The sequence below is a fragment of the Micromonospora sp. NPDC003944 genome (assembly GCF_053605225.1).
This window is the reverse complement of sequence record NZ_JBSGIV010000017.1, coordinates 1-56680: the sequence shown is the minus strand read 5'-3', so window position 1 is coordinate 56680 and position 56680 is coordinate 1. Positions and strand designations below refer to the sequence as shown.

Annotated in this window: 56 protein-coding genes and 1 pseudogene (1 of these 57 cut by a window edge); 40 read left to right on the top strand and 17 right to left on the bottom strand. The window is 72.6% G+C overall.

The features are described from left to right. Positions 1 to 18: the 5' portion of a hypothetical protein gene (locus ACWER9_RS11300; protein WP_452301720.1), read on the bottom strand. It extends 438 nt beyond the left edge of the window; 18 of the gene's 456 nt are visible here — the first part of the coding sequence; the start codon lies at positions 16 to 18; its stop codon lies beyond the left edge, outside the window. A 79-nt stretch (positions 19 to 97) separates the two neighbouring features. On the opposite strand from ACWER9_RS11300, the gene ACWER9_RS11295 reads away from it, so the two are divergent. The 10 genes and pseudogenes from ACWER9_RS11295 (at position 98) to ACWER9_RS11250 (ending at position 11277) form a co-directional block, all read left to right on the top strand. Continuing rightward, entirely contained in the window at positions 98 to 1075 is a 978-nt protein-coding gene (locus ACWER9_RS11295; RefSeq protein WP_452301719.1) for a helix-turn-helix transcriptional regulator, read from the top strand. A gap of 92 nt (positions 1076 to 1167) precedes the next feature. Continuing rightward, positions 1168 to 1800 (top strand): ATP-binding cassette domain-containing protein, encoded by a 633-nt coding sequence (locus tag ACWER9_RS11290; protein ID WP_452301718.1) that lies wholly within the window; start codon positions 1168 to 1170, stop codon positions 1798 to 1800. Further along, positions 1797 to 3074 (top strand): extracellular solute-binding protein, encoded by a 1278-nt coding sequence (locus ACWER9_RS11285; RefSeq protein WP_452301717.1) that lies wholly within the window; start codon positions 1797 to 1799, stop codon positions 3072 to 3074. The genes ACWER9_RS11290 and ACWER9_RS11285 overlap by 4 nt, the downstream gene beginning before the upstream one ends. Then, the gene (locus tag ACWER9_RS11280) at positions 3071 to 4837 is read left to right on the top strand and encodes an ABC transporter permease (protein ID WP_452301716.1); all 1767 of its coding nucleotides are present in this window, start codon (positions 3071 to 3073) and stop codon (positions 4835 to 4837) included. The genes ACWER9_RS11285 and ACWER9_RS11280 overlap by 4 nt, the downstream gene beginning before the upstream one ends. Then, positions 4834 to 7218: a hypothetical protein gene (locus ACWER9_RS11275; RefSeq protein ID WP_452301715.1), complete on the top strand. Its 2385-nt coding sequence runs from the start codon at positions 4834 to 4836 to the stop codon at positions 7216 to 7218. Before ACWER9_RS11280 ends, ACWER9_RS11275 begins: the two co-directional genes overlap by 4 nt. 140 nt (positions 7219 to 7358) lie before the next feature. Further along, positions 7359 to 7637 carry a recombinase family protein gene (locus ACWER9_RS11270; RefSeq protein WP_452301714.1) on the top strand — a complete coding sequence of 93 codons (279 nt, stop codon included), beginning with the start codon at positions 7359 to 7361 and terminating at the stop codon, positions 7635 to 7637. Between the two features lie 7 nt (positions 7638 to 7644). Further along, positions 7645 to 7806 (top strand): annotated as a pseudogene (locus ACWER9_RS11265) (IS607 family transposase); the annotation flags it as partial. Then, entirely contained in the window at positions 7803 to 9212 is a 1410-nt protein-coding gene (locus ACWER9_RS11260; protein ID WP_452301713.1) for an RNA-guided endonuclease TnpB family protein, read from the top strand. The pseudogene ACWER9_RS11265 and the gene ACWER9_RS11260, both read left to right, overlap by 4 nt. A 29-nt stretch (positions 9213 to 9241) precedes the next feature. Next, a complete protein-coding gene (locus tag ACWER9_RS11255) occupies positions 9242 to 9859 on the top strand; it encodes an ABC transporter ATP-binding protein (RefSeq protein ID WP_452301712.1) in 618 nt (205 codons plus the stop codon). Continuing rightward, positions 9856 to 11277, top strand: a complete 1422-nt coding sequence (locus ACWER9_RS11250) for a DUF6297 family protein (protein ID WP_452301711.1) — start codon at positions 9856 to 9858, stop codon at positions 11275 to 11277. The genes ACWER9_RS11255 and ACWER9_RS11250 overlap by 4 nt, the downstream gene beginning before the upstream one ends. A gap of 27 nt (positions 11278 to 11304) precedes the next feature. Here ACWER9_RS11250 and ACWER9_RS11245 read toward each other — a convergent pair whose 3' ends face one another. Beyond that, the gene (locus ACWER9_RS11245; protein WP_452301710.1) at positions 11305 to 12336 is read right to left on the bottom strand and encodes an extracellular catalytic domain type 2 short-chain-length polyhydroxyalkanoate depolymerase; all 1032 of its coding nucleotides are present in this window, start codon (positions 12334 to 12336) and stop codon (positions 11305 to 11307) included. Between the two features lie 306 nt (positions 12337 to 12642). Here ACWER9_RS11245 and ACWER9_RS11240 point away from each other — a divergent pair, with 306 nt between their 5' ends. Continuing rightward, complete coding sequence (locus tag ACWER9_RS11240; RefSeq protein ID WP_452301709.1) at positions 12643 to 13221, top strand: dihydrofolate reductase family protein; 579 nt, start codon at positions 12643 to 12645, stop codon at positions 13219 to 13221. Here the strand turns inward: ACWER9_RS11240 and ACWER9_RS11235 are convergent. Beyond that, positions 13203 to 13913: a helix-turn-helix domain-containing protein gene (locus ACWER9_RS11235; RefSeq protein WP_452301708.1), complete on the bottom strand. Its 711-nt coding sequence runs from the start codon at positions 13911 to 13913 to the stop codon at positions 13203 to 13205. The genes ACWER9_RS11240 and ACWER9_RS11235 overlap by 19 nt on opposite strands. 24 nt (positions 13914 to 13937) lie before the next feature. Continuing rightward, complete coding sequence (gene pdxR, locus ACWER9_RS11230; RefSeq protein ID WP_452301707.1) at positions 13938 to 15410, bottom strand: MocR-like pyridoxine biosynthesis transcription factor PdxR; 1473 nt, start codon at positions 15408 to 15410, stop codon at positions 13938 to 13940. Positions 15411 to 15472: 62 nt separating this feature from the next. On the opposite strand from pdxR, the gene ACWER9_RS11225 reads away from it, so the two are divergent. Further along, on the top strand, positions 15473 to 16084 hold the full coding sequence (locus ACWER9_RS11225) for a LysE family translocator (protein WP_452301706.1): 612 nt from the start codon (positions 15473 to 15475) through the stop codon (positions 16082 to 16084). A gap of 7 nt (positions 16085 to 16091) precedes the next feature. After that, the gene (locus tag ACWER9_RS11220) at positions 16092 to 16835 is read left to right on the top strand and encodes a B3/B4 domain-containing protein (RefSeq protein WP_452301705.1); all 744 of its coding nucleotides are present in this window, start codon (positions 16092 to 16094) and stop codon (positions 16833 to 16835) included. 49 nt (positions 16836 to 16884) lie between these two features. Here the strand turns inward: ACWER9_RS11220 and ACWER9_RS11215 are convergent, their stop codons facing one another. Further along, the gene (locus ACWER9_RS11215; RefSeq protein WP_452301704.1) at positions 16885 to 17493 is read right to left on the bottom strand and encodes a hypothetical protein; all 609 of its coding nucleotides are present in this window, start codon (positions 17491 to 17493) and stop codon (positions 16885 to 16887) included. A 43-nt stretch (positions 17494 to 17536) separates the two neighbouring features. Here ACWER9_RS11215 and ACWER9_RS11210 point away from each other — a divergent pair, with 43 nt between their 5' ends. The 3 genes from ACWER9_RS11210 to ACWER9_RS11200 all read left to right on the top strand — a co-directional run bounded on the left by ACWER9_RS11210 (position 17537) and on the right by ACWER9_RS11200 (position 19932). Continuing rightward, positions 17537 to 18664, top strand: coding sequence for a DUF5919 domain-containing protein (locus ACWER9_RS11210; protein WP_452301703.1), 1128 nt, complete (start codon positions 17537 to 17539; stop codon positions 18662 to 18664). Between the two features lie 71 nt (positions 18665 to 18735). After that, complete coding sequence (locus ACWER9_RS11205) at positions 18736 to 19623, top strand: pentapeptide repeat-containing protein (RefSeq protein WP_452301702.1); 888 nt, start codon at positions 18736 to 18738, stop codon at positions 19621 to 19623. Positions 19624 to 19695: 72 nt separating this feature from the next. Further along, entirely contained in the window at positions 19696 to 19932 is a 237-nt protein-coding gene (locus tag ACWER9_RS11200) for a preprotein translocase YidC (protein WP_357351329.1), read from the top strand. A 39-nt stretch (positions 19933 to 19971) separates the two neighbouring features. Here ACWER9_RS11200 and rnhA read toward each other — a convergent pair whose 3' ends face one another. Together rnhA and ACWER9_RS11190 are read right to left on the bottom strand one after the other, a co-directional pair. Further along, on the bottom strand, positions 19972 to 20445 hold the full coding sequence (gene rnhA / locus ACWER9_RS11195; RefSeq protein ID WP_357351370.1) for a ribonuclease HI: 474 nt from the start codon (positions 20443 to 20445) through the stop codon (positions 19972 to 19974). A gap of 10 nt (positions 20446 to 20455) precedes the next feature. Beyond that, positions 20456 to 21748, bottom strand: coding sequence for a lycopene cyclase family protein (locus ACWER9_RS11190; protein WP_452301701.1), 1293 nt, complete (start codon positions 21746 to 21748; stop codon positions 20456 to 20458). A gap of 336 nt (positions 21749 to 22084) precedes the next feature. Here ACWER9_RS11190 and ACWER9_RS11185 point away from each other — a divergent pair, with 336 nt between their 5' ends. The 5 genes from ACWER9_RS11185 to ACWER9_RS11165 all read left to right on the top strand — a co-directional run bounded on the left by ACWER9_RS11185 (position 22085) and on the right by ACWER9_RS11165 (position 25535). Beyond that, a complete protein-coding gene (locus ACWER9_RS11185; protein WP_124775133.1) occupies positions 22085 to 22570 on the top strand; it encodes a hypothetical protein in 486 nt (161 codons plus the stop codon). 86 nt (positions 22571 to 22656) lie between these two features. After that, on the top strand, positions 22657 to 23268 hold the full coding sequence (locus ACWER9_RS11180; protein ID WP_452301700.1) for a class F sortase: 612 nt from the start codon (positions 22657 to 22659) through the stop codon (positions 23266 to 23268). Between the two features lie 80 nt (positions 23269 to 23348). Then, positions 23349 to 24449, top strand: a complete 1101-nt coding sequence (locus tag ACWER9_RS11175) for a magnesium and cobalt transport protein CorA (RefSeq protein ID WP_452301699.1) — start codon at positions 23349 to 23351, stop codon at positions 24447 to 24449. 183 nt (positions 24450 to 24632) lie between these two features. Continuing rightward, positions 24633 to 25049 carry a YchJ family protein gene (locus tag ACWER9_RS11170; RefSeq protein ID WP_452301698.1) on the top strand — a complete coding sequence of 139 codons (417 nt, stop codon included), beginning with the start codon at positions 24633 to 24635 and terminating at the stop codon, positions 25047 to 25049. Between the two features lie 99 nt (positions 25050 to 25148). Further along, positions 25149 to 25535, top strand: a complete 387-nt coding sequence (locus ACWER9_RS11165) for a VOC family protein (protein WP_452301697.1) — start codon at positions 25149 to 25151, stop codon at positions 25533 to 25535. Positions 25536 to 25581: 46 nt separating this feature from the next. On the opposite strand, the gene ACWER9_RS11160 is transcribed toward ACWER9_RS11165, so the two are convergent. Both ACWER9_RS11160 and ACWER9_RS11155 read right to left on the bottom strand, forming a co-directional pair. Then, positions 25582 to 26925, bottom strand: a complete 1344-nt coding sequence (locus ACWER9_RS11160) for an MFS transporter (protein WP_452301696.1) — start codon at positions 26923 to 26925, stop codon at positions 25582 to 25584. A gap of 246 nt (positions 26926 to 27171) precedes the next feature. Then, positions 27172 to 28149, bottom strand: a complete 978-nt coding sequence (locus ACWER9_RS11155; protein WP_452301695.1) for a membrane protein — start codon at positions 28147 to 28149, stop codon at positions 27172 to 27174. 186 nt (positions 28150 to 28335) lie between these two features. Between ACWER9_RS11155 and ACWER9_RS11150 the strand changes: the two genes are divergently transcribed. From ACWER9_RS11150 to ACWER9_RS11135, 4 genes are all read left to right on the top strand, one after another. Continuing rightward, on the top strand, positions 28336 to 29466 hold the full coding sequence (locus tag ACWER9_RS11150) for a peptidoglycan recognition protein family protein (protein WP_452301694.1): 1131 nt from the start codon (positions 28336 to 28338) through the stop codon (positions 29464 to 29466). A 91-nt stretch (positions 29467 to 29557) separates the two neighbouring features. After that, positions 29558 to 31132: a glutamate synthase-related protein gene (locus tag ACWER9_RS11145; protein ID WP_452301693.1), complete on the top strand. Its 1575-nt coding sequence runs from the start codon at positions 29558 to 29560 to the stop codon at positions 31130 to 31132. A gap of 332 nt (positions 31133 to 31464) precedes the next feature. Then, complete coding sequence (locus ACWER9_RS11140) at positions 31465 to 31986, top strand: GNAT family N-acetyltransferase (protein ID WP_452301692.1); 522 nt, start codon at positions 31465 to 31467, stop codon at positions 31984 to 31986. Then, complete coding sequence (locus ACWER9_RS11135; RefSeq protein WP_452301691.1) at positions 31983 to 32579, top strand: GNAT family N-acetyltransferase; 597 nt, start codon at positions 31983 to 31985, stop codon at positions 32577 to 32579. The genes ACWER9_RS11140 and ACWER9_RS11135 overlap by 4 nt, the downstream gene beginning before the upstream one ends. Here the strand turns inward: ACWER9_RS11135 and ACWER9_RS11130 are convergent. Next, positions 32471 to 33199, bottom strand: coding sequence for a helix-turn-helix transcriptional regulator (locus ACWER9_RS11130; RefSeq protein ID WP_452301690.1), 729 nt, complete (start codon positions 33197 to 33199; stop codon positions 32471 to 32473). The two genes, ACWER9_RS11135 and ACWER9_RS11130, sit on opposite strands and share 109 nt — an antisense overlap. Before the next feature lie 61 nt (positions 33200 to 33260). On the opposite strand from ACWER9_RS11130, the gene ACWER9_RS11125 reads away from it, so the two are divergent. From ACWER9_RS11125 to ACWER9_RS11115, 3 genes are all read left to right on the top strand, one after another. Next, on the top strand, positions 33261 to 33731 hold the full coding sequence (locus ACWER9_RS11125; RefSeq protein ID WP_452301689.1) for a VOC family protein: 471 nt from the start codon (positions 33261 to 33263) through the stop codon (positions 33729 to 33731). A gap of 57 nt (positions 33732 to 33788) precedes the next feature. Next, positions 33789 to 34976 (top strand): DNA polymerase IV, encoded by a 1188-nt coding sequence (gene dinB / locus ACWER9_RS11120; protein ID WP_452301688.1) that lies wholly within the window; start codon positions 33789 to 33791, stop codon positions 34974 to 34976. Positions 34977 to 35098: 122 nt separating this feature from the next. Next, positions 35099 to 35464 carry a hypothetical protein gene (locus ACWER9_RS11115; RefSeq protein ID WP_452301687.1) on the top strand — a complete coding sequence of 122 codons (366 nt, stop codon included), beginning with the start codon at positions 35099 to 35101 and terminating at the stop codon, positions 35462 to 35464. An 84-nt stretch (positions 35465 to 35548) separates the two neighbouring features. Here ACWER9_RS11115 and htpG read toward each other — a convergent pair whose 3' ends face one another. Then, positions 35549 to 37477 carry a molecular chaperone HtpG gene (gene htpG, locus ACWER9_RS11110; RefSeq protein ID WP_452301686.1) on the bottom strand — a complete coding sequence of 643 codons (1929 nt, stop codon included), beginning with the start codon at positions 37475 to 37477 and terminating at the stop codon, positions 35549 to 35551. Positions 37478 to 37625: 148 nt separating this feature from the next. On the opposite strand from htpG, the gene ACWER9_RS11105 reads away from it, so the two are divergent. Further along, positions 37626 to 38324 (top strand): SDR family oxidoreductase, encoded by a 699-nt coding sequence (locus ACWER9_RS11105; protein ID WP_452301685.1) that lies wholly within the window; start codon positions 37626 to 37628, stop codon positions 38322 to 38324. Positions 38325 to 38384: 60 nt separating this feature from the next. On the opposite strand, the gene ACWER9_RS11100 is transcribed toward ACWER9_RS11105, so the two are convergent. Beyond that, on the bottom strand, positions 38385 to 39836 hold the full coding sequence (locus ACWER9_RS11100) for a M28 family peptidase (RefSeq protein WP_452301684.1): 1452 nt from the start codon (positions 39834 to 39836) through the stop codon (positions 38385 to 38387). 202 nt (positions 39837 to 40038) lie between these two features. On the opposite strand from ACWER9_RS11100, the gene ACWER9_RS11095 reads away from it, so the two are divergent. Next, positions 40039 to 42819 (top strand): ATP-binding protein, encoded by a 2781-nt coding sequence (locus ACWER9_RS11095; RefSeq protein ID WP_452301683.1) that lies wholly within the window; start codon positions 40039 to 40041, stop codon positions 42817 to 42819. Positions 42820 to 42833: 14 nt separating this feature from the next. Here ACWER9_RS11095 and ACWER9_RS11090 read toward each other — a convergent pair whose 3' ends face one another. Then, on the bottom strand, positions 42834 to 43595 hold the full coding sequence (locus tag ACWER9_RS11090; protein WP_452301682.1) for a hypothetical protein: 762 nt from the start codon (positions 43593 to 43595) through the stop codon (positions 42834 to 42836). After that, positions 43592 to 44092 carry a SigE family RNA polymerase sigma factor gene (locus ACWER9_RS11085; protein ID WP_452301681.1) on the bottom strand — a complete coding sequence of 167 codons (501 nt, stop codon included), beginning with the start codon at positions 44090 to 44092 and terminating at the stop codon, positions 43592 to 43594. Before ACWER9_RS11085 ends, ACWER9_RS11090 begins: the two co-directional genes overlap by 4 nt. 138 nt (positions 44093 to 44230) lie before the next feature. Between ACWER9_RS11085 and ACWER9_RS11080 the strand changes: the two genes are divergently transcribed. Continuing rightward, positions 44231 to 45061, top strand: coding sequence for a DUF3152 domain-containing protein (locus ACWER9_RS11080; protein WP_452301680.1), 831 nt, complete (start codon positions 44231 to 44233; stop codon positions 45059 to 45061). 22 nt (positions 45062 to 45083) lie between these two features. On the opposite strand, the gene ACWER9_RS11075 is transcribed toward ACWER9_RS11080, so the two are convergent. Both ACWER9_RS11075 and ACWER9_RS11070 read right to left on the bottom strand, forming a co-directional pair. Continuing rightward, positions 45084 to 45719, bottom strand: coding sequence for a hypothetical protein (locus ACWER9_RS11075; RefSeq protein WP_452301679.1), 636 nt, complete (start codon positions 45717 to 45719; stop codon positions 45084 to 45086). Positions 45720 to 45844: 125 nt separating this feature from the next. Beyond that, positions 45845 to 47026 carry a snapalysin family zinc-dependent metalloprotease gene (locus ACWER9_RS11070; protein ID WP_452301678.1) on the bottom strand — a complete coding sequence of 394 codons (1182 nt, stop codon included), beginning with the start codon at positions 47024 to 47026 and terminating at the stop codon, positions 45845 to 45847. Between the two features lie 239 nt (positions 47027 to 47265). Here ACWER9_RS11070 and ACWER9_RS11065 point away from each other — a divergent pair, with 239 nt between their 5' ends. After that, positions 47266 to 47829: an AMIN-like domain-containing (lipo)protein gene (locus ACWER9_RS11065; protein WP_452301677.1), complete on the top strand. Its 564-nt coding sequence runs from the start codon at positions 47266 to 47268 to the stop codon at positions 47827 to 47829. Between the two features lie 122 nt (positions 47830 to 47951). On the opposite strand, the gene ACWER9_RS11060 is transcribed toward ACWER9_RS11065, so the two are convergent. Then, positions 47952 to 48278, bottom strand: coding sequence for an L-rhamnose mutarotase (locus ACWER9_RS11060; RefSeq protein ID WP_452301676.1), 327 nt, complete (start codon positions 48276 to 48278; stop codon positions 47952 to 47954). 175 nt (positions 48279 to 48453) lie between these two features. Here ACWER9_RS11060 and ACWER9_RS11055 point away from each other — a divergent pair, with 175 nt between their 5' ends. The 8 genes from ACWER9_RS11055 to ACWER9_RS11020 form a co-directional block, all read left to right on the top strand. Then, a complete protein-coding gene (locus ACWER9_RS11055) occupies positions 48454 to 49134 on the top strand; it encodes a response regulator (protein WP_452301675.1) in 681 nt (226 codons plus the stop codon). 11 nt (positions 49135 to 49145) lie between these two features. Then, positions 49146 to 50615 (top strand): sensor histidine kinase, encoded by a 1470-nt coding sequence (locus tag ACWER9_RS11050; RefSeq protein ID WP_452301674.1) that lies wholly within the window; start codon positions 49146 to 49148, stop codon positions 50613 to 50615. Beyond that, positions 50612 to 51505 (top strand): Gmad2 immunoglobulin-like domain-containing protein, encoded by an 894-nt coding sequence (locus ACWER9_RS11045; RefSeq protein WP_452301673.1) that lies wholly within the window; start codon positions 50612 to 50614, stop codon positions 51503 to 51505. Before ACWER9_RS11050 ends, ACWER9_RS11045 begins: the two co-directional genes overlap by 4 nt. A 374-nt stretch (positions 51506 to 51879) precedes the next feature. Beyond that, on the top strand, positions 51880 to 52062 hold the full coding sequence (locus ACWER9_RS11040) for a hypothetical protein (RefSeq protein ID WP_452301672.1): 183 nt from the start codon (positions 51880 to 51882) through the stop codon (positions 52060 to 52062). After that, the gene (locus ACWER9_RS11035; protein WP_452301671.1) at positions 52059 to 53405 is read left to right on the top strand and encodes a glycosyltransferase; all 1347 of its coding nucleotides are present in this window, start codon (positions 52059 to 52061) and stop codon (positions 53403 to 53405) included. The genes ACWER9_RS11040 and ACWER9_RS11035 overlap by 4 nt, the downstream gene beginning before the upstream one ends. A gap of 160 nt (positions 53406 to 53565) precedes the next feature. Continuing rightward, complete coding sequence (locus tag ACWER9_RS11030) at positions 53566 to 54177, top strand: TetR/AcrR family transcriptional regulator (protein WP_452301670.1); 612 nt, start codon at positions 53566 to 53568, stop codon at positions 54175 to 54177. A 35-nt stretch (positions 54178 to 54212) separates the two neighbouring features. Then, on the top strand, positions 54213 to 55706 hold the full coding sequence (locus tag ACWER9_RS11025) for an MFS transporter (RefSeq protein ID WP_452301669.1): 1494 nt from the start codon (positions 54213 to 54215) through the stop codon (positions 55704 to 55706). A gap of 99 nt (positions 55707 to 55805) precedes the next feature. Continuing rightward, positions 55806 to 56680: maleylpyruvate isomerase family mycothiol-dependent enzyme (locus tag ACWER9_RS11020; RefSeq protein ID WP_452301668.1), on the top strand; the 875-nt coding region annotated here is incomplete at its 3' end.

The window sequence follows — 56680 nt, the reverse complement described above, 5'->3', positions numbered from 1 at the left end:
GAAGTCGAAGTCGCCCATCAGCGGCCCACCGGCCCTTCCGCTCGAAATGCCATGCCGGGACGGTACAGGCGGTCTCCTGACAACTAGTGTCAGTGGAGTGCGGGCTTCTCGACTTGTCTCCCTCCTGTTGCTGCTCCAGTCGCACGGGCGGATGACCGCCGCGCAGCTCGCCGAGCGGTTGACCGTCTCTCCCCGCACCATCTACCGGGACGTCGAGTCGCTGCACGCCGCTGGCATCCCGCTCTACGGAGAGGCCGGGCACGCCGGCGGCTACCAGCTTGTCGACGGCTGGCGGACCCGGCTGACCGGGCTGACCGCCGAGGAGGCCGACCGGCTGTTCCTCGCCGGGCTGCCCGGCCCCGCCGGCGAGCTGGGCTACGGCGACGTGGTCGCGGCGCTGCAACTCAAGCTGCACGCCGCGCTCCCCGCGCCGCTGCGTGACCGGGCGACCCGACTGCAACAACGCTTCCACCTGGACACTCCCGGGTGGTACGCGGACGGCGACGCCTCCCCCGAGCTGGCCCGCACGGCCGAGGCGGTGTGGCGGCAGCACCGCGTCGAGGTGCGCTACCGCGGCTGGAACGGCGAGGTGACCCGCGTTCTGGAGCCGTACGGCCTGGTACTCAAGGGCGGCCGTTGGTACGTGGTGGCCGACCAGCCCGGCCGGGGCGCGCCGGCGACCTACCGAGTCAACCAGATCCTCGCGCTGACCCCGCTGGCGCAGGAGTTCGACCGACCCGCCGACTTCGACCTGCCGTCCTGGTGGCGGGCGCACGTGGTGCAGTTCCGAGCACGGCTGCACCGCGACGAGGCGCACGTCCGGCTCTCCCCGGCCGGGCGGGAGCGACTGCGCGAGATCGGCAGCGATCCGGTGGTGACCGCGATGGATGCCAGCGCCGGGCCACCGGACGCACGGGGTTGGGTGACAGCGGTGCTGCCGATCGAGTCGCTCACCCATGCCCACGGTGAGCTGCTGCGCCTCGGCGCCGACGTGGAGGTGCTGGCCCCGGCGGCGCTGCGCGAACGGCTCGCCGCCACGGTGGCCGGGCTCGCCGCGCTCTACTCCCCCACCTGAGCAGCCCCGACCCTCTCCACAGTGGAAGGGTCGGGTGCGTCGGTTGTCGGCACGGTGTGCCACCCTGGGACGGTCATCGATGGTCACCGGAGGTGAGGGTCACGTTACGGCTACGCGCACTTGTCGCCGTCCCCGGCACCGGGCCGGTGACCCTCGACGTTCCCGCCGGCACGCTCGCCGCCCTGGTGGCGCCGCCCCGGTTCGGCACCGCGGTGGCCCGAGTGCTGGCCGGGCTGGCCTCGCCGGTGACCGGGCGCGTCCTCGTCGGCGAGCGGGACGTCACCGGCCTGCCGCCGCCCCGCCGCCAGATCGGCTACGTGCCGGCCGGTGGCGCGCTGCTGCCGCAGCTCACCGTGCGGCGCAACATCGAGTACGGCCAGCGCAAACGCGAACGGGTGCACGAGGTGGCCAACGACTGGACGGCCACCGTGGTCGACCGGCTCGAGCTGGCGTTCTCCCTCGCCCTGCTGCCGCACCAGATCTCCGCCGCCCAGCGGTTCCGGGTGGCGCTCGCCCGGGCGGCGGCCTGCCTGCCCGAGGTGCTGGTGGTCGACCTGCCGGCCGGTTCGGCCGGCGACAGCCGCCTCGGTGACCTGATGCCCCGGCTCTCGCCACCGGACGCTCCCGGGGTGGCGGTGCTGGTCTGCACCGCCGACCCGGGCACCCTGGCCGAGATACCGGTGCGGCACGAGCTGGTCACCGAGCCGAGCGAGGCCGCCCGATGACGCCGAACGCCCGCGTGAGTCGTCGTACGCTGCTGCGCGCCGCCGCCGCCGGCACCACCGCGCTTGCCGCCGGCTGCTCCGGCGGGACCCGGTCGGTGCAGGTCGCGGTGGTCTGGAGCACCAGCGAACTGGACCGGTTCCGCGAGGTCGTCGCCGGCTACCCCGCCCCCGTGCAGGTGGTCAGCGCCGGCAACGACATCGACGCGTTCCTGCGCGCCCGACACCTCGCCGGCACCAGCCCGGACGTGGCGATCCTGCCGCGCCCCGGCCTGGTCACCGAGTACGCCCAGCGCGGGTGGTTGAGCCCGGTGCGCGGGTCCACCGAGTACGCCGTCCCCGTCGGGCTGGGCGAGCTGCTGACGGTCGAGGGGCGGCGCTTCGGCGTCTGGGTCAAGGCGGCGCACAAGTCGCTGGTCTGGCACCTGCCCTCGATGCTGCCCGCGCCGCCGGCCGACTGGGACGCGCTGGTCCGGCGTACCCAGGAACTGGGCGCGCTCGCCCGGCGCGACGGCGGGCCGGCGCCCCTGGCCATCGGCGCCGCGGACGGCTGGGTGCTCACCGACTGGTTCGAGAACGTCCTGGCCGACGTGGCACCGGAGAGCTACCACACCCTGGCCCGCCCGGACGCCGACTGGCAGGGCGCCGCGGTGCGCGAGGCACTGGACCGGCTCGCCGGGCTCTGGAGCATCAACGGGGCGTTCGTCGGCGGTGGCCGTCGCGCCCTGCTCACCCAGTACGAGGAGTCGGTGATCCAGGTGGTGCACACGAAGCGGGCGGTGATGCTCGTCGGGGCCGACTTCACCGCCGACGTCGCCAACCCGTTCCAGCGCGGCCCGGAGGCACCTGTCACGTTCCGGTTCCCGGGCGCCCAGCCGGGTGGCGGCCCGCTGATCGTCGGTGGGGACGCGGCCGTGGCGTTCGCCGACGCCCGGGGCGGGGTCGAGCTTGTCGAGTGGCTCACCAGGGCCGACTCGTTCCAGCCGTGGCTACGTGCCGGCGGCTACCTGTCGCCCAACACCAACGTCGCGATCGGCAGCTATCGCGACCGCGTCGGCCAGCGCCTCGCCGAGGAGATGCGCGCACCCGGCACCCTCCGTTTCGACCTCTCCGACCAGTTGCCCGGCGCGTTCACCGGCTCGGACGGGGTCGGCATCTGGCGGATCATGCAGGGCTTCTTCGCCGACATCACCGACGGGGTCCGCGCCAGCGAGGCGATCCGCCGGGCCACCGGCCTGCTCGCCGCGGCGGCCCGCAGCACGGGGGGCGGCCGATGAGCCAGGTACGGGTCCTCGGCGAGCTGGCGGTCCTCGACGACGTCGGGCCGGCCCGGCGCGGTCGCGCGTACCCGGCGGCGGGGGCGACGTCGGCCCTGCTGCTGCCGGCCGCGGTGCTGCTCGGCGGGCTGGTGCTGTGGCCGGTGCTGCGGACCATGCACGCGAGCGTCACCACCGACGGCCGCTGGGTCGGCGTGGCGCACTTCCGGACCGCGCTCGCCGCCCCGGGCACCGGCGCGGTGGTCGGCCGTACGGTCCTCTGGGCCCTGCTGGTGCCGGCGGTGGTCACGGCGCTTGGTTATCTGCTCGCCGCGGCGTCCCGCCGTTCCCAGGAGGGCGGCCTGGTCCGGTTGATCCTCCTGGTGCCGGTGGCGTTGCCGCTCGTCGTCACGGGGGTCACCTTCCGGCTGATGTACGACCCGGACCCGACCCGGGGGCTGGCCACCCTGGTCGCCACCCGACTGACCGGCCGATCGGTCGAGGACGCGCCGCAGATACTCGGCCCGGGGATGGTCACCGTCGCGTTGATGTCGGCGTTCGTCTGGGCGTGGGTCGGGTTGGCGGTGCTGGTGTTCCGCTCCGCGCTGGACGCGGTGCCGCCGAGTCTCGCCGACGCGGTCCGCGCCTACGGCGGTAAGCGTCGCCACGTGCTGTGGGACGCGCAGTGGCGGCCCCTGCTGCTCCGCACCACCGCGGTGGTCTTCGCGTTGGTGGCGGTCGGCACCAGCCGCACGTTCGACCTCATCCTGGTGATGACCCCCGGCTCGGTCCGCGACGAGGCCTCCGTGCTCGCGCTGCGGATCTGGCAGACGTCCGGGGGCACCACCACCGGCGACGGGGCGGCGCTCGGCGTGGTGTGGCTGGTCGCGGTGATCGGCGGGATCATGGTGGCCGCGCTCTTCGTCCGGCAGGCCTGGCCTCCGCCGCGCGTCGAGGCGGCACCGGAGCCCACGCCGGTCGCCCCGCCCCGACGGGTGTTCCGGCTGCTCGCCGCGGGCGCCGCGATCGCCTGGCTGGTGCCGCTTGCGGTGCTTGTCGCCACGTCGGCGCACGGCAGGGTGGACGCCGCCGCGCGCGGTTGGTGGTCCGCGCCGCCGAGTGGTGAGTCCTACCGCGACCTGGTCACCGGCACCGAGCTGTGGCGCACACTGGGCTTCACCCTGCTGCTGGCGACCGCGGTGACCGCCACGGTGCTTGTGGTCGCGTTGCTTGCCGCGTACCCGCTGGCGTGGTTGACCGGGCCGGCCGCGCAGGCCACCGGGCTGCTGCTGCTGGCCGCCAGCGTGGTGCCGATCCAGGTCATCGCCGGGCCGGTCAACGAGGTGCTGGGTCTGGTGCTCTCCTCCGGCACGGCCCAGGGCCTGGCCCTGGTGCACATCGCGCTGGGGGTGCCGTTCGCGGTGCTGGTGCTGCGCAACGCGTTCGCCGACCTGCCGGTCGAGCAGGTCCGCGACGCCCGGTTGGGCGGCCGCCGGTGGTGGCACACCCTGCGTCGGTTGGCCCGGCACAACCTGTCGGCGGTGGTGGCGGTCTCGGTGCTGGAGTTCGTCCAGGTGTGGAACGACCTGGTGGTGGGGCGGCTGTTCAGCGCGTCGGGGTCCTCGCCGCTCGGGCCGTTCCTGGCCGAACAGACCCGCAGTTTCGTCAGCAACAGTGGCGCGCTGGCCGCCAGCTCGGTGCTCGCCTCGGTGCTGCCGGTGGTGCTCGTGGTCCTGTCCCGGCGGCACCTGGTCGCCGGGCTGGTCTCCGGCGGTGTGCGGTGACCGGGCCGGGTGGTGGGCGCGGCGGCTCGCGCTGGCCGGCGCTCATCGCGATCGGCGGCGTGGTCGGCAGCATCCTCGCCAACGTGGCCAGCAACCTGGCCGGCAATCTCCTCTCCGAGCTGGCGGCAAGCGTGCTCGGGCCGGCGACGATCGTCCTGGCCTCCGGCGGCGTCGTGGGTTACGTGGTGTACGAGGTGCGCCGCCGCCGCGCCGGGCGCGAGGTCGGCCCCGAGCCGACGGAGGTGCTCAGCATCCCGGCCACCGGGGCGCCCACCCTGCCGTACACGGCCGAGTTCACCGGGCGCGAGGAGCACGTCGACGCGGTGGTCGGGCTGCTGGCACGCGAGCACGCGGTGGCGGTCCTGGGCCGACGCGCGGTGGGCACCTCGGCGATCGCGGTGCAGGCCGCGAACCGCTGCCGGGAAGACTTCCCGGACGGGCAGTACTACCTGGACCTGCGGCGGCGGGGCCGCCCCCGATCGGCCCGGCAGGTGCTCACCGCGCTGGCCCGGATCCTGGGCACCACCCCGCCGACCTCCGGCCGGCCGGACGCGCTCGCCGTCGCCGCCGACGCGCTGCGCGGCCACCTCGACGGTCGCAAGATCCTTCTGGTGCTGGACAATGTCGACCGTCCCGACCAGGTCCGGCCTCTGTTGCCGCCGACGGCGCGCACCTGCCGCCTGCTCCTCGCCGGCCCTCCGGCGCTCGTCGGCCTGGCGGGCGTGGTCGCGCACTGGGTCGCCGAACCGGGCACGTCCGAGGCGGTGGAGCTGTTCGCGACGGCGGGCGGGGCCGCGCCCGCAGCCCGGGTCCGACGCGCCGACCCGCGTACCGACCCGGCGGTGTGCGCCATCGTCGACCTGTGCGGGCGGCAGCCGCGGACGGTCCGCGCACTCGGTTACCGCACCGCGCAGCACGGCTGGCGGCACTCCGACGTGCTGGACGCGCTGCGCCGGGCGGTGCAGACGCCACCGCACCAGCGGCTCCCCGTCTCACCGGCGGCCCGCCTGGTCACCGAACGGGACATCGCGTACCGGGTGTTGCCCCGCCAGGCCCGACGGTTGTACCGGCTGATGTCGCTGGTCCCCGCCCCGGTCGACCGGCCCACCATCGCGGCGCTGGCCGGGCGGCACCCCGATCTGGTGACCGCACTGCTCGACCGGTTGGCCGCCGCGGCGTTCGTGGTGGGCGCGCCCGGCGACCGGTACGAGATCCGCCCCCTGTTGGCCGGCAGCGCCCGACTGCACCTGCGCGACGCCGACCCGGTCCGGGCCCGGGTCGCCGCGCAGGCCCGGCTGACCCGGCACCTGGCCCGCCGGGCCGAACGGCACGCGGCAAACCTCGCGGTGCTCGGCTCCGCACCCGACCGGGAGTGGTCGCTGCCGCTCGACGACGACCCGTACGGCTGGTTCGACCTGCACCAGGAGCTGCTGCTGGCGGTGGTGCGGGTGCCGGCCGGCGCGAAGGAGACGCTGCCCCGTCGGGTGCGCCGGTGGTGGTTCCGGCTGGCCGTGGCGCTGTGCGGGTGGCTGGCGTACGCCGAGCGCCTCGACGAGTGGGAGCAGGTCTGCCGTACCGTGCTGGCCACCCCGACCGCCGACGACCGCCCGGAGATCGCCGGGTGGGCCCACAACGAGCTGGGCGTGCTGCGCCGACGCCGGCACGACCCGCAGGGGGCGGTGATGGCACTCGCCCTCGCCGTCAACGAGCGGGGCCGGCGGGGCAACGCCCAGGCGCGGATGAACCTCGGCCTGGCCCTGCTCGACCTGGGGCAGCTCGACGACGCGGTGGAGCACCTGGAGATGTCCCGCCGGCACCGCTCGGGTGCCGACCGCGCCGGGCACGCCCTCACCGACCTCGGCCTGGGGGCGGCGCAGCTGGCCCGGGGTGAACCGGACACCGCGCACCACCACCTGGTGCGGGCGGCCAACACGTTCCGGTCGGTCGGTGACGCACGCGGGTACGCGGCAGCGCTGACCAACCTGGTGCTGGTGCACGCGGCGCTCGGCGAGCACCTGGACGCCGCCCAGGCGTGGCGGGCCGCACTGCGCGAGTACGAGTCGGTGAACGACCCCACCAGCCGGGCGACGGCGCTGCTCAACGCCGGGGCGACGCTGCTGAGCAGCACCCCGGGGCAGGCGCGGACGGCGTACGAGCTGCTTGCCGAGAGCCGCCGGCTGCGCGAGGAGACCCGGCCGACGGCCGGGCTGGCGCGGACCCTGCTCTACCTGGGCGACGCGTGCGCCGCGCTCGACGACCAGGCCGACGCGCGGCGGCACTGGGCGGACGCGGCGGCGGTGGCCGAGGAGGTCGCCGACGCCGAGGGGTTGGCCGCCGCCGACGCCCGACTGGACAACGATGCCGACAGCCGGGTGACGTAGGTCACTCACGGTGGCTGCTGGCACAGGTCTAGGAGACTGGACTCTAAACGTGCCTTGTTACTCATTGTTTCCCGAGCTGAGCCAATTATGGGCGGGTTTTATCGCATTTCGGAGTTCGCGGAACGCATTGGTCGTTCCGCGTGTCTTCCGCCGGACAGCGCGACGACCTTGCGTCGCAGCACACCGCCATGGAGACGTTCTGCCTAGCCCCAGGGCTGGCCGTGCACGAGTGGGTCAGTGAGATCGGCGGTGGTATGGATTTGCTGCGGCCTAAGCTTCTCAACGTCATGAGCCGAGTCAAGGCCGGGCAGGGGTCGACGCTGGCCATCGGCCACAAGGACCGGCTGGCCCGGCTCGGCTCGGCTCGGCTCGGCTCGGCTCGGCTCGGCTCGGCTGCGACTATCTCGGCTACGAGGTGAGGTGGCCGGATGTGAGCTGTTGGTGATCAACCAGGAATCGCTGTCACCGCGGGAAGAGATGGTCGCCGACCTGCTGTCGATCGTGCACAGTTTCTCAGGTCGGCTCCATGGCCTGCGCCGATACGAGAAGCCGATGAAGACCGACGACTTGAACGGGGGTGCCCGGTGAAGACAACCCGGATCGCTTACTCGCAGCGACTCAACGTCGGCAAGTATCGTGCGCTGGCCGAGCAGGCCCGGCGACTCGGGCGGGTACGCAGTGAGGTATGGCGCCGCTACGGCTCCGTGGCCGGGGCAGGGCTCACGGACCGGCAGGTCCGCGACCAGTGGTTAGCCGAGGGCACACACCGACGGTTCGAGGTGCTGGCCAACGCGTGGAAAGAGACCGTCCGTGACGCGATGGCCGATATCACCGCCAGCCGGGAGTCGGCGAAGGCGGTGGTACGTCGGGCGGTTGGGCGTCATACCGCAGACCCCGCCGCGCGCAGACGGCTGTTGGGGCTGCTCAAGACCAACAAATGGTCCGGCGACGCATACCTGGCCCGGCAGATGCGCAAGCACTGGCGGCGCGGGCAAAATCACACCCACAACCAAATCGTGGTGCGCGCCGACAAGCACCACACCCACGTCGACGGCAACGGCCTTCTGTGGCTGGCCGTGCCGGGGCTCGTGCGGCGTCAGCTCGTAGTTATCCCGCTGAATACCACCGTCGCGCCGAAGGGCACGCTGCGGCTGATCCTGCGCGGCGACCGGGTCGAGGTCCACTACCAGATCGACGCCGCCACCATGAAGACCTCACAGCGTCCGTGCGGCGGAGCGACGATCGGCGTGGACAAAGGCTACACGGAGGTACTGACCGACTCCGACGGCAACCACCACGGCGCACGCCTTAGTCGGTTACTGACAACAGAGTCGGATCGGACCAAGGAACGCAACCGCCGCCGGGCGAAGCTTCGTTCGATCGCCAACAACGCCGCCCGACGCGGCGACCAGGCCAAGGCGGACCGGATCAGCCAGAACAACCTGGGCACCGTCAAGCGTGACCGGCAGGCCGCCCGCCACCGGGCACAGGTCCGCACGGAGATCTTCACCGCTGTACATCGAGTCGTCGACAAGGCCACCGTCGTCGTGGCCGAAGACCTCACCAAGACCTTCGCCGGGCGTAAACCGCTCGGCAGGGACACCAACCGACGCCTCGCCGCGTGGACCAAAGGAGTCACCGCTGAGGCGCTGGCCAGCGTGTCGGAGCGCAGAGGTTCTGCGCTCGTGCACGTCAACGCCGCCTACACCTCACAAGTCTGTCACCGCTGCGGCTGCCTCGGCCGCCGCGCCGGGGACCGGCTTCACTGCACAGTGTGCGGGGTGGTGTGGCAGGCCGATGTGAACGCCGCGATCAACGTCCTGCAACGACACGGTGACCCCGACATCACCCTGCGCACCCCGCATAACTTGGTGAAGCAGATCGTGCAGACACGGGCCGATCGCCACCGGAGCAGACTGCCGCTCCCGGACTTCAGCCCAGCCCTGCTGAGCGAAGAGCGAATCATCCGGAAGTCTCACCCCGGTCAGGTGTGAGCAACAAGAAGGAAGCAGACTCTGTGATCGTGGACGCGCTCTCGGTACGGGGACTCAGTCGCAACTTCGGCAACCTGGTCGTGCTCGACGAGGTGAGCTTCACGCTCCCGGCGGGCCGGATCGCGGTGGTGCTGGGCCCGAACGGCAGCGGCAAGACGACCCTGCTGCGCTGTGTCGTCGGCGCTGACCGGCCGGACGCGGGTGAGGTGCTCGTTCAGGGCCGCCGGGCCGACGAGACCGATCCTCAGGTGCGGGCGCTGGTGGCGGCCGCCCTGGACGACATCGACTTCTTCCCCGACCTGTCGGTGGTCGAGCACCTGGAGTTGGTCGCGTACGCCCACGGGGGTGACGCCGAGCCGGTCAAGGAGGTCCTCGCCGAGCTGGGTCTGGAGCCGGCCCGCGACCAGCTGCCGGTGACGTTGTCCAGCGGGCAGCGCCGCCGGCTGGCGCTGGCGTCCTGTTTCGTCCGGCCCCGCCGGGTGCTGATCCTGGACGAGCCCGAGCAGCGGCTCGACGTCCGCGGGCGACAGTGGCTCGCCGACCGGCTCCTGCGGGAACGGGCGGCGGGCACCGCCGTGCTGTTGGCCTCGCACGACCCGGAGCTGATCGACGCGGTGGTCGACGAGCGCATCGAGATCGGCAAGTGACCGCCGCGCCGGCCACGATCGCCGACACGCCGGTCGGGGTGCCGACCGCCCGGCAGGTGCGAACGCACCTGCGCAAGGCGCGCAGCCGGCACCACGACCATTCCCTCGGTGACGTGCTCGGCGACGCGTACGTCATGGTCCTGTTCGTGGGCATGTACGGCTGGTTCGCGATCAGCGCCAGCCGTGACCTGCTGGACTCCCCCACGGTGGGCCAGGCCGAGCCGGGCGTGCGGTGGTGGTTGGCGGCCGCCGCGCTGCTGGCCGGGGCGGGGCTCGCATGGCGGGGCCTGCGCGCGCTCGGGCCGCTGCTCGTCACCCCGGCGACCCAGAGCTGGGCGACAAGCGCGCCCATCGACCGGCGGGCCTGGCTGGCGCCGCGCTTCGTCCTGTTGCTGCTGGGCTCGGCGGCCGGCACCGCGGCACTCGGGGTGGCCGTGGCGGCGCTCGGTGGGGTCGCTGACCCGGCCGCCCTGGGCTGGGCGGCGGCAGCCGGAGCGGGGTGGGGTGCGGCCGCGCTGGCGCTCAGCGTCGTCGCCCAGAGCAGCCGGTCGGGGCGTCGCTGGCCGACACTGGTCGGGGCGGTGCCGATGGTGGCGGCGGCCGTGATCACCGCCCTGGTGGTGCTCGTCGGTCGCCTCGGCGACGGGCTCTCGCGGCCGGCGACGACGCCGACCGTCGCGTTGTTCGCCGCTGCGGTGCCGCTCGTGGGTGTGGGCGTGATCCTGGCGGTACGAGCGCTGCCCCGGGTCGACCGGGCCACCCTGACCACCGGCGCGCAGTTCGCCAACGCCGCCGCTACGGCCACGATCCTGCTGGATCCGAGCCTGCTCGCCGGTCTGGTGGAGAGCCGCCGCTGGCGCCGGATCGGCCGGGTCCGCAGCCGCCGGTTCCGGCCCGGCCCCGGCTGGTGGGCGCTGCTCCAGGCCGACGTACGCCGGTTGCGCCGCCACCCGAGCGCCGTGCTGATCTGGGCGGCGCTGATCGGGGTGCAGTACGCTGCCGCGCTGGCCCTGCCCGGGTTGGCCGGTGCCGCGCACGTGGTGTTCGCGTACCTCGCCGCCAATCGGTTGACCGGCGGTCTGCGGTCGGTGAGTCGCTCACCCGGGCTGCGCCGGGCGCTCGGTGGCAGCGACAACCTGCTGCGCGGGATCCACGTGGTGGTGCCGGCTGTCGGCGCGGGCGTGTGGTGGTTGCTGACCCTGCCAACCGTCGACCCGGGCCCGGCCTGGTTGGCGCCGACGCTGGCGTTGGGGGTGGTGGCCGCCGCGTTCCGGGCCGGCACCCGCCCGCCGATCGACTACGGCGGCGCGACGGTGAACACACCGTTCGGGATGATCCCGGTCGACCTGATGCGTCAGGGGTCACGGGGGCCGGCGCTGCTCGCCGTGCTGGTCCTCGTCCAGCTGTTCCTGGGCTGACCGGTTCGCCCGGCCAGCCCGGGGCACTCAGCCGTCCAGCCGGCGGACCATGTTCATGATGGTTTCGACCTGCGCGCCGCCCTTGATCGGGAAGTTGGTCGCGCCGAGGTAGCCCCACCAGTCCCAGCAACCGTTGGGGTTGCTGAGGGAGGTGCCCGCCTGCGGGTACAGGACGATCAGGTTGTTGGTGTCGGCGTACTGGTTGAGGTTGGCCCGGTCGACGAACGCCGTGCCCACCGCGCCGACGCCCTGCGCGCAGCCGTGCAGGGCGACGAGGAGACGGCACGACTGGCCTGCCGCGCACGCCGACGGGACGTAGGCGAAACCGTTGGCGTCCATGCTCAACCCGTTGGCCCAGCCGTTGACCGCGAAGGTGTTCTGGCTGAACCGGATGAGCGAGCCGCCGAGCCCTCCGGTGTTCGGTGCGTTCACCCCGCCGAGCAGCTTGCGCAGCAGCGTGTTCTGTGGGTCCGCACCGCAGTCGTTGAGGTACGGCGATGCGGTCGCCGCGCACCCGAGCGTGCCGTACGGCGTGACCCAGGAGTGACCGGCGGCGGAGCCGCTGTCGTACTGCACGCTGGCCCCGAAGTGCTGGTAGTACCGGACCAGGTCGTCGGTGACGGACTTCTTGACAGTGGTGTCGTTTCCGCCGTGGAACACGTAGACCGGATCGCCGGAGAGGTTGCCGACCGGGTCGACCCAGCCGTATGACGCCCAGGTCCGGGTGTACGCCTGCAGCGCGGACACGTTCGTCGAATACCGGTTGTCGCCGCAGCCGTTGAGCGCCTGGGCGACGGTGTTCTGGGAGCAGTAGTAGGGCCCGGCGGCGAAGACCGCCGCTCCCCTGATCCGGGACGAGTAGGCGACGTGCAGTTGGGTGGCCATGTAGCCACCGGAGGAGACGCCGGCAACATAGACGCCGGAGACGTTGTAGGTGTTCAGCGACCCGGAGACCGGAGGCACGGTGGTGGGGTTGGCGGCCTGGGCGGGTGCCGCCGCGGTCAGGATCAGCAGGAGCGCGGCCGCGAGGGTGGTGGCGGCTTTCAGCGGTGTGGGCATGGGCGGTCTCCTCGGCAGCGCCGACTGGGGCGTCGGCGTGCGCCGAAGCTACCGTGACATAGACCACACCAGGTATGACGGCAACCGACACGTCCGCCACCGCTGGAATGTCCCCGGCACCCACTCCCGGCGCTCAGGACGCTGACGGTGTCGAGCGCGGCGATCATGGCGCCCCGGAGCCTGATCGCGGCACCACCAGATCCGGCGGCAGGTTCGGACCGGCTGTCGCTTCCGTCCAAGACAGCGCCACGTCAGCGATCTAGCGTGTACCCGGCAGCTCGCTTCCATGCTTGAGGAGACAACACAATGCGGGACCTGGTCTACACCGGTTTCATGTCGCTCGACGGCGTCGTCGACTCGCCCGGCGGCGGGCCGGGTGAGGAGCACCGCAGCGGCGGTTGGGTGTTCAAGGACCTCGAGTTCGTCCCGGAGGCCTGGTCGCTGAAGGGCGAGGAGCTCGCCGACACGACGGCGTTGATGTTCGGCCGCCGCAGCTACGAGGCGTTCGCGCGGGTCTGGCCCGGTTCGGAGGACCACGCCGACTACAAGGAGCTGCCCAAGTACGTGGTGTCGAGCACGCTGTCCGACGACGCGCTCGTCGACGGGTGGGGGCCGACGACGGTCCTGCGCTCGACCGGGGACGTCGCCGCGCTCAAGCAGGGCGATGGCGGCGCGATTTTCATCCATGGGAGCGCGGAGCTGGCCCGGCGGCTGTCCGATGAGGGTCTGATCGACCAGTACAACCTGCTCGTCTTCCCGGTGCTGCTCGGTGCCGGTAAGAGCCTGTTCGGCCGGGCCGACCGAGAGAAGCACATGCTGACGCTGCGGGAGTCGGAGAGCTACTCGAACGGGATCCTCAAGTTGATCTACGACGTCAAGCGCTGACCCAGGTCGAGGGCGATGGCGCCGACGCTGCCCTCGCGCAACTGCCGGACGGTGCGTCCGACGTAGGAGCGCAGCGCCCGGGCCAGATGCGGCTCGTCGAAGTAGTCGAGCTTGGCGACCACGTCGGCGACCGGGTCGCCGCCAGCCAGCAGCTCCGCCGCCCGGCGGGCCCGCTCGATCTGCCGGACCGCGCCGCGCGTCAGTCCCGTCGCGGCGCGGAACCGGCGTTCGACGGTGCGCTCCGAGACGGTCGGGCGGTGACCCCGCAGCAACTCGGCGACGAGCGGGTCACCGACCACGGTCCCGGCCCGGACGAGCCCGGCGACCAGGGCTTCGGCGTCGTCGGGGCCGGGCGTCTCCCAACGCGTGCCGTCCAGCCGAAACGTCCGGCGCCTGGTGTCGGGGAGTTCAATGCCGCCGTCGACAAGCGCCGTCGTGGGCACGGCCCGCAACGAGGTGCCCACGGCGAACTCGATGCCGGTGAAGGTCGCGCCCTCCGGCACCGGCGCCCTGCCGGTGCGGGTCTCGGGACCGGTGATGCCCGCGTACGACCGTCCAGCCTGTTGCCAGAACACCAGGCCCCACCGCACCCCCGCGACGGAGGTCATCACGGTGACCTGCTCGCTCGTGCAGGTCCACACGGTGTCGACCCAGGGCGAGTCGGACCCGCGCGTCTCGAAGCGCAGTCCCACTGGCGAAGGATACGCCGGATGGTCCTAGCCGGCGCCGAGGGCGGCGGCGACGGCGGCGACACCGTCCTCGATCTCGGTGGGTGTCCGGGCCGCGTAGCCGAGCACGAGCCCGGGTCGGTAGGGCCGCTGGCAGTGCCAGGACAGCGGTTGCACCTTCACCCCGCGCGCCAGCGTCGCCGCCGCCAGGTCGGTGTCGACCACAGTGTCGTCCAGCGTGATCATCAGGTGCAGGCCGGCGGCCGCGCCGTGCACCGTCGCCGACGGCACCGCGCGGGCCAGCGCGGCGATCATGGCGTCCCGGCGGCGGATGTGTCGACGGCGCAGCAGCCGCAGATGCCGCTCGAAGGCGCCGGAGGTCATCAGCTCCGCCAGCACCAGTTGCGGTAGCACGGCGTTGCCCAGGTCGGCGTTGCGCTTGGCGGCCACCACGGCGTCGCGCAGTCGCGCCGGCACGAGCAGCCAGCCGACCCGCAGGGCGGGGGCGAGCAGTTTGGAGACGCTGCCGGCGTAGCAGACCTGCTCGGGCAGGAGTCCGCGCAGCGCCGGCACCGGAGGCCGGTCGTAGCGGTGCTCGGCGTCGTAGTCGTCCTCGATGACCAGACCGCCGGCCCGCGCCCAGGCGACGAGCTGGCGGCGGCGGTCGCCGTCGAGCACCACGCCGGTCGGGAACTGGTGCGCGGGGGTGAGCATCACGGCCGGTGCGCCGCTTGCGGTCAACTCGTCGACCCGCAGCCCGGCGTCGTCGACGGTGATCGGCGGGGTGTCCATCCGCCAGTTGTTGAGGTGCTGCCGCACGCCGAGCGAGCCGGGGTCCTCGACGGCGATCCTGGCGACGCCGGCAGCGGCGAGTGCCTGGGCGAGCAGCCCGAGTGCCTGCGAGACGCCGGCCACGACGATCACCTCGGCGGGGTCGACGCTGATGCCGCGGTTGCGGGCCAGCCAGGCGGCGACGGCCCGGCGCAGCGCGGGCGCGCCACACGGATCTCCGTAGCCGAGGTCGGCCGCGGCGACCCGTCGCAGCACGGTCCGTTCGGCGCGCAACCAGTCCGCGCGGGGAAAGGCGGCCAGGTCGGGTACGCCGGGCGTCAGGTCGATGGTGGCGGGCGCCGCGCGTACCGCGTCGAAGATGTCGGTGCCCGGTGCCGGCGGGAAGGTCGTCACCGGTGCCGGCGCGGCGGCGGGGGTGGGTGTGGGCGCGGCCGGCGCGGCGACGACCACCGTGCCGGCCCGGCCCCGACCGGCGACGTGCCCCTCCTCGGTCAGGCGCTGGTACGCCTCGGTGACCACGCCCCGAGAGACACCGAGGTCGGCGGCGAGCACCCGGGTCGGGGGCAGTCGGTCACCGACCGGCACCCGCCCCTCGGCGATGGCCTGCCGCAACCGGTCGGTCAGCCAGTCGGCGCGCCCGCCCGGCGCAGCGTCGGTGATGTTCAGGTGCAGGAAGTCGGAGCCGGCGGATATGGACCCATCAGATGCCGTCGGTTTGGCTCTGCCCATCGGACCATTGTGGCAGCAGAGTGGGCAGCAGCCAGACCTGCCGACTCCGCCGGAGGACGACCGTGACCATCCCGTTCCTGATCACCACGCTGATCGTGGTGGTCACCCCCGGCACCGGGGTGCTCTTCACGCTCTCCGCCGGCCTGTCGCGGGGCGCTCGGGCCGGGGTGCTTGCCGCGTTCGCCTGCACGCTCGGCACGTTGCCGCACCTGCTGGCCGCGATGACCGGGCTGGCCGCGCTGATGCAGACCAGCACCGTGGCGTTCGAGACCGTCCGCTACCTGGGCGTCGGCTACCTGCTCTACCTGGCCTGGTCCATCGCGCGGGACCGCGACGCCTTCGCGGTGACGACCGACGCCCCACCCCGCCCGGCACTGCGGGTGATCGTCTCCGGGGTGCTCGTCAACCTGCTCAACCCGAAGCCGACGATGTTCTTCGTCGCGTTCCTGCCGCAGTTCGTGGACACCGCCGCGCCGGGCTCGACCCGGGCGATGCTCGGCTGCGGCGCGGTGTTCATGCTGCTCACCTTCGTGGTGTTCAGCGGCTACGGCGTCTTCGCGGCCCGGGTGCGCGACCGGGTGCTGACCCGACCCCGGGTCACCGACTGGCTGCGCCGATCCGCCGCCGGCACGTTCGTCGCGCTCGGCGTGACCCTCGCCCTCACCGAACGATAGGACCACCGTGCAGTTCGAACACGCCCCGCAGCTTCGCGACGCGTACCCCGTCTTGGTGGCCGGGGTGCTGCACGTCCGCGGGATCACCGCCACCGCCGACCTGACCGCACGCACCGCCGACTACCTCACCGAGGCCCGACGGCGGTTGACCGCTGGTGGGGCCGAGAGCGGGTTCCCGGAGATCCAGGCCTGGCGGCGGGCGTACGCGGCCATGGGGCTGCGGCCCACCAGGTACCGGTGCGCCGCCGAGGCGCTGCTGCGCCGGCTGCGCCTGGACGGCGAACTGCCCCGGGTGCACCCGCTCGTCGATCTCTGCAACGCCGTCTCGGCCGCCTACGCCATCCCGGTCGCCGCACTCGACCTGGACCGGGTCGACGGTGACCTGCTGGTCCGACCGGCACGCGGCGACGAGGCGTACCTCAGCTTCGCGGGCGACACCGAGCACCCCGAGCCGGGCGAGGTGACATTCGTCGACTCCGCCGGGCGGGCACACGCCCGACGGTGGACGAACCGGCAGAGCGGCTGGTCGGCAGTGCGGGCACACACCTCGTCGGTGCTGATCGTCGCCGAGGCGCTGCACCCGGGTGGCGAGCCGGCCATGACCCGGCTGGTCGCCGACCTGGCGACGGAGCTGACGCACGGGTGGTCCGCCCCGACGGCCTCCGCAGTCCTCACCGCCGCCGCGCCCCGTTTCCGCACCTCGACGGCCGACGGCGACCGGAGTCAGGCGGTGTCGCCGGGCCCCAGGTGACGGTAGCCGGGGATGGTCTCGGCGAACCAGGCCGCGCACTGTTGTGCGGTCAGCTTCGCCGTCCGGCCGACATCCGGACGATGTAGACGAACTGCGCGCCGAACGCGACCACCGCGATCAGCACCCCGGCGAGGATGGTCAGCCCGACGCCGACCCCGACCGTCGCGGCCACCAGGGCGACGCCGAGCCCGGTCAGCACCGCGTTCACCGCTCCGACGAGGGCGGCCGTGGTGAGCAGGAACTCCCACCGCCCCGGCCGCGTGCCGACCAGATTCCAGGCGGTGCTCATGGCGTCGTCGGCCGCCACCGCGTCGGCGAAGAAGTCGTGTTCGCCGGCGAGCTGGTGCTGGTAGTAGGCGCGGATGCGCTGGATCCGCGCCAGGTCCAACGAGTTCTCGACGGTGGTCTCCACCAGGCGCAGGAACGTCAGCACCCCGATGATGACCAGGGTCGGCAGCACCGCGCCCAGGTACGGCCGGACCAGCTTCTCGTTGCTGGCGACGAAGCCGAGGCCGATGAGCGCCGCCGACAGGACGGACAGGAAGATGGTGGCGCGGCCGGTGGCCTCGGCGATGGTGCCCGCGCGGGACGTCTGCAGCGCGTAGTGCTCGGTGGTCAGGACGGTGAGAAGTGCCTGCTCACGTTCACCCTCGTCCACCCCGCCACCCTTCGTGGTCGCACGACTCCGTTACCGTCACCCTATGAGCGGTGCAGCGGGTCCGAGCGGCGAACTGGCCGGGTGGGCTGGTCGGGGCGGTCGGCAACGGCGGGCCTTCGTCATCGGTGGGGCACTGTTCGCGCTCGCCGTCGTCATGCTGCTGGCCGCTTGGCGCAGCACCGGCTTCCTCAGCGACCTGCTCCTCAACCTCGGGGCCAGCGTGGTCCTCGCGGCCATCTCGTACGTCATCTTCGACCCGTTGTTCGAGGAGGCCCGCAGGGCGCGGGTGCAGGAGCACCTCAGCTTCGACCAGCAGGCGTTCGTGACGCGGCTGCACCGCTCCGCTCGCCGGGTCCGCATCCTCGACACCTGGACGATCCTGCTGGAGCAGCGGCACCGCGAGGAGACCCTGAGCGCGGTGCGGGCGGCGCTCGCCAACGGGGCCCAGGTGCAGTTGCTCCTGCTCGACCCCGACTGCACCGCCGCCCAGCAACGCTCCGAGGAGCTGGAACGGCAACGGGTGGACGTGCTCCGGCAGATCCGCACCAACCTGCGCCACCTGGCCGCCTTCGCCGACGCGCTCGACGCGCGGCTGCGGCACCGCCTGCAGGTCCGGCTCTACGACGCGTCCCCGTCGATCCAGCTCTACCAGTGGGACGGGCGGGCGCTGATCTCGTTCTTCCCGATCGGCAAGTTGTCGTTCAACGTGCCGCAGCTCGAGGTGGACATGGACAGCCCGTGGGGTGGGTTCGTGCACGCGCGGTTCGAGGAGCTGTGGGAGCACGAGCAGGCCACCGTCGACCTGGAGCGGTACTGGTCGGTGATGGTCACGCTGCGCCACGACGAGTCGGACGTGGTCGAGGTACGCGTGCCGTACGTGACGGTGGACGGGCAGCACTACGTCGACTGCCGCGGGTTCCGGGTCACCGGGCCGTTGACGGTGCGCGCCGTGCTGCCGCCCCGCACACCTGCGGCGACCCCTGGGGTGTTCGCGCTGGCCGAGCCCACCGACGACGACCGCACCCCGGCCGCCGTCGTGAAACGGCACTTCGACCAGAAGTACGGGCACGGCGACGGCGAGCGGGACGTCCGCCGACTGGTGCCGCCGCCGGGCGACGCCCGCACTCCAGCACCCCGGCCCGCGACGGCCGGTGACACACACGCACGGTGACCCCGGCCGGCCCGGTTGGCTCGGCACAGGAAACAATCGGGGCCACCCTGACCACCAGGAGGACCGTCGCCGTGTCGCACCGCGCCGCGCCGCCGTCCGGGGCGGCGCAGCTTCGCGCCGACTGCGGACGCTGCTTCGGGCTGTGCTGCGTGGTGCCCGCCTTCGCCGCGTCGGCGGACTTCGCCATCGACAAGCCGGCCGGCACGCCCTGCCCCAACCTGCGCCCCGACCACCGCTGCGGCATCCACACCGAGCTGCGGCAACGCGGGTTCCCCGGCTGCACCGTGTTCGACTGCTTCGGCGCTGGGCAGCAGGTCGCCCAGGTGACCTTCGGCGGGCGGGACTGGCGGGACGCGCCGGAGACGCTGCCGGCGATGGCAGCGGCGTTCACGGTGCTGCGGCCGCTGCACGAACTGCTCTGGTACCTCACCGAGGCGGTGGCGCTACGCCCGCCGGCCGACCTGCGCGCCGAACTGGAACGCGCCCGCGCCGAGACGCTGACGCTCACCGAGGGTGACCCGGCGCAGGTTCGCGCGGTGGACGTCGCCGGCCAGCGGGACCTGGTCAACCCGCTGCTGTCCCGGGCCAGCGACGCGGCCCGCGCTCCCGGCGGCGCCGACCGCCGGGGCGCGCACCTGCTCGGGGTGGACCTGCGCCGCGTCGACCTGCGCCGGGCCAACCTGCGCGGGGCGCTGCTGATCGGCGCCGACCTACGCGGGGCGGACCTCGGCCTGGCCGACGTCACCGGCGCGGACCTGCGCGGGGCCGACCTGCGCGGCGCGGACCTGCGACGCACACTCTTCCTGCACCAGACCCAACTGGACGCCGCCCGGGGTGACACGCGCACCGGTCTGCCGCCGACGCTCACCCGGCCGGCGCACTGGACGGCGCTGTCGCTCACCCCGGTCCGCCAGCCGGTCCGAGCCAGCGCACCCACCCGCCGGGGCCGCCGCCGCTGACCGCGAGGTTTCGGCCGGGACGACGCCGGGTAGCCAGCGCCGACGCGGACCGGCATCGACGGGGGGCACGGCGTGGGCTACCGAAAGCGCGACGGTGAGCTGCCGGGCGACCCGCAGCACAGCGAGGACGAGGCCGGCCAGGTGCCACTGGTGCAGGTCGAGGCGGACACCGAGGTCCCCGCGCCGGCGGACACCGACGTGCGACCGGACATCGTGACCGAGCCGGACAGCTCGGGCGTCGTCGGTGGTTCGTCGGGCAGCAGCGGCGGCGGGTCGAGCATGCCGGGACATCCCGACGCGACCCGCTGACCCGGGCTCGGCAACTGGTCGGCGCGGCAGGCGCCAGGATCAGCGGCTGCTGAGTGCGGCCCGCGCCTCGGTCATGCCCTTGTTGGCGAGGCCGTCGGCCCGCTCGTTCTCCGGGTGGCCGTTGTGCCCCTTGACCCACAGCCAGGTGACCTCGTGCCGTTCGCAGGCCGCCTCCAGCCGCTGCCACAGGTCGGCGTTCTTCACCGGCTGCTTCGCGGCGGTGCGCCAACCGTTGCGCTTCCACGACGCCAGCCAACTGGTGATGCCGTTGCGCACGTACGTGCTGTCGGTGTGCAGCTCCACGGTGACCGGCCGGTTCAGGCTCTCCAACGCCTGGATGGCCGCCATCAGCTCCATCCGGTTGTTGGTGGTCGGCGTGGCCTCACCGCCGCACAGCTCCCGCTCGTGATCGCCGTAGCGCAGCAGCGCACCCCAACCGCCCGGCCCGGGGTTGCCACTGCACGCTCCGTCGGTCCAGATCTGCACGCCCCTGCCGGCCGCCGCGTCCACCATGCCCGGCAACCTACCGGGCGCGGGCGTCGTCCTCCCCGCTCGGGTCGCCGGCGCGCCGAACCGTCCACGCCGGGCTTCGTGCGTCGCCCACCACGGCGGGTGGGATGGCGGGCGCGGGCCGGGTGGGGCGCAGCCGGTCGCGGACGCGGTGCACAGCGTCACCGGCGGTCGCGGCGATCATCGGCACCAGCCGGGTGGAGTTCATGATCGCGACCTCCTCGGCCGGGGTGGTGCCGCCGTCGAGGAAGCGCAGCACCCGCTCGGCCGGGTTGCGGTCGAAGAGCCGGTCGAAGAAGTCGGGCCCGTCCACCCCACCCTGGTCCAGCGCCCGCAGCGCCACCGCGTCCATCCAGCGGTGCCGACGCGGGTACGCCGGCGCGGGCACCGGCGCGCGACCGGCGGCGAGGGCGCGGGCGATCTGGTCGGCCTGGCGGTACATGGCGGAGAAGGTGAAGCCGGTGGACGGGCGGGTCGCTCCCCCGGCCGTGCCGAGCCGGACCACCCGGGGTGTGGGGCGGGCCGGGAACGGCGCGTCGGTCATCGGGATCACCCCGTTCTCCACCTCGCGCACCCGCAGCCCGGCCGGATCCAGCCCGAGCAGGTCCCGGTAACCGGCCAGCGCCGCGTCGTACCCGGCGTCGGTGAGCAGGTCCGGCGAGAACTCGGTGTACTCGACCAGGGCGTAGCGGTCGCTGACCGGCAGCACGTACCCGAAGGAGACGCCCCGGGGTGGCTGCGGGGTGCGGAAGTCCATCAGCACGGCACGCGCCGGGTCGAACACCGGCCGGTCGGCCTCCAACCACCACCCCCGGAAGTGCTGCAACCAGATGGTTCGCCCCGCGCGGGCCGGTGGGCGGGGGCGGGAGTCGAGGACCCAGTCGGCCCGTACGCCGCGCCCGTCGCCGGTGCGGACCAGCACCCGCGAGCCGTCGTCGCGCACCGAGTCGGCGGGCGCGACGATCCGGGTGGCGTCGAGGCGACGCTCGGCCTCGGCAGCCCGGTCGTAGACCGGGCCGGAGCGGAGCATGGCGTACCGCAGCGGGGTGAGGTCCAGGACGCGGCGGCGCGGCGCGGTCGCCACCTCGACCTGCGGCCAGCTCGCGCTGAGCAGCGGGTCGAGGTCCGTGTCGGGGTGGCCCCAGAACGCCCAGGTGCGGTCCTGACCGCGCCGGCGCACCGGGTCGACGACGGCGATCCGCAGGCCCCGGACACCGCGCCGGTCCAGTGCGGCGAGCAGCAAGGACGCCGCGCCACCCCCACCGAGCAGCGCGAGGTCGACGTCGAGCGGCGCGGAGTCGGTCACCCGCACCACGCTGCCACACGGTCGCACCCGGCCGCGCGCAGCGTCGGTCAGGTGGTGCATTTCTGCCGTCTCCGGCGATACCTCGCCATCGACCCAGCGACGACAGCCCGACCGGATCAGACATCGATCGGAGCACCGGCGCCGGTCGGGCCGTCAGGGCCTTTCCGCAGCTCTCCCCGCCTTCGGGTGGACACGTGACGGCAACGAGGATTTCTCATTTTCACCTGATCGAGGACCCAACCCACCTAGTGTTGGGCACACCGGTGCTAGTCACGGAGTTGGCCACCCGAACGACGTCCCACGCAGTCAGCGGACGAAAAGTGAGGGAAGACGCGTATGAAGGTCTCAACAGCACTCTGCTCGGCGGCGCTCGGCGTGGGCCTCGGCACGCTCCTGCTGCCAGGCGCCGCACTGGCCGACACCACCGTGTCGCCGGCCACCACCCCGGTCGGAGGAACCGTCGTGCTCACCGCGACGACGTGCAACCCGAAGTCGGGTGACGCCATCTTCCGGGTCACCGGCCCCAACCGCGACCAGAACGTCCGATCCACCACGGCCGCCGCCGGCGGCGGACTCAGCGCCGAACTCTTCACCGCCGGATTCACCCTGGGCACCTACACGGTGGCGGCGACCTGCGGCGACGGCAGCTCGGCCGGCACCGCCACGTTCGCCGTCACCCCGATCGGCGGCGCGCCCGCCGGCTCCGGCGGCGACAACCGTGACACCGGCGCTCTCGCCGCCGGAGGCACACTGCTCGGCACCGCCCTCGCCGGCGCGGTGATCCTGATCCGCCGGCGCCGTCCGGTGTCCACTGTCGCCTGATCGGCGGCCGTTCCATCCCTGAGACGGGTGCCCGCGCCGGGAACACCGGTGCGGGCACCCCGACGATCCCGTCTGGAGGTAGACACATGTGGTGGCGGCGGACCCTACCGGCCGTGGTCGCCCTGCTCGGCGTGAGCGGGCTCGGGCTGATCACCGTCGGCCTCACCGCCGACCCGGCACGGCCACCACGACCCTCGGCCGACGCGCCGCCCCGCACCCACCCCGCACCGGACCTGGCACCGCTGCCCCACGCTGCGCCGGTCCGGGTGCAGATCCCCGCCATCGACGTACGCGCCGACATCGTCCCGGTCGGCGCGGACGCCGCCGGGGTGCTGGAGGTGCCGCCACTGGACCGGCCCACCCTCGCCGGCTGGTACCGGCACGGGGTCAGCCCCGGCGAGACCGGCAACGCCGTCCTGGTGGGACACGTCGACTCGCCGTCCGGCCCGGCGGTCTTCTTCGACCTCGGTCGGCTCCGCGCCGGCCAGCAGGTACAGGTCACCCGCGCCGACGCACGGGTCGCCACGTTCACCGTGGACGACGTCCGCGCGTACCCGAAGGAGCGCTTCCCCAGCACGCTTGTCTACGGGCCCGCGGACGCCGCAGGGCTGCGGCTGATCACCTGCGGCGGCCGGTTCGACGCCACGACCGGCAACTACGTGGACAACGTCGTCGTCTTCGCCACCCGCACCGCCTGAGTCGCACTGCCCCACTGTCGAGCGCCGAAGCCCTCTCGGCAGAATGCGGTGACGGTGCGCCGGCGACGGGGAGGCACGCGGTGGATCAGCATCCGGTACGGGACCGGGCCGGTCGAGGCGTACGCGCCCTGGCCCGCCGACTGCTCGGACGAGTCGAGAGCGACTCCCCCACCCCCCGCCGGTCCAACCCGGACGCCGTCGTCGACTGCGCCGTCTACGTCAACGGTCGCCGGGAACCCGGCCGGCCGCACTACGCCGACGCGTACGCCCAGGCGCGGCGCGGCCGCGACGCGTTCGTGTGGCTGGGACTGCACGACCCCGGCCCGGCGGTACTCGCTGCGGTGGGCAAGACCTTCGGCTTGGACGAGCTGACCGTCGAACAGGCGCTCGCCGACGGGCACCGGCCCACCGTGCAGCGCCACGGGCCGGTCACGCTGCTGGTCCTGCGCACCGCCGGGTACGTGGAACACGACGAGCTGACCGACACCTCCGAGGTGATCGACACCGGGGACGTCATGGTGCTGCTCGGCGAGCGTTTCGCCATCACCGTGCGGCACGGTGCCGCCGGGGCGCTGCGCAGCGTCCGCGCCGACATCGAGCGCCGCCCCGCGCTGCTGGCCGCCGGCCCGTGGGCGGTGGCGTACGCGGTCTGCGCCCGCATGGTCGACTCCTACCTGGAGGTGGCCGGGCACGTGGAACGGGATCTGGAGCGGGTCGAGGAGGCGGTGTTCGCCCGTGACCGCACTGCCGACATCCAGCACATCTACCAGCTCAAGCGGGAGGTGGTGGAGTTCAAACGGGCCGTCCTGCCGTTGCAGGCGCCGATGCGTACGCTGCTCGACCCCGACGGCCCGCCGCGCGTTCTGCACCGCTGGTTCGTCGACGTGGACGGCCGGCTGAGCAGGGCGGTGGACCGGGTGGCCGCGTACGACGACCTGCTCACCTCGATCGTCCAGTCGCGACTGGCGCAGCTCGCCGTCGAGCAGAACAACGACATGCGCAAGATCGCCGCCTGGGCGGCCATCGCGGCCACCCAGACCGGCATCGCCGGCATCTACGGCATGAACTTCGACCACATGCCCGAGCTGGCCTGGCGCTACGGCTACGCCGGTGCCCTCACCCTGATGGCGGTGGCAGCGCTGTTCCTGTACCGCCTGTTCCGCCGCTCCGGCTGGCTCTAACCCGCCCCCGCTCCCCGCTCCCCGCTCCCCGCGATCTTGCACTTTGTGTCGTCGATGTGCCCCTTTTACTACTTATGCCGCGACAGAAAGTGCAAGATCGCGGAGGACGGGCGGGCGGGAGGACGGGGCGGGGCGCGCGGCCCGGGTCCGGGAGGGTGGGCATGGGTGGGGGAGGATGGGTTCGTGGGTAAGGGTGCGGGGCGGCGGCGGGCGAACGCGGCGACGGGACGGGTGTGTCCGTGTGGCTCCGGCCGGGCGTATGCGGACTGCTGCGCTCCGGCGCACGGCGGTGACGCCCCGGCGACGGCCGAGGCCCTGATGCGCTCCCGGTTCAGCGCGTTCGCCCTCGGCGACACCGGTTACCTGCTGCGGAGCTGGCACTCCTCGACCCGGCCCACCTCCCTGGAGCTCGACCCGGGGCAGCGGTGGACCCGACTGGAGATCGTCGAGGCCGAGCGGGGCGGCCTGCTCGACGCCGCCGGCACGGTGATGTTCCACGCCCACTACCGGGACGCGGGCCGGGCCGGCACGATGACCGAACGCAGCCGCTTCGTCCGCGAGGACGGCCGGTGGGTCTACCTCGACGGTGACCAGCCCTGACTGTCGTTCGGGCATAGGATGACCTCGGCGTAGTCCTGCGCCGCACCTTCCTCCGGCGCTCACACCGCCGGCGACGCGGAGGCGAAGAGGGCCCTGCCGATGACCATGACGTTCATCAACCTGCCGGTGCGCGACCTGACCACCGCGACCGAGTTCTACCGGGCGATCGGCTTCACCGCCGACCGGGCCGAGCCGGCCGGCGACAGCATCGTGCTCACCATCTCCGACACGACTCGGCTGGTGCTGCACCTCCGCTCGGGTTTCGAGGCGTACACGGGCGTCGCCGCCACGGACACGGAGACCAGCCGCGAGGTGATCGTCGGGCTGTCGGCGTCGAGCCGGGGGCAGGTCGACGAACTGGTCGACCAGGCGGCGGTCGCCGGCGGGGAGTCGCTCGGGCCGGGGATGACCAACGGCCCGATGTACATGCGCGGCTTCCGCGACCTCGACGGCCACCAGTGGTCGTTCCTGCACATGGCCGGCTGACCGCGCGACCCGGCGGCGACCTGCTCCGGCCGCCGCCGGCCCCGGGTCAGTCCGGACCCGGCGTCGTAGCCGCGGCCACGCCGGTGGGCACGGCCGTCCGGCGTTGGCGGCGGGTCAGCAACACCAGCGCCACCACGAGGTACGCCCCGGCGGTCAGCGCGAACGCCACCGCGTTGCCGGCCGCCGAGGCGAGCAGGCCGTAGCCGGCGTACGTCACGATGATCAGCACGTCGGTGGCCATTCCGGCAAGTGAGGTGACGGTGGCGCGGCTGGTGCCGGTGATCCGGGCCTGCAACCGCGCGTCGGCAAGCACGGTGGCCAGCTGCGCCGCGCCGAAGGCCACCGCGAGCAGCACGAACCCGGCCGGGTGCCGGAGCAGGGCGCCGACGGCCAACGCGACGCCGACCAACCCCAGCAGCGCGGCGTAACCACGGCTGCCCAGCCGTTCCCCCGCCGGGGCGAGCAGCCCGCCGACGGTCACCCCTGCCCAGAGCAGCAGGAGCAGCAGGGGTACGGCCTGCGCGCCGACCCCGGTGTCCAGGGCGAGCAGCGGCGTGTACTCGTCCAGAGCACCCCAGTCGGCGGCCACCACGGCCACCACCAGCACGGCTGCCCGCACCGGCGGACGGGTGCGGACCTGTGACACCCCGGCCCGCAGCGTGTCCCACCATCCCAGGTCGCCGTCGTCGTCCGGACTGTCGGGCGGGAGCGTGTGCGGCTCGTCCTGTCGTGCTGGTGCGGCAGCACCCGCCGGGTGGGCGGCCATCGCCGACTCGGCGACCGGGACGCGTACGGAGGCCGGCGTGCGGTGCTCCGGGAGGCGGGTGGCGACGATCGTGGCGAGCAGACAGGTAAGCACGCTTGCCGCGCCGACCGCCAGGTAGCCGCCGACGGCGAGGACCGGGCCGGCGAGCACTCCGGAGACCACCACGCCCAGCACGCCCGCCGTGCGCGCCCGCCCGAGAACCCGGGCGTACCTGTCGACGGCGCCGAGCCGGTCCAGTTCGGTCCAGACCAGCGCCTCCAGGGCACCGGAGACCAGCGCGCCAGCGGCGCCCCAGAGCAGGAAACCGAGAGCGAACGCCGGGTACGACGGCAGCAGCACCCAGAGCGCGAACCCGGCGGCGGCCACCAGCGGGGCGAGGCCCAGCAGCAGCCGGCGGGACAGCACGTCGGCCCAGGCGCCGGAGGGCACCTCGAACAGGATGCCGGCGGCCGACCAGATGACGAAGAGTGACGCGATCTGGCCCACCGACAGTCCGGTGTCGGCGAAGAACACCACATACAGCGGGTAGAGCAGGACGAGGTCACTGAGGAACGCGTACCCGTAGAGGGTCGCCGTCAGTCGACGGACCGCCGGGTCGGGCGCGCGCGAGACGGTGCGGATCATGGGGCCTTCCCGTGGGAGTGGAGACGGACACCTGAGGTGCGGTGCCCGTGGTGGCCCACGGGATCGGCAGACGCCGCTGGATCAATGTCGCCAGGTCATGACCGCGATGCTAGACAACCCGCGCGGCCGCGGCCAGCCCCTTTCGGCGTGCCGGGCGCTGCCAACCGCGTCGGGTGGCCGAGGCGGCGCGGGAACGCGACGCGGGGCGGGATCAGACCGATCCCGCCCCGCGTCGTACCGCCGGTGTCAGCGCCTGTCGACCGGCGGGATGACAGTGGTTGTCTCGCTGTCGTCGCTGGAGCGCTGCCCTGGCACCGCGCGGTCGATGCCGCCGGTGACCACCTGGGTGGCCTCGGGGTCGCCACCGCCGCTCACCACCTGCGTGGTGTCCGAACCGGCCGAGGGGCTGACCGGGAAGCGAACAACCTGGGTGGCCTCCGTGTCGGCCGGGCGCGTCACCACCTGGGTGGCCTCCGGGTCGCTGGCGGGGCTCGACGCGCGGGCCAGCTCGGCCTCGGCGTCGCGGCGACCGGCCCGGTACGCCTGGGCGTGCTCGGCGATCAGCTGTGACTCCCGCTCGGCGCGGGTCAACCACGACTCCCAGCGGCTCTGCATCGGACGGACCAGACCGCCGCCGACACCGACGACGAGGATGCCGCCGATCGTGGCCAGCACGGCGATCAGCACCGGAGTGGTGACCGCGGTGGCCACGCCGATCTGGTTCAGCGCGGCGATGACGCCGAGCCCGAGGATGAACACCGAGGCGATGGTGGCCAGCACCCGTCCGTACGACAGGCCGCCGAGCGCCCCGCTGATGATGTCCTTGACCGCGTTGGCGATGGCGGCGGCGACCACGACGATGACGATCGCGACGAACGCCCGGGGCAGCCACGCGATCACCGCGCCGAGCAGGTCGGAGATCGGGTTCGGCCCCCAGATGCCGAAGGCGAGCTGGAGGGTGAACAGCAGCACCGCGTAGTAGACGAGCTTCGCGACGATGTCGCTGGCGTCGTACCGGGAGCGGCTCAGCGCGCGGCGGATGCCGCCACGTTCGACGGCGCGGTCGAAGCCCACCCGTTCGAGGACCTTCTCCACGATCTTCAGTACGGCCTTGGCGATCAGCCATCCGGCCACCAGGATCGCCAGGAAGGCGACGGCCTTGGGCAGGAAGAGCATCACCGAGCGGAGGGCGTCGCCCACTGCGTCGCTGACGTTGTCACTCATCTGGTCATTCCTCACGATGCAGCCGGGACAGTCTGTGTCCCGGCCTACCCCCACCGGCTCGCGGGGAAACGCCGCCCTGGTTGGGCGCCCTCTAGCGCGCGGACGAGTGTTGGCAATATTCTCCGGGGTGCGTGCGGCCACTGGAGCTACTTTTCATCCCCGCCGTCGGCCGCAGGAGGAGATGCAATGCACGTCGACAGTTCCGAAGTGGATCGCCGGACGCTGCTGCGGGCCGGCCTCGGTGCCGCCACGGTCGCCGTCGTCGGGAGCGAACTGGCCTTCCCGGGCGCGGCGCAGGCCGCCGAGGGCACCGACCTGGACTGGATCATCAGCTGTGACGAGTGGGCCGCGCGCCCACCGAAGGACCCGCTGTCGGTGAGCGCCATCGCCACCAACAAGATCATCGTGCACCACATGGCGTTCCCGAACGTCACCGACTACTCCCGCGAGCAGGCGGTCAAGCTGGCCCACGACTGCCAGGACCTGCACATGGACGGCAACGGTTGGTCGGACACCGGCCAGCACTTCACGGTCAGCCGCGGCGGGTACGTGCTGGAGGGCCGCCGGGGCAGCCTGGAGCGCCTGGAGGCCGGCGACCGACAGATGATCTCGGCGCACTGCCCGGGTGAGAACGGCCGGGCCATCGGCATCGAGAACGAGGGCACCTACGTCACCGAGACGCCGCCGAAGGCGTTGACCGACTCGCTGGTCAAGCTCTGCGTCGCGATCTGCCGCCAGTACGGGCTGCACGCGTACGACATCTTCGGCCACTGGGACTTCCGTACCACCGAGTGCCCGGGCGCCGCCTTCTACCGGCAGTTCCCGGATCTGCGGCGGCGGGTGCACGCCGCCCTCGGCACCACGCTCGGCGACGTACCGGCACGCCGCTGGCCGGACCTGTGGCGCTTCGTCAACTCCCCCTCCGTCCGGGTGGTGCAGCACCTGCTCGCCCACCGGGGATACCCGGTGACCGTCAGCGGCACGTTCGACGCCGCGACCGTCGCCGCCGTGCAGGACTGGCAGGCCCGCAACGGCATCCCGGTGGACGTGGACGCCACCCTCACCACGCCGACCTGGGAGACGCTGGCGCCGGAGCTGGACCAGCACGCCGCCGGAGCGCCGGTCACGGCCGTGCAGGAGATCCTCTCCACCAAGGGGTACGCGGTCACCGTCACCGGGGCGTACGACCACGCCACCCGCAGAGCGGTACAGGACCTTCAGGCGCTGCACGGGCTGCCCCGCAACGGCAAGCTCAGCACGAGCACGTGGTGCACCGTCGTCGGCGGGTCGGTCCGCGAGTCGTACCGGCACCGCTGAGAGCGTGGTGGCGGTGCGGGGCACACCCGCACCGCCACCGGCCCCCGGTCCATCGGTTTGATCCACCGCTCCGGCGGAAAGAATCCGGGGCATGACCTGGGCCCGTCGAGCCGTACCCGCTGTCGCCGCCGCCGTCGCGGCGCTCGCCGCGCGGGACCTGATCCAGCGCGACCACGCGCTGCTGCGCAACTTCCCGGTCCTCGGCCGCGCCCGCTACCTGCTGGAGACGATCGGGCCGGAGCTTCGGCAGTACATCGTGGCCGGCAACAACGAGGAGCGGCCGTTCACCCGCGACCAGCGCCGCTGGGTGTACGCGTCGGCCAAGCAGGAGAACAACTACTTCGGTTTCGGCACCGACAACGACATCGAGTACACCCCCGGGTACCCGATCATCAAGCACCGCACGTTCGGTCGCGCCGTGCCGCCGTCGTCACCGACCGCCGGGCACGATGTGCGGTTGCCCTGCGCGAAGGTGCTCGGCGCGGCGCGCGGCCGGGCCCGGGCGTTCCGACCGGAGTCAGTCGTCAACATCTCCGGGATGAGCTTCGGCTCGCTCTCCGGCAACGCCATCACCGCGCTCAACAAGGGGGCGGCGCTCGCCGGCTGCCTGCAGAACACCGGCGAGGGCGGTCTGTCTCCCTACCACCGCAACGGTGGCGAGCTGGTCTTCCAACTCGGCACCGCGTACTTCGGCTGCCGTGACGAACACGGTCGGTTCAGCCTCGACCGACTCAAGGACCTGATCTCCGGCGCGCCGGTGCGGGCGCTGGAGATCAAGCTGAGCCAGGGTGCCAAGCCGAGCCTCGGTGGGCTGCTGCCCGGGGCGAAGGTGTCCGCCGAGATCGCCGCCACCCGGGGCATCCCGGCCGGTCGGGACTGTGTCAGCCCGTCCCGGCACGCCGAGTTCTCCGACTGCGACAGCCTGCTCGACTGGGTGGAGCTGCTGGCCGCCGAGACGGGTCTGCCGGTCGGCATCAAGTCGGCGGTCGGTGACCTGGGCTTCTGGCGGGAGCTGGCCACCCTGATGCGCGACACCGGGCGCGGCGTGGACTTCGTGACGATCGACGGTGGCGAAGGCGGCACCGGCGCCGCACCCCTGATCTTCACCGACTCCGTGTCGCTCCCGTTCCAGCAGGGCTTCTCCCGGGTCTACAAGATCTTCGCTGAGCACGACCTGCACGAGCAGGTGGTCTTCGTCGGAGGTGGCAAGCTCGGTCTCCCCGACAACGCCATCGTGGCGTTCGCGCTCGGCTGCGACATGGTCAACGTCGGCCGGGAGGCGATGCTGTCGATCGGCTGCATCCAGGCGCAGAAGTGCCACACCGACACCTGCCCCACCGGCGTCGCCACCCAGAACGCGTGGCTCGCCCGGGGCCTGGACCCGACGGTGAAGTCGGTCCGGGCGGCCAACTACCTGCGGACGCTACGCCGCGACCTCACCAAGGTCGCCGAGGCCTGCGGCGTCGAACACCCCAGCCTGATCGGGACCGACGCCGTGGAGATCCTGGACGGTCGCACCGGCTCCACCCCACTTCATCAGGTGTACGACTACCGGCCGGAATGGGGACTGCCCTCGACCGCCGACCAAGCGGAGATCATCCGGCTGATGGTCCCCGAAGCACCCCAGGGCGGCAGCGCCCCGCCCTCAGCCACCGCCGTCGGCTGAGATCACACCCGAACCACGCCAGCACGCCTCGACCTGACCTCGGACCAAGACCGCCCCGCTGAACCGTGACCTGCCGCCCTCAGACCGGGGCCATGTCCCCGATAAGCGGTATACCTCTGAGTCATACTTATGACTCAGAGGTATACCTCGTTCAGGCGACATGCCTGCCAGTTGGTCGGGGAGGCACCAGCCCTGGCTCGGCGGCCGGCGCGACGAGGTCCGGGCTGGGCCCGCGCTGCGCCGCGTCGGGCCGCGCTGGGCTGGGCTGACCGTGGCGCGTTCGACGGGATAACGCGTGGAACTGGCACCGAGGGCACCCGTATGGTGGCGCGGTGCTGATCAGACGTGAGATGCCCGCCGACGTCGACGCCATTCGGGCGGTGCACTCTGCCGCCTTCGCCAAGGCTGACGGCGACGACGTGCCGGTCGAGGCGACGCTCGTCGACGCGCTGCGCGCAGATGAGGGCTGGCTGCCCGCGTACTCGCTGGTGGCGACCGATTCGGACGGCCAGGTGGTCGGTCACGTGGTGGCCACCCGCGGCCTGGTGGGCGGCGCGGCGGTGGCGTTGGGCCTGGGGCCGCTCGGTGTGCTGCCCGACTGGCAGCGACGCGGCGTCGGCAGCGCGTTGATGCACGCGGTGCTCGGCGCGGCCGACGCGCGCGACGAGCCGCTGGTGGTGCTGCTCGGGCACCCCGAGTACTACCCGCGCTTCGGGTTCCGGCCCGCCGTCGAGCTGGGCGTCACCCCGCCGCAGCCGTGGGGGCCGCAGTACTTCATGGCTCGACCGTCGCACGCGTGGCGCGAGTCGATCCGGGGCGAGTTCCGCTACGCCAGCCCGTTCGACGACCTGTGACCGCACCGCGTATCAGGCGGCGGCGCGCCACCGACCTCGACGGCTGCGTCGCGGCGCTCGCCGAGGTCCACCGGGTGGACACGTACCCGTTGAACTGGCCCGCCGACCCGCACGGTTGGCTGCGCGAGCCGCACCCGGCGCGGGCCTGGGTCGCCGTGGACGCCGACGGGGCCATCGTCGGACACGTCGCGGTGCACCGGGTGCCCGACCCGGCAGGTGGGCCGCCGGCCCGGCCGACGGCCGAGGTGGCACGCCTCTTCGTGGCGCCGAAGTCCCGTGGGTTGGCGCTGGGCAGCGCGCTGCTGGACCGGGCTCGCCAGTGGGCGGACACCCGCGCAACGGATCTGGTGCTGGAGGTGGCCGCCGGAGACACCGCGGCTGCCGCACTGTACGAACGCAAAGGCTGGCGCTTGGTCGGCACCAGCACCGCACCGTGGGCCGCGCCCGACGGCAGCCCCGTGTCGCTGCGTCATTACACGCTGCGTCACCGTGCGTCGGGCTCCGACGGCGTGCCGGCCAGCACCGCGAGGCGGCGGGCAAGCCGGCCGGCGGCCGCACGCAGCTCGGGAGGCTCCAGCACCTCCATCTCGTGATCCAGGCGGGCGAGGTGCGCCGCGATCCAGTCCAGGCTGTCGCCGCCGACGACGAGCACGGACCACCCGTCACGGTCGTCCTCGATCCGCCCCACCTGCGGCGGAACCATCTCGCGCAGCCGGTCGGCCGGGGCGTGCACCCGCACCCGGGCGAGGTGTCGGTAGGGCGCCCCGGTCACCGCCCGCTGCACGAAGGCGACCGGATCCGGGTGCTCCCGCGCCGGGAAACACCAGGTCGTCGCCGCCACCGCCCGCATCCGGTCCAGGCGGAACGTCCGCCAGCCGGCACGGTCGGCGTCCCAGGCCATCAGGTACCAGCGGCGACCTGTCGTCACCATCCGGATCGGCTCGACCGTCCGTTCCTGCTCCCCGGCGCCCCGGTCGGGGTAGCGGAACCGCAGCGGCGGCAGCCGGGTGCCGGCGCCGAGTCGATAACCGCCGCCGACGCCCGACACCGCGTACACGGGGTAGCCGAGCGTCCGTAGCCGCTGCACGTCGCGGCGCACGCAACGGCCGGTGACGCCCAGCTCGGCCGCGATCTCGGCGGCCGTCCAGGACAGCCGCCGTTGCAGCAGCGCCAGCAGGCGCAGCACCCGCTCGGTCGTCGCCTCGGCAGTCACGTCTCGATCGTTGCACGGATAGCGGACCGAACCTGTCCGCTATCCGAGGGAGGCTGGGATCATGACCGACCAGATCAGCAGACAGGGGTCCACACCGACCCGCGACGTCCAGATCACGTTCGACTGCGCCGACCCGGCCAGGTTGGCGACGTTCTGGGCCGAGGCGCTCGGCTATCAGGTGCAGGGCCCGCCCGGTGACTTCGCAACCTGGGACCAGGCGCTGGAGGCGATGGGTGTGCCGCCGGAGAACCGCAACGACGCGTCGGCGGTGGTCGACCCCGAGGGCTCGCGGCCACGGCTGTTCTTCCAGCGGGTGCCGGAGCACAAGCAGGTGAAGAACCGCGTCCACCTGGATGTGCGCGCGGCACCCGGGTTGGCGGGTGACGAGCGGATGGCGGCCCTGGAGGTGGAGGCCGAACGGCTCGTCTCGCACGGCGCCAAACGGCTCAGTCGGCACGAGCCCGCTCCCCCGTTGGGCGCCGGCCACCTCATCATGGCCGACCCCGAGGGCAACGAGTTCTGCCTCGACTGACCGGGCGTTCGCCCAGCTCACTGCCGCACCGGCAACCCCTCATGCGAACATGTGTACGTGTCGCCCGGCGCCAGCATCCTGCACGCCGACCTGGACGCGTTCTATGCGTCGGTCGAGCAGCGCGACGACCCGCGTCTGCGTGGGCGGCCGGTGATCGTGGGTGGCGGCGTGGTGCTCGCGGCCAGCTACGAGGCGAAGGCGCGGGGCGTCCGCAGCGCGATGGGTGGCCAGCAGGCCCGCCGGCTCTGCCCGGAGGCGATCGTGGTGCCGCCCCGGATGTCGGCGTACACGGCGGCGAGCCGGGCGGTGTTCGAGATCTTCCGGCAGACCACACCGCTTGTCGAGGGGCTCTCCATCGACGAGGCGTTCCTCGACGTGGGTGGTCTGCGGCGGTTGGTCGGGCCACCGGCCGAGATCGCCGAGCGGTTGCGCCGGGAGGTCCGCGTGCGGGTCCAGCTGCCGATCACGGTCGGGGTGGCCCGCACGAAGTTCCTGGCCAAGGTGGCCAGCGGGGTGGCGAAACCGGACGGCCTGCTGGTGGTCGCACCGGACGCCGAACTGGCGTTCCTGCACCCGCTGCCGGTGGAACGGCTCTGGGGCGTCGGCCCGGTCACGGCCGCCAAGCTGCGGGAACGTCGGATCCGTACGGTCGGGGAGGTGGCCCGCCTCGGCGAGGCGGCGCTGGTGTCGCTGCTCGGCGCGGGCGCCGGCCGGCACCTGCACGCGCTCGCCCACAATCGCGATCCCCGGGCGGTGCAGGTGGGGCGACGGCGCGGTTCGATGGGCGCGCAGCACGCGCTGAGTCGTACCCCGCACACCCCGACGGAGTTGGACGCCATCCTCGCCGGCCTGGTCGACCGGGTCAGCAGGCGGATGCGGTCGGCGGGGCGGTCCGGCCGCACCGTGGTGTTGCGGTTGCGCTTCGGCGACTACACCCGGGCGACCCGCTCGCACACGGTGGGCAAGGCGACGGCGGACACCACGTCGCTGCTCGCCGCCGCACGTGCTCTGCTGCGCGCGGCGCTGCCCGAGATCGATCGCCGTGGCATCACGTTGATCGGTGTCTCGGTCGGCAACCTCGACGACAACCCGGTCCAGCCCGAGCTGCCGTTCCAGCCGGACCCCGGTTCCGATTTGGACGCCGCGGTCGACGCGGTCCGCGACCGGTTCGGATCAACGGCGCTGACCCGGGCGGTGTTGCTCGGCCGGGAGCCGGGCGTGGAGATGCCGCTGCTGCCGGACTGACCGATACGCGTGCGGTGTCCACGGTCGAGCTGCGACCAGAGACACATCACAGCAGGTCGGCGGTTTAACCGGCGGCTGACGGGTGACCCTTGACGGGTACAGCCTGACGAGGGGGGCCCACGATGTCCGACGACACCAGCAACCGACCGAGCCGCACCGCCGAGCGCCCGCAGGACGTCACCGACCCGCTGCTCTGGCAGTTGGCGATCGACGTGCTGAGCGCACACGAGCCGGACGACGAGGGCCGGTGCCGCAACCTTCAGTGCGCCGGGCAGTCCTGGCCGTGCGCGGCCCGCACCGGCGCCGAGCACTCGGTGCGACTGGCCCGCAGCGCGCCCACGTCGGTCGAGCTGACCGTCGACGGAACCGACAGCGAGGACGTCGACACGGACGGGCACCGCGGCGCCGCGGTTCCGGCCCCGCGGTGGGGCTGGAACGCCGGTCCGGTGGCGTCGCACCGAGGGTCGAAGGCCGCCTCCGCGGCGTGACGACGCCCCGCGTCGACACGCGAACGCTCGACCGATGGACCGGTCGAGCGTTCGTGTGTCGCGGGTGCTGCGTCGAGCAGCCGGTTACAGGGTGCGCGCGAGCCGGTCGGCGAGCGTCCGGGTGAAGCGGGCCGGGTCGGTCAGCTCACCACCCTCGGCCAGCACCGCCAGGCCGTAGAGCAGCTCGGCGGTCTCGGTCAGGGCGCTCGGGTCACTGCCCTGCTCGTGGGCCTTGCGCAGCCCGGACACCAGCGGGTGACCGGGGTTGATCTCCAGGATCCGCTTGGTCGGGGGGACCTCGTGCCCCATCGCCCGGTACATCTTCTCCAGGGTCGGAGTGAGGTCGTGGGCGTCGCCCACCACGCAGGCCGGTGAGGTGGTCAGCCGCGACGAGAGGCGGACCTCCCGGACGCTGTCGGTGAGGGTGGTTCCCAGCCAGTCGAGCAGCCCCGCGAACTCCTGTCGCTGCTGTTCGCGCTCGGCCTCGGCCTGCTGCTTCTCCTCGTCGGTGTCCAGGTCGATCTCGCCCTTGGCGATCGAACGCAGTGGCCGACCGTCGTACGTGCCGACCCGCTCGACCCACACCTCGTCGACCTGGTCGGTGAGCAGCAGCACCTCGTGCCCCTTGGCCCGGAACGCCTCCAGGTGCGGCGAGTTCTCGATGGCGGCCCGGGACTCGCCGGTGGCGTACCAGATGTCGGTCTGGCCGTCCTTCATCCGCGACACGTAGCCGGCGAGGTCGGTGGGCTCGGCCGGGTCGTTGGTGGAGGCCACCGACAGGATGTCCAGCAGGGTGTCCCGGTTGTCGGTGTCGTCGATCAGCCCTTCCTTGACCACCGCGCCGAACTCGGTCCAGAAGGTGCGGTAGCGCTCGGCGTGGTTGGCCTTGAGGTCCTTCACCGTCGCGAGGACCTTCTTGACCAGGCGGCGGCGGACGATCTGGATCTGCCGGTCCTGCTGGAGGATCTCCCGGCTGATGTTCAGCGACAGGTCGTGCGCGTCGACCACGCCCTTGACGAAGCGCAGGTAGGTCGGGACCAGCGCCTCGCAGTCGTCCATGATGAAGACGCGCTTGACGTAGAGCTGGACGCCACGGCGGCCCTGCGGGGAGAACAGGTCCAGGGGGGCGTGGCTGGGCAGGAAGAGCAGCGCCTCGTACTCGAAGGTGCCCTCGCCCTTCATGTGCACGACCTCGAGCGGGTCGGCCCAGTCGTGGCTGACGTGCTTGTAGAACTCGTTGTACTCGGCGGCGTCGACCTCGTCGCGGGGCCGCGCCCAGAGGGCCTTCATCGAGTTGAGGGTCTGCACCTCGCTGGTGGCGGGCTCACCCTCGGCGCCGGCGCGCTCGACGGTCATCCGGATGGGCCAGGCGATGAAGTCGGAGTAGCGCTTGACGATCTCGCGGACGGTCCATTCAGCGGTGTAGTCGTGCAGGTTGTCCTCGGCGTCGGCCGCCTTGAGGTGCAGGGTCACCGTGGTGCCCTGCGGCGCGTCGTCGACCGCCTCGATCGAGTACGTGCCCTCGCCGGTGGACTCCCAGCGGGTGCCGCCGGTCTCGCCGGCCTTGCGGGTCAGCAGGGTGACCCGGTCGGCGACCATGAAGGCGGCGTAGAAACCGACACCGAACTGCCCGATGAGGTCCTGCTTGGCATGGGCGTCGGCGGATTCGCGCAGTTGGCGCAGCAGCTCGGCGGTGCCCGACTTGGCGATCGTGCCGATCAACTGGACGACCTCGTCGCGGGTCATCCCGATGCCGTTGTCCCGGACGGTGAGGGTGCGGGCGTCGCGGTCGACCTCCAGGGCGACGTGCAGGTCGTCGGTGTCGGCGACGAGATCCTTGTCGACGAGGGTGGCCAGCCGGAGCTTGTCCAGTGCGTCGGACGCGTTCGAGATGAGTTCCCGCAGGAAGACGTCCTTGTTCGAATAGATCGAGTGGACCACCAACTGGAGGAGCTGACGCGCCTCGGCCTGGAATTCCAACGTTTCGGCCTGGTTGCTCACACCGTCTCCCATCTCGGCTCCTGCGAAGGTTCGCGGAAAGGATACGAGTCGTCACCGGTCGGGGTGTGGGCGCGTCCGGTCGTATTCCCGATTCGGTCGGCCGACCCGGTGACCTAGCTGACTTTGCCGAGCAGAAGTCAGGTCGGCTAGCGTGGCGGCCATGAAGATCGCTGAAAGCACCGCCCTCGTCACCGGCGCCAACCGTGGCCTCGGCCGACACCTGGCCGCCGAACTCCTCGCCCGGGGCGCCACCGTCTACGCCGGCGCCCGCAACCCCGACACCGTCGACCTGCCCGGCGTGACGCCGGTCCGCCTCGACATCACCGACCCCGCCTCGGTGGCTGCCGCCGCCGAGCTGGCCGGCGGCGTGAACCTGCTTGTCAACAACGCGGGCATCGACACCCGGACCGACCTCCTCGACGGCGACCTGGACCTCGTCCGACTGGAGCTGGAGACCCACTACATCGGCACCCTGTCGACGATCCGGGCGTTCGCGCCGGTCATCGCGGGCAACGGCGGCGGAACCATCCTCAACGTGCTCTCCGTGCTGTCCTGGGTGAACTTTCCCCTGCACGGGGCCTACGGTGCCGCCAAGTCCGCCGAGTGGGGGATGACCAACGCGCTGCGCCTCCAGCTCGCCGAGCGGGGCGTCCGCGTCGCCGGCCTGCACGTCGGCTACCTGGACACCGACATGGCCGCGACCATCACCGGCCCCAAGTCGGACCCGGCCGTGATCGCCCGGCTCGCCGTCGACGGCATCGAGTCCGACGCGTACGAGATCGTGGCCGACGACGTCAGCCGACGGGTGCAGGCCGGGTTCCCCGGCGGGGTCGCCGCCCTCTACCCCCAGCTCCCCTGACCGCCGACACGACGGGCCGCCGCCGGGAAGACCGGCGGCGGCCCTATCTCGGGTACGCGGTCAGCTCGCCTGCAACGTCACGTCGTCGAGCACGAAGCTGGTCTGCAACGACGAGTCCTCGGTGCCGGTGAACCGCAGCGTCACCGTCTGACCGGCGAACCCGGCCACGTTGAAGCTGCGCTGCGCGTAGCCGGTCGCGGCGTTGAGATTCGAGTACGTCGCAAGCGTCGTCGAACCCACCTGCACGGTGAGCCGGTCGTACGCCGTGGAGCTGGTGGTCTCGGCCGTGTCGATGTGCAGCCAGAACGACAGCGTGTACGTGGCGCACCCGGCCGGCAGGGTCACCGACTGGGTCAGGCTCTCGGTGCCGCTGCCGCCGTTCCCGTTGAGCCACGCCTTGTACGACCCGGTCCGGGCCGGCTGGCCGCTGGCGCTGGTGATCACGCCGGAGGACGCGGTCCACGTGGTGCTGCCGCTCTCGAAGCCACCGTTTCCGACCACCTGAGCGGCGGTGCACGTCGGGGCCCCGCCGCTCACGGCGAGCTGCCACAGCGCGTACGCGACACCGTCGGCCGCCCGGTTCAGCACGGTGGCGCTGACGTTGGCGGTGGTGTCGCAGGACCGGTGGTAGCACGGGTCGTACGCGGAGTTGGCGGTGCCGCCCCACTTGGCCGCCTGGGAGCTGGTCTTGCGGGCGCTGGCGCCGGCGGCGTAGCCCGAGGTGGGGATGCCGGCCTGCTGGAAGTAGTAGTCGTCGGAGCGGCCCTGGCCCTCGACGTTCTCCTCCGGTTGCAGGCCCAGGGAGTCCCAGTACGCCTTCAGCGGCGCCGCGGTGGTGGAGGTGAGCCGGTTGATGAAGTAGCCGCCGTTGACCGAGCCGACCATGTCGAAGTTGTAGTAGCCCTTGAGGTAGCCGCGCTGGGTGGCGCTGAGCGAGTTGACGTAGAACCGGGAGCCGTTGAGCCCCTGCTCCTCGTCGGTCCACCAGGCGAACCGCACCCGTTTGGTCATGGTCGGATTCTGCGCGGCCAGGACCAGTGCGTTCTCCAGCAGGGTCGACGATCCGGTGGCGTTGTCGTTGATGCCCGGTCCGGCCGAGACGCCGTCCAGGTGTGCGCCGAACATGACCACCTGGTCGGCCGGGCCGCCGGGCCACTCGGCGATGAGGTTGTTCGAGGGGTAGCGGCAGCTGGAGCAGTACTGCTCGCTGACGGTGTAGCCGGCCGACTGGAGCCTGGTCTTGACGTAGTTGAGCGAGGCGGTGTAGCCGGCCGAGCCGGCCCGGCGGTTGCCACCGTTGGCGGTGGCGATGGCGTTGAACTGGGTCAGGTGCGCCTGGACGTTGCTGACGGAGATGTCCGGTGCTGCCAGCGCGGCGGCGGCCGCGGCGATCGGCCGGGTCGGCGTCGTCGCGGTCGGAGGTGACGCGGTCGCCGTCTGGGCGGCAAGCGTCACCGTCATCCCGGCGAACACGGCGAGCGCGACTCCCGCGCTCAGCGTTCTGCCTCTCATGGGGGCTCCTCGGGGTTGGAGAGATACCCGAGACACTTACAGACATCGATCTAATGGGCATCGGTCGTTCGTCCCGAACCCCCGCCGGTTCGACGGTGGGTACCGGCGTCAGCACAGGTGAGTAGAGGTGTCAGGATGGGTAGGTAACGCGGCAGGGGTCGTTGGGCCCGGAACGGGGGCTTGCGGTGGGGTCGGATCGAGCGTGACACGACCCAGCACTGACCTGTTCCTCGGCGGCGGTGAGACCGGCCGGCTGCTGGCCGAGCTGGACTGGACCCGCACCCCACTCGGCCCGGTCGACGAGTGGCCGCAGAGTCTGCGCGCCGCCGTTCGGATGGTGCTCTCCTCCCGGTACCCCATGTTGCTGCTCTGGGGTGACAGCTACTCCCAGCTCTACAACGACGCGTACTCCGCGTTGATCGGCGAGAAGCACCCCGCCGCGCTCGGCGACGACGTACGGGTGACCCTGGCCGAGGGCTGGGACGTGCTCGCCCCACTGATCGAGGAGGCCATGGCCACCGGGGTGGCCAGCTGGGTCCCCGCGCTGCAACTGCTGCTGGAGCGGGCCGGTTACCGCGAGGAGGCGTACTTCAGCGTGTCGCACGCCCCGGCCCGCGACGACGACGGCCGCACCGTCGGCGTGCTGACCGTGTGCAGCGAGGTCACCCAGCAGGTGGTGGGCGAACGCCGGCTCCGTCTCCTGCGCGACCTGTCGGTCCTCGGCGACGGACGCACCGTCGACGTGGACACCACCGCCGCCCGGCTGATCGACGTGATCCACGGGCACCCGCTGGACGTACCGTTCGCCGCCATCTACCTGCGCGACGGCACGGCGCTGCGGCGGGTCGCCTGCACCGGCGGCGACCAGGGGTATGCCCGGGCGCTGCCGGGCGCCGTCGAGCTGACCGACCCCGGCCCGCCCGCGTACGCCTGGGGGTTGGCCGACGCCGCCGAGGGCCGGGCGACCCAGGTGACCGACGTCGTCGACCGGCTGCCGCTGCCCGCCGGCCCGTGGAACGACCCGGTCCGCGCCGCTTTGGCTCTGCCGCTGCCCTCCGCCGACGAGGACCAGCCGCTCGGCGTGCTGCTTGTTGGGGTCAGCCCCAGCCGAGGGCTCGACGAGGCGTACCGCTCCTTCCACCAACTTCTCGCCCAGCAGACGTCGGTGGCGTTGCGCAACGCCCAGGAGTACGAGGAGGAGCGGCGCCGGGTCGAGGCGATGGCGGAACTGGACCGGGTCAAGACCGACTTCTTCGCCAACGTCAGCCACGAGTTCCGGACCCCGCTGACGCTCATCCTCGGCCCGCTGACCGACGCCCTCACCGACGCCACCGCGCCGTTGCCGGCGGTGCAGCGGGAGCGGGTGGAGGCCGGCTGGCGCAACGCCACCAGGCTGTTGACGCTCGTCAACAGCCTGCTCACCTTCTCCAGCCTGGAGGCCGGGCGGGCGCGCAGCGATGCCCGGGTGGTCGACCTGGCCGCACTGACCGCCGAGCTCGCCGGGGTGTTCCGGGCCGCCGTCGAGCGGGCCGGGCTGACTCTCGAGGTGAGCTGTCCGCCACTGCCCCGGCCGGTCGCGGTCGACCCGGTCAACTGGGAACGCATCGTCACGAACCTGCTCTCCAACGCCCTGAAGTACACGTTCATCGGCCTCATCCGGGTCACCCTCGACGCCGACGACGAGGAGGTGCGCCTCACCGTCGCCGACACCGGCATCGGCATCGCCGACCGCGACCTGCCGAAACTCTTCGAACGCTTCCACCGGGTGCGGGGCTCCCGCTCGCGCAGTCACGAGGGCACGGGCATCGGCCTGGCCCTGGTGCACGAGTTGGCGCGACTCGAGGGCGGCGACGTCCGAGTGACCAGCCAGGTGGGTGTCGGCAGCAGGTTCACCGTGACGCTGCCCTGGTCGGCGGCGCACCGTCCCGCCGTCGACGGCCCCGAGGTGCAGGGACGCGGGGACGCGGCCCGCGCCGCTGTGCAGGAGGCGATGGGCTGGCTCACCGAGCCGGACGACGGGCTTGCCGAACCCGATCCGACGGCCGGGCCGGCCACCGACGGGCTGGCCGGAGCCCGGATCCTGCTCGCCGACGACAACCCCGACATGCGGGCGTACCTCACCCGACTCCTCACCGGGCAGGGCTGGCGGGTACGGGCGGTCACCGACGGCCGGCAGGCCCTCGACGAGATCCACCGCGACCTGCCGGATCTGGTCCTGACCGACGTGATGATGCCGGTGCTGGACGGCTTCGAGCTGGTGCGCCGGCTGCGCGCGGACCCGGCGACCCGGGCGCTGCCGGTGCTGGTGCTCTCCGCGCGCGCCGGCGGGGAGGCCAGCGTGGAGGGCCTGAGCCTGGGCGCCGACGACTACGTGGTGAAACCGTTCGCCGCGACCGAGTTGATCGCCCGGATCCGGGCGAGCATCCGCCGGGCCCTCGACCGTGCCCCGGTGGCGGCCGGCGGCGGGGACCCGGCGGCGGTCGCCGCCCCGGCGGCGTCGGCGCGACCGGCCCCGGTCGATCCCGGCCCGCTGGCTCCGGCGGTCGAACCCGTCGGTGACCGGGCAGTGGTCGCCGACACGACGCCGACCGACCCGGACGGTCTGGGTGACCTCCTGGACGTCGACTGGACCTACCCGTCCGCACCCACCTCGGCCGCGGCGATGCGTCGGGACGTCCGGGGTGCGCTCGACGACCGGGACGTCGACCCGGACCTGCTGGAAGACCTCCTGCTCGCCGCCTCCGAGGCGGTGAACAACGCCGTCGAGCACGCGCAGCGGCCCAGCCGTCCGGAGGTGCGGGTGCGGGTCCAGGTGGGTGACGACCTGGTCCGGATCTCGGTACGGGACTTCGGCACCTGGCGGGACCGCCGGCCGGCGATGGACCGGGGGCGCGGCGCGTTGCTGATGAACGCCTACGGTGACGTGCGGCTGGTCTCCACCGCCGAGGGGACGACGGTGACCATCGAGCGTCGACTGGTCTGAGCGGCGGCAGCGCGTCAGAGTCGGCGGCCTCTGCCGTCGTGGGCGACGATGCCGTCCAGCCGCTCCCCCGGAGTGAGCTGGGCCGGGTCGAACCAGAAGATCACCACCTGTTTGTCGGCACTCCACCGCACCACTCGGGCGTCGACCTGCCGACCGTCGGCGGTGCCGATGATCCGGTTGGCGGGGCCGACGAAGTAGCCGAAGGTGGGCACCGGCGCGCCAGCTGAACCCTCGTCGTAGCCGATCTGGTGGAATCCGGCGCTGCGGTCGCTGCCCTGGACGTCGTTGAGCAGGATGTCCGTGGTCAGCGCACCGTCCAGAGCCTGTCGACCGGCGGCCAGACCGATGGACACCTTGGGTGCGCCGGGCACGGACACCGGCACGAAGTAGTAGACCCGCCGGTCGGTGCCGTGCCGCACCCTGCTGTCCACGATCTGGCCCATCGGCTTCGGCTGCGGTACGTCACGGCCCATCGTCGGCGGTGGCGTGGGGCCCGGCGACGTCTGCGCAAGCGGCGAGGCACCCACCGACGGAGGGGCGACGGCGACCGGCGCCGGGGGCCCGGTCGAGGCCGGACCGCCGGGTCCGGACGCGCCGACCGCCACCACGACGACCACGCTGGCCAGGCCGGTCGCGAGGGCTGCCGCCCCGGCACCGGCGACGCGCCGACGGGTACGCAACCGACGCCCCTCACGCATCACGGCGCTCAGATCGAGTACGGCGTCGGGGCGCTCGGTCGCCCGCATGGCATCACGGAGCCGTTCCAGTTCGCTCATCGGCGCGCCTCCTCGTCGGCCGTGCGGGGCGCCGCGGTGCGCAACTTCTCCAGCGCTCGCGAGCTGGTGCTCTTGACCGTGCCGACGGATACGGAGAGTTCCCGGGCCACCTGCGCCTCCGGCAGGTCGAAGTAGTAGCGCAGGACGACGATGGCGCGCTCCCGAGGGCTGAGCGCGCCGAGGATCGTGATCAACCAGCGCCGCGTGGCCACGTCGTCGGCGACGTCGCCACGCCGCTGCTCCGGCACCTCGTCGGTCGGGTACTCCCGCATCGGCCGCCGCCACCCGTCGACCAGATGGTTGACGAGCGTGCGGCGTGCGTACCCGTAGGCGTCGTCGTCGTGGATCCGCGACCACGACGCGTAGGTGCGGACCAGGGCGGTCTGCGCGGCATCCTCGGCCTGGTGGTGGTCGCCGGTCATCAGGAACGCGGCATGCACCAGTCGCGCGGACGCCGCCCGCGCGAACTCGACGAATTCCGCGTCCCCCCGCGCCACCGCGAACCCTCCCCGTGCCACAGAGCTACAGACGGGTGAGGCCGGCAGAAGGTTGAGCCCTGGGTCACATCAACTTCTCGCCACGGTCACCCGTCTTCTCCTCCGCGCCGCCGCCGAGCGACGCGCGAGGGGAGAGACATGTCGACGAAGGCTACCCGCCGCCGGGGTATCGCCTTGATGGCGTCGCTGCTGGTGGTGGCGCTGCTCACCGGATGCGGGCTGCCCGCCGCCGGGCAACCCGCCACCGATCCGGTCGCCGCCGGAGCGCTGCCCAGCGGACCGACGACACCGACAGGTCGGCCGAGCGAGCCCACCGGGGCCACACCCGGCGCCACACCCGTCACCCCGGTCAGCTACCCCGCCACCGGAGGTAACCGCTGGTCGGTGGCGCGCGGCGAGACAACGCCCGGACGCGCGACGAGCGGCAGGTTGCTGCGCTACCGGGTCGCCGTGGAGCGCGACATCCGGGGCCTGCCGGCGGCTGACATCGCCACGGCGATCACCACGACCCTGAACGACCCCCGAGGCTGGACGGCGGGCGGGGCGTGGCGGCTGCGCCGGGTCGGTGCCGGCGAGCCGACCGACTTCACCATCTACCTGGCGACCCCCGGCACCCGCGACACCCTCTGCCAGGACGTACCGGACGCCTACACCTCCTGCCGCAACAGCGCCCGGGTGGTGCTCAACGTGGCGCGCTGGGTCAAGGGGGTGCCGGGTTACGGGGCGAGCCTGGAGACCTACCGGCAGTACATGGTCAACCACGAGGTGGGGCACAAACTCGGGTACGGCCACGAGCGGTGCCCCGGGCGGGGTCGACCGGCCCCGGTGATGCAGCAGCAGACGCTGGGCCTGCACGGCTGCACCGCGAACGCCTGGCCGTACCCGAAGGGCAGGACCCGCTACAGCGGGCCGGTCGGGGCGTACGACGACACGATCCCCCGGCGCGAGGGTGCCTACTCGGCGCGGTGAGACCGACGGCGGGGACGGGCGCTCAGGTGCGTTTGCGGCGCTCCTGTTCGAGTCGCTCGTCCTGGCGGCCCATCTCGTAGATGGCGTTGAGGCTGGTCGGCAACCGGCTGACGTTCTCCGGAACCGGCCCTGGGTCCGGTGCCGGGCCGGCACCCGGGACCGGGCCGGGGTCGGGTGCGGCGGCCGGGGCCGGCGCCCGGCGGCGCACGAACAGCAGGGCCAGCACCGCGAGAACCGCGACGACCAGCAGGTACGACACGGGCGGCCAGGCATTCCGGGTGGGGCTGGCGAGGGCCGGCGGGGCGGGGGTGTCGCCGTCGCGTTTCGGCACGGCGGCCTCGCCGGTGGTGGTGTCCTCGCCTGCGGTGCGACCACCGGGTGTGGCGGGCGCGGGGACGCTCGCCGACCCGGCGGGTGCGGGGACCGCGATGGGCGCCACCGGGCTGGGCCGCCCGGCAGTCGGTGGCCGACTGGGCGTGGGCACCCCGCTGGGGGTGGCGCTCGGCGGCGGAGTGGCAGTCGGTGTGCCGTCGCCGAGCAGGTCGTCGACGATCTGGCCGACGCCGCCGAGGATGTCACCGAGGGGGTCCGGGGTGGCCGACGGGGCCGGGGCGGGAGCGAGGGCAAGGGTCAGTGCGAGGACCACGACGGTAGGCATGACGACACCTCCGTAATGCCGAATATGCACGCACCGTACCGCATGGTGGGATCGCGCGGGTGCCACCGGCACGCCGGGGCGGGGGCGCGTCCGGCGCTCGCCCCCGCCCGCGATGTCCCTGGTGGTCAGGCGGGCAGACCACCGACCTGAGTGGAGATCCACGAGCGGATCGACGGCAGGTCGACGTAGATGGACGGCCCGGTGGCGCAGGTGGAGTTGTTGTTGCCGGCCCGACTCGTCGCGCCGATCACGTTCCACACGCCGTTGACGCGACGCACCTGCGGCCCACCCGAGTCGCCGTAGCAGGCGCCGGAGTTGCCGTTGGTGTTGTTGGTGCAGATCTCGTACGTGCCGTTGATGCCGGAGCACCGGCTGTCGGCCACGATGGACGTGTCCAGTTCGTTGGCCACCACCGGGGCCGACCCGCAGCCCCGGGGCGCGCAGGTCTGGCCCCAGCCGATGATCCGGGTGGCGGTGCCGACGGCGCCGGAGCTGCTCGGGATCGGGGCCGGCGCGTACGTGACCGAGCTGCCCAGTTGCAGCAGCTTGACGTCGACGCTCGGGTGGTTGACCGCACGGGTCACCCCGACCACGGTTCCGCCGCTGGAACGGTTGACACTGCCCACCCGCACCGAGGACGGCGTCGAGCAGTGCTTGGCGGTGACCGCCCAGTTGGCCTTGATCAGCGTGCCCGTGCAGCCGGAGACGTACACCATGAAGGGGTAGCTCTCGGTGGCCGGTCGGCCGCCGACCACCGTCGGGCCGATGTCCGAGCCGGCGTTCCAGGTGTACGTCGTGCTTGCCGGCGCGGCCAGGGTGCCGGCGAACAGCGAGTTCACCCGGCTCGCCTCGGCCGCGCTGGGGTTCGCGTTGCGGCAGGAGACGGGTGCGCTGCTGCCGGACATCAGGTCGGTGCAGAGGCCGGTGCGCCGGTCCGGCAGACCCAGGATGTGCCCCACTTCGTGGGTGGCGATGCGGGTGCGGTCGTAGCCCTGGTTTACGGCGGTGCGGCCCATCCAGATCCGGCCCGAGCCGAGGCCGGTCGGCTGCGCGCGGGGCCAGCCGTCGTCGACGTAGATGGTGATGCTGGCCGGGGTGCCGGCCAGCAGCCGGACGTTGCTGACCCGACTGTTCCAGATCTGCGCCGCCTGGTCGAAGTTGGTGCGGAACTCGCCGGTGCGGCTGGCGTCGTAGTAGACGGTCCGGACGGCGGCGGCCGGCGCACCGGTGGCGAGCTGCATCCCGGCTGCGGCCAGGACCGCCGCCAGCATGGCCAGCGCCACGCGTCGTACTTGTCGTCGGAACATACGCACTCCCCTGCGCTCGTCCGGCGACCACCGGCCGCCGGGTCATCGATGCACGTAGATATTAATGTGACGGCGATCGATGTTCGGCATAGCGGAAGCGTCATACCGGCGACGTGGAGGCTGTTACTCAGCGGTTACGCCGCGGCGAAGCGACTGTGCCGGGAAGTGGCGACGGTGGCGGCAGAGGGTCACCGGCAGCGCCGCCGCGACGTGACCCCGGTACCGAACGGAGAGACACCATGAGGATCAGGAGCGCACTGACCGCGTTGGCGGTCGTCCTCGCCGGGCTGCTCGCCAGCGCGGGCAGCAGCCCCGCGGCGGGCACCACGGCCGCGGCGCCGTACTGCGGGATCACCTGGGGCAGCGCGGACAAGGCGGCCGGCGCACTCAGCGACGCCCCGCTGGTCGACGTCCGCACCGGCCGACACGACTGCTACGACCGGGTGGTGTTCGAGTTCGCCGGCCCGGTCGACGGCTACGCGGTCGGCTACGGCGAGACGTGGACCGAGGGCGAGGGGCTGGCGCTGTCGCCGTACACCGCCGGCGGCGCCCTGTTGCGGGTCTCGCTACGAGCCCCCGCCTACGACGACGACCACCTGGGCACCGTGCCCTACGCGGTCGGCGAGCACGTGACGAACGTGCTGCGCTACCCGACGCTGCGCGACGTGGTCTTCGGCGGCAGCTTCGAGGGCTACAGCACCTTCGCGGTCGGCGTACGGGCGCGGTTGCCGTTCCGCACCTTCGTGCTGGCCGGGCCGGGCACCCACAGTCGGATCGTGCTCGACGTGGCCCACCAGTGGTGATCGGATCCGGCCGATGAACCTCGCCGATCATGGAGTTGTGGTGGGTGACAAAGCGCTCTCGAGTGAGCGAACCGGGCACCACAACTCCATGATCGACGCTGACGACCTGACGACCTTCGCGGTCAGCCCGGGGCTTGGGCCTCGTCGGTCAGGTGCCAGACCTCTCGCATCGAGGCCCACCACTCCCCCGAGCCGGGCTCGGCGATCGACTCCTGACACGGGTCGGTCAGCTTCCACCACTCCTGCGTCTGCGGGTCCGCCGCGATCAGCCGCGAGTCGGCCTCGTAGTCGTCGCCGACGTACTCGTAGTAGCCGAAGAGCAGGTCGTCGTGGAGGAAGATGGTGTAGTTACGGAAGTTCGCCTCGCGCAGCGTCTTCTCGACGCTCGGCCAGACGGCGGCGTGCAACCGCAGGTAGGTCTCCCGCTGCTCGGGGCGAAGTCGGATCACGCAGCCATGACGTTCCACGTCGTGCCCTTTCGTGTGAGCTGTTTCGGCGATGCCGAGGGGTGCCGAAGGCACCTGACCGTAGCTGTTGGACGGTGCCCGGAGGGGGCCAGCCGGCCGCCCATGTCGACCGTTCCGCCAGGACTACGCACCGTGTTGTCGGGTCTACCCTCGGGTGATGGAGGGCCGCGTGCTGGTGGTCGAGGACGACCTCTCGATCCGGGAGGTCACCGCCATCGGTCTGCGCCGCGCCGGTTTCCGGGTCGCCACCGCCGTCGATGGGCGGCAGGCCCTTGTCGCGTTCCGTGCCCACCCGGTCGACCTCATCGTGCTCGACATCATGCTGCCGGTCCTGGACGGTCTGGAGGTCTGCCGGGAGATCCGGCGGACCAGTCAGGTGCCGATCCTGATGCTGACCGCGCGCACCGACACCATCGACGTGGTGGTCGGGCTGGAGTGCGGCGCTGACGACTACCTCCGCAAGCCCTTCGACCTGCCCGAACTGGTGGCCCGGGTGCGCTCGGTGCTGCGCCGGGCGAGTGCGCCGACCCCGTCGAGCGTCATCGACATCGGCGGCCTGGAGATCGACCCGGGCGGTTTCGTGGTCCGTCGGCACGGCCGGGAGGTGACGCTGACCTCGACCGAGTTCCGCCTGTTGCTGGAGCTGGCCCGCCGACCCGGCCAGGTCTTCACCCGGCAGTTGCTGCTGGACCTGGTCTGGAACCACGACTTCCTCGGCGACTCCCGACTTGTCGACGTGGCGGTGCAGCGGCTCCGCGCGAAGATCGAGGACGACCCCGCGCAGCCGCGGCTGATCCGGACCGTGCGTGGCGCCGGCTACAAGCTCACGACGGGCTGACGGGGGCCGCGATGGCCGGACGCGCCGTGCTCCCGGGCCGCCTGCGACGCCGGCTGACGATCGCGTTCGTCCTGGTCGCAGGCGTCTCGGCCGGGCTGCTGGCCGGCGGGACGGGGCTGCTGCTGCGGCAGTCCTGGTGGGACGCGTCGCTGCACGAGGCCGCCGCCGACGCCCGCTACCAGCTCGTTCTCGCTGGGCAGTTCCTGCCGCTGACCGAGCAGCGCAGCACGGATCTGCTCACCAGCTTCGAGGCCAGCGGTCGGCACGTGGTGCTCGTCGACGGTCCGGCCCGCGCCTCGCACCCCGCGTACGCCCCGGTGCTGGGCGCCGCGTTGCGGGCGGTCGTCGCGGACGGGCGGCTCGGCTACCAGCGCTCCGCGCCGCCGGAGCGTCCTCGGCTACTGGTGGTCGGCGGACGCATTCCCGGCTCCACCGCCGAGCTGTACATGCTCACCGTGGAGGACGAGGTCGCCACCGACCTGGGTCAGCTCCGTAGCGCGCTGGTGGCCGGCTGGGCCCTCGTGGTGGTCCTCGCCGCCGCGGTGGGTCACGTCCTGGCCCGCCGCACATTGGAGCCGGTGAGCAGGGCCAGCCGGGCCGCCCGAGCACTCACCGAGGGTCTGCTCGCCACCCGCCTGCCAGTCCGTGGGCGCGACGAGTTCAGCGTCTGGGCGGCGACGTTCAACGAGATGGCCGAGGCACTGGAGTCGAAGATCGCGGCACTCTCGGCCGCCCAGGCCCGGGAGCGGCGGTTCACCGCCGATGTCGCGCACGAGCTGCGTACCCCGGTGACCGCGTTGGTGGCGGCGGCGTCGCTGCTGCGCGAACACCTCGACCAGCTTCCCGACGACGCCCGGCCGGCCGCCCGGCTGCTGGTCGGCGACGTGGTCCGGCTGCGCCGGCTGGTCGAGGACCTGATGGAGATCTCGCGGCTGGACGCCGGCCGGGAGCAGGTGGCCGTCGGGCCGGTCGACGCGTTGGCGCTGCTGCACGGCATCGTCGCGGCGCGCGGCTGGTCGCCGCGGGTGCGGGTCACCGGCGACCCGGTCACGGTGCGTACCGACAGGCGTCGCCTGGAGCGGGTGCTGGCCAATCTGGTCGCCAACGCGGTCGAGCACGGCGGTGGAGAGATCACCGCCGGCGTCGCGGGCGCGGGAGCCCTGGTCGTCTTCGAGGTCAGCGACCAGGGGCCCGGCATTCCGGCCGAGCACCTGACCCGGGTGTTCGACAGGTTCCACCAGATCGACCCGTCCCGCTCCGCGCCGGGCAGCGGGCTCGGCTTGGCCATCGCGCGGGAGCACGCCGAGCTGCTCGGTGGCGCGCTGGGTGTGCGTAGCACCCCGGGCGAGGGCACCCGGTTCCGGCTGGAGCTGCCGGCTGACGGCCCCGCCGGGCCACGCGGTGACGTGCCGCGTGCGGATGACCACGCCGGCCCGGGTCCGGCCTCGCGGACCGCCGGCGCGACGGGTGGCCCGGGATGAGCCGCCACGGCGCGGGCGTACCGGTGCTCGTCGCGGCGCTCCTGCTCGGCGGCTGCGGCACTGCCCGCTCCGGCGACCTCGGCCCGGCACCCACCGCGGCACCGACCAGTGCCGCACCGACCGTCCACCCGGAACCCACCCGGCCCCCGGCCGGGAAGCCGACACCACCACCCATCGACCGGCCACCGCGCCCGTCGGTGGCGACGTCCGCCGGCACGCGGCGGCCGGAGCAGGTGACCATCGAGCTGTGGTACGTCCGCGCCGGGCTGCTCGTGCCGACCCGGCGTACCCGGCCGGCGACCGTCGCGACGTCCCGACTGGCGCTTACCGAGCTGGCCGCCGGGCCGAGTCGGGGCGAGGCCGCCACCGGGATGAGCACCCTGCTGCCGACCGGCGTCGAGGTCACCCGCATCACCGACGGCGTGGCGGCGGTGATGCGGGTGACGTCCGACGGCGACCCGGCCACCCGGCGGCTGCGCGAGGCGCAGGTGGTGTGGACGCTCACCCAGTTCCCCACCGTGCGTCAGGTCCGCCTCGACGGCGCGGCCCCGGTCGACCGGGCGGACTACCGCGACCTGTTGCCGCCGATCGTGGTCACCGGGCCGGTCGTCGGCGAACGGGTCACGACCCCACTCGTCGTCACCGGCACCGCCGACGTGTTCGAGGCGACGGTGAGCGTCCGGGTGCTGGACTCCGCCGGCCTGGAGGTGGCCACCGGTTTCGGCACCGCCAGTTGCGGCAGCGGCTGCCGGGGCGGCTACCGGGTGCAGGTCGGCTGGCGCACGACCCGGGAACAGAAGGGCACGATCGAGGTGTACGAGGTGTCCGCGCGCGACGGATCGCGGATCAACACGACCACCGTGCCGGTGATCCTCACACCCGGCGACTGACCGCCGCGCCCGAGAGGGTGTTAACCCGATGCGTCATCCATTTGTCGAGCGTGACGTGCGGCCCTGACGTCTACCCGACAGCACCGATCCTCGTCGGCTTTCCCCGAGCTGAGCCGGTGTGGCGGTGAAAGCGCAGGCCAGAGGCCGTGGAGCCGATGCGACAGTCGCCGACACGCCGAGGGCGAGAGGTTCAGCCGGCGCGGCCCACGCGACGGTTCGCGTGACCTTCGCGATTGACCTCGGCAGACATGTTTGCGAACGTGAGCGCGTCGTAGCGCACAGTCATTTTTGCTGCTCAACCCCGCGACGCCCGGACCACAACGGAGTCCGGTCGCCGCGACAGCCTCACATCCCTCACAGAGCGGAGATACATCATGTCCGGTGGCAGCCTTCCCCGTACCGGTATGGGCGTTGTCACGATCGGCGGCGCGGCCGGAATCGGCAGCTACGCCCTCCCCCTGCCGCTCACCATCGCCATCACCGGCGCGACCGCCGTCGTCGTCGGCTTCATCATGATCCGGATGACGTTCCGTCGTAAGCAGTCGGTCGGCCAGTGACGGCGAGTGTCACCAGGGGTCGCGTCCTGTTCGCCGCGGCGGTCGTCCTGGCCGCCGCGGCGGCGTGGACCGCCCACCACGTCCTCGCCGTGATCGGTGCCATCGACGGAGGCGGTCACCGCTTCACCTTCGCGTACGCCGCCATGTTCCTGCTGCTGGTCTGGCAGCTCGGCACGTCCTACCTGGAGAAGCCGGCGGTGGTCACCGACCGGATGCAGGAGCACCTCGACGCGCTGCACGTGGTGGCTGTCGTGCCGGCGTACAACGAGGATCCGGCCGCGCTGCGGGCCTGCCTCGAATCCATGATCTTCCAGGCGCGCAAGCCGAACACCATCTACGTGGTGGACGACGGGTCGAAGCTGACCGAGGGCTACCAACCGGTCAAGCGGTGGTTTCTCGACGTCGCCCCCGTCCACGGCATCATCGCCGCCTGGCACATCCAACCCAACGCCGGGAAACGGCACGCCCAGGCGGCCGCGGTGCGGTCGACGCCGTCCGCCGACGTGTACTGGACGGTGGACTCGGACACCATCTCGGACCCGAACGCCCTGCGGGAGTTGCTGAAGCCCTTCGCCGACCCGGCGGTGCAGTCCGTCGCGGGGGTGGTGATGGCCGCGAACGTCCGCAGCAGCTTCCTCACCCGGTTCACCGACCTGTGGCTGGTGACCGGCCAGCTCACCGACAGGTCGTCCCTGTCGGTCTTCGGGTGCGTGTGGGTGAACTCGGGCCCGATCGCCGCCTACCGGGCGTCGGTGGTCCGCGACAACCTCGGCGCGTACCTGACCGAGACGTTCTTCGGCCAGCGGGTGCCCTTCTCCGACGACTCCCTGCTCACCCTCTTCGCGATGGTGCGGGGCCGGACCGTCCAGCAGCCGTCGGCGTTCGCGTTCACCCTCATGCCGGAGCACACCGGGCACTTCTGCCGGATGTTCCTGCGCTGGATGCGCGGCAGCTTCATCAGGACCTGGTGGCGGGTCCGGTACCTGTCGTTACGGTCGATCGCGTGGTGGCTGCACCTGCTGCGGTGGGCGGCCACGGTGGTCTCGACGGTGCTGTTCGTGGCGGTGGCGGTGCTGTCGCCGATCATCGAGCCCGACCCGCGGGCGATCCCGTGGCTGGTGGCCGTGCCGCTGATCGTCGGGTACGGGCAGGCGCTGCGGTATCTGACGGTGCGGCGCTCGGACCAGTCGACCGCCTACCAGTGGGGCACCTGGCTCCTCACGCCGGTCGCGGTGGTGTTCGCCCTGGTCGTGCTCCGGGCGATCCGCTGGTACGGCGTCGCCACCTGCTGGCGCACCGGGTGGGGCACCCGCAAGAAGGTGGAAGTGGTGCTGGGCTCCTGAGCACACCGCTCCGGACGGCTGCATCGACCCGAGAACGTGACCGTTTCGGTGGCTGCGTGCGACGCAACTCACGAAAGCCTGCACGTTCGGGCAACCGCGAACTAGTGTCAGTACGACATCGTTTCGCGGGGGGTCGTCGAGGATGCTTGGTGGTCAACAAGTGGGCACGGGTGCCGGGGTACCGGCAGCCCGGGGTCCGCGCTGCACCGACACCGACCTGTTCACCGTCGTCATCGACACCCTGCGCGAGGTCGGCTACGACCGGATGACCATCGACGCGGTCGCCAGCCGCGCCCACGTCAGCAAGGCCACCATCTACCGACGCTGGGACGGCAAGGCGGAGCTGGTCGTCGCCGCCCTACGCGACCGGCACGTGGCGGTGCACAACCCGCCCGACACCGGCTCCCTCCGGGGGGACCTGATCGAGCTGCTGCGGGCCACAGCCGCGATCTGCACGGCCGACTGCGACCTGATGCAGGCCCTGACCTTCGCGATGCGAACGAATCCCGAGCTGGAACGCCTGGTGCGTCACCAGGTGCTGCCGGCCGGGCGGGTCGCGAGCACCGCCATCCTGGTCCGGGCCGCCGCCCGCGGAGAGATCCCGCCGGAGGCCGGCGAGCGGGAGTTGTTCCACGATCTCGCGCCCGCGCTCACCATGTCCCGAATCGTCGCGCACGGCCTACCCGCCGATGACGCGTTCCTCACCCAGGTCGTCGACCAGGTGCTGATCCCGGTGCTCCGTTATCAGCACGACCGTCCGGTCTCGGCCTGATCTCACCGACATCCCGCAACACGGAAGGCTTCACCATGCCCGGAACCACCTCGACCGCGCCCGGCGCACCCCACGCCGGGGCGTCGACAGGCGCACCGCACCCGCGGCGCTGGATCGCGCTGGCGGTCATCGCGGTCTCCCAGTTGATGGTCGTCCTGGACGCCACCATCGTGAACATCGCACTGCCGCAGGCCCAGGCCGACCTGGGGATCACCGACGCCAACCGGCAGTGGGTGATCACCGCCTACACACTCGCCTTCGGCGGTCTGCTGCTGCTCGGCGGTCGCATCGCCGACTACTGGGGGCGTAAGCGCACCTTCCTGGTCGGCATGACCGGTTTCGCACTCGCCTCCGCCCTGGGCGGTCTGGCCACCACCGGTGGGATGCTCTTCGCCGCCCGCGCGCTACAGGGCGCCTTCGGCGCGCTGCTCGCCCCGGCCGCGCTGGCGCTGCTCACCGTCCTCTTCACCGAGGCCACCGAGCGGGCCAAGGCCTTCGCGGTGTACGGCGCGATCGCCGGCGGCGGGTCGGCGGTCGGTCTGCTGCTCGGCGGAGTCCTCACCGAGTACGCCGACTGGCGCTGGTGCCTGCTCGTCAACATCCCGGTCGCCGCCATCGCCATCGCCTTCGCGCTCCCGCTGGTGCCGGAGAGCCGCGCCCACGGCAACACCCGCTACGACGTACCCGGTGCGATCGTGGTGACCGCCGGCCTGGTCTCCCTCGTGTACGGCTTCACCAAGGCCGCCGAGGACGGCTGGGACGCCACCGCGACACTCGCCTTCATCGCCGCCGGCGTGCTGCTGCTCGCCGCCTTCGTGGTGATCGAGCTGCGCTCCAGCCACCCGCTGCTGCCGCTGCGGATCCTGCTCGACCGCAACCGGGGTGGGGCGTTCCTCACCTCGACGCTCATCGGCGCCGGCCTGTTCGGGGCGTTCCTCTTCCTGACCTTCTACTTCCAGGTGGTGCTGCAGTACAAGCCCCTGGAGGCCGGTCTCGCGTCCCTGCCGGTCACCGCCGGTGTGCTGATCGCCGCGGGCGGCGCCAGTCAGCTGATGCCCCGGCTGGGCGCCAAGCCGCTGATGGTCGCCGGTGCGGTGCTCGCCGCCCTGGGCATGCTGGTGCTGACCCAGATCGACGTGGACACCTCGTTCCTCACCCACCTGCTGCCCGCTCAGGTCATCCTGGGCCTGGGCCTGGGCTTCACCTTCGTCCCGCTGTCCAGCCTCGCCCTCGTCGGGGTGCCGGAGCACGACGCGGGCGCGGCAAGCGCGACGCTCAACGCCACCCAGCAGATCGGTGGTTCGCTGGGCACCGCACTGCTGAACACCTTCTACACCAGTGCTGTCGCCGCCTATCTGGTCGGCCGGGCACCGAACCCGGTCACCCAGGTCGAGGCGCTGGTGCACGGCTACCGGGTAGCCTTCGCCTGGGGTGCGGCGCTGATCGTGCTCGCCGGGCTCGCCACCCTGGTCCTGGTGAAGGTCCGCAAGGAGGACATCCCGACCGGCAACACCGTGCACATGGGCTGAGCTGACCGATGTGGCCGCCGGCCGGAGCGCCCCGAACCTGGGGTGGCCGGCCGGCGACCACGTCCCGACCGTCGTCGAGAAATCCCTGTGAGGAGAACGATGCCCACCCCTGCTGACCAGATCATCACCGCTCTGCGCGCGGGCCACGAGGAGCTCGCCGCGCTCGTACGCGACCTCAAGGACGACGACCTGCTGCGGCCGTCGGGGGCCAGCGAGTGGCAGGTGTCCCAGGTGCTGAGCCACCTGGGCAGCGGCGCCGAGATCAACCTGGCGACGCTCGACGCCGCCCGCACCGGCGCGCCCGGCCCGGACGGCGACTTCAACCGGGGCGTCTGGTCACGCTGGGACGCGATGTCCCCGGCCGACCACGCCGCCGGGTTCCTCGCCGCGAACGAGCGGTTGGTCGAGGCGTACGAGGCGCTGGACGCCGAGACCCGGGCCTCGATGCGGATCGACCTCGGCTTCCTGCCGGAGCCGGTCGACGTGGCCACCGCGGCCCGGTTCCGGCTCAGCGAGTTCGCCCTGCACCAGTGGGACACCGAGGTGGCGTTCAACCCGTTCGCGGCGGTGACGCCGGGGGCGGTGGCGCTGCTGCTCGACCAGGTCGGCGGCATGCTGGCCTGGACCAGCCGACCGCAGGAGCTGGCCGGTCGGGACGCCACCCTGCTGGTCCGGCTGCACGCGCCCGAGCGGACGTTCGGGCTGCGGCTTGGCGACTCTGTCGAGGTCGTGGACGCGCCTGAGCGCCCCGACGGCGAGCTGGTCGCCCCCGCCGAGGCCTGGCTACGGCTGGCCACCGGACGGCTGGGTGCCCCGCACACCCCCGAGGGGGTGGAGGTGACCGGCGCGGTGACCCTGGACGACCTGCGCCGGGTCTTAGTCCGAGGCCGACACGACACCCGTCCTCGTGGCACCCGGGCCGGGGCCCGCGTCGACCGGGGAGGCGCCGCCCCGCCGCAGGGGCAGCGGCACAG

Bases quoted from the DNA above. Each gene is read 5' to 3' on its own strand.
- ACWER9_RS11285 (WP_452301717.1), top strand. From the start codon at position 1,797: ATGACGCCGAACGCCCGCGTGAGTCGTCGTACGCTGCTGCGCGCCGCC.
- ACWER9_RS11280 (WP_452301716.1), top strand. From the start codon at position 3,071: ATGAGCCAGGTACGGGTCCTCGGCGAGCTGGCGGTCCTCGACGACGTC.
- ACWER9_RS11245 (WP_452301710.1), bottom strand. From the start codon at position 12,336: ATGCCCACACCGCTGAAAGCCGCCACCACCCTCGCGGCCGCGCTCCTG.
- ACWER9_RS11240 (WP_452301709.1), top strand. From the start codon at position 12,643: ATGCGGGACCTGGTCTACACCGGTTTCATGTCGCTCGACGGCGTCGTC.
- pdxR (WP_452301707.1), bottom strand. From the start codon at position 15,410: ATGGGCAGAGCCAAACCGACGGCATCTGATGGGTCCATATCCGCCGGC.
- ACWER9_RS11210 (WP_452301703.1), top strand. From the start codon at position 17,537: ATGAGCGGTGCAGCGGGTCCGAGCGGCGAACTGGCCGGGTGGGCTGGT.
- rnhA (WP_357351370.1), bottom strand. From the start codon at position 20,445: ATGGTGGACGCGGCGGCCGGCAGGGGCGTGCAGATCTGGACCGACGGA.
- ACWER9_RS11185 (WP_124775133.1), top strand. From the start codon at position 22,085: ATGAAGGTCTCAACAGCACTCTGCTCGGCGGCGCTCGGCGTGGGCCTC.
- ACWER9_RS11180 (WP_452301700.1), top strand. From the start codon at position 22,657: ATGTGGTGGCGGCGGACCCTACCGGCCGTGGTCGCCCTGCTCGGCGTG.
- ACWER9_RS11165 (WP_452301697.1), top strand. From the start codon at position 25,149: ATGACCATGACGTTCATCAACCTGCCGGTGCGCGACCTGACCACCGCG.
- ACWER9_RS11160 (WP_452301696.1), bottom strand. From the start codon at position 26,925: ATGATCCGCACCGTCTCGCGCGCGCCCGACCCGGCGGTCCGTCGACTG.
- ACWER9_RS11155 (WP_452301695.1), bottom strand. From the start codon at position 28,149: ATGAGTGACAACGTCAGCGACGCAGTGGGCGACGCCCTCCGCTCGGTG.
- ACWER9_RS11150 (WP_452301694.1), top strand. From the start codon at position 28,336: ATGCACGTCGACAGTTCCGAAGTGGATCGCCGGACGCTGCTGCGGGCC.
- ACWER9_RS11145 (WP_452301693.1), top strand. From the start codon at position 29,558: ATGACCTGGGCCCGTCGAGCCGTACCCGCTGTCGCCGCCGCCGTCGCG.
- ACWER9_RS11125 (WP_452301689.1), top strand. From the start codon at position 33,261: ATGACCGACCAGATCAGCAGACAGGGGTCCACACCGACCCGCGACGTC.
- ACWER9_RS11115 (WP_452301687.1), top strand. From the start codon at position 35,099: ATGTCCGACGACACCAGCAACCGACCGAGCCGCACCGCCGAGCGCCCG.
- htpG (WP_452301686.1), bottom strand. From the start codon at position 37,477: ATGGGAGACGGTGTGAGCAACCAGGCCGAAACGTTGGAATTCCAGGCC.
- ACWER9_RS11105 (WP_452301685.1), top strand. From the start codon at position 37,626: ATGAAGATCGCTGAAAGCACCGCCCTCGTCACCGGCGCCAACCGTGGC.
- ACWER9_RS11100 (WP_452301684.1), bottom strand. From the start codon at position 39,836: ATGAGAGGCAGAACGCTGAGCGCGGGAGTCGCGCTCGCCGTGTTCGCC.
- ACWER9_RS11090 (WP_452301682.1), bottom strand. From the start codon at position 43,595: ATGAGCGAACTGGAACGGCTCCGTGATGCCATGCGGGCGACCGAGCGC.
- ACWER9_RS11080 (WP_452301680.1), top strand. From the start codon at position 44,231: ATGTCGACGAAGGCTACCCGCCGCCGGGGTATCGCCTTGATGGCGTCG.
- ACWER9_RS11075 (WP_452301679.1), bottom strand. From the start codon at position 45,719: ATGCCTACCGTCGTGGTCCTCGCACTGACCCTTGCCCTCGCTCCCGCC.
- ACWER9_RS11070 (WP_452301678.1), bottom strand. From the start codon at position 47,026: ATGTTCCGACGACAAGTACGACGCGTGGCGCTGGCCATGCTGGCGGCG.
- ACWER9_RS11065 (WP_452301677.1), top strand. From the start codon at position 47,266: ATGAGGATCAGGAGCGCACTGACCGCGTTGGCGGTCGTCCTCGCCGGG.
- ACWER9_RS11055 (WP_452301675.1), top strand. From the start codon at position 48,454: ATGGAGGGCCGCGTGCTGGTGGTCGAGGACGACCTCTCGATCCGGGAG.
- ACWER9_RS11050 (WP_452301674.1), top strand. From the start codon at position 49,146: ATGGCCGGACGCGCCGTGCTCCCGGGCCGCCTGCGACGCCGGCTGACG.
- ACWER9_RS11045 (WP_452301673.1), top strand. From the start codon at position 50,612: ATGAGCCGCCACGGCGCGGGCGTACCGGTGCTCGTCGCGGCGCTCCTG.
- ACWER9_RS11040 (WP_452301672.1), top strand. From the start codon at position 51,880: ATGTCCGGTGGCAGCCTTCCCCGTACCGGTATGGGCGTTGTCACGATC.
- ACWER9_RS11025 (WP_452301669.1), top strand. From the start codon at position 54,213: ATGCCCGGAACCACCTCGACCGCGCCCGGCGCACCCCACGCCGGGGCG.